At 61.4% G+C, this 57671-nt stretch carries 46 protein-coding genes (2 of these 46 running past the window's edge); 30 read left to right on the forward strand and 16 right to left on the reverse strand.

All coding sequences use genetic code 11. The features are described from left to right. Positions 1 to 25: the 5' end (the start) of a VOC family protein gene (locus AC09SL_RS05845; RefSeq protein WP_058544143.1), read on the reverse strand. It extends 380 nt beyond the left edge of the window; 25 of the gene's 405 nt are visible here — the first part of the coding sequence; its start codon is at positions 23 to 25; the stop codon falls past the left edge of the window. Between the two features lie 192 nt (positions 26 to 217). Between AC09SL_RS05845 and AC09SL_RS05850 the strand changes: the two genes are divergently transcribed. Beyond that, the gene (locus AC09SL_RS05850) at positions 218 to 1075 is read left to right on the forward strand and encodes an SDR family oxidoreductase (protein WP_058544144.1); all 858 of its coding nucleotides are present in this window, start codon (positions 218 to 220) and stop codon (positions 1073 to 1075) included. Positions 1076 to 1258: 183 nt separating this feature from the next. Here the strand turns inward: AC09SL_RS05850 and AC09SL_RS05855 are convergent, their stop codons facing one another. The 9 genes from AC09SL_RS05855 to AC09SL_RS05895 all read right to left on the reverse strand — a co-directional run bounded on the left by AC09SL_RS05855 (position 1259) and on the right by AC09SL_RS05895 (position 7509). Continuing rightward, a complete protein-coding gene (locus AC09SL_RS05855) occupies positions 1259 to 1708 on the reverse strand; it encodes a DUF421 domain-containing protein (RefSeq protein WP_058544145.1) in 450 nt (149 codons plus the stop codon). Between the two features lie 7 nt (positions 1709 to 1715). Beyond that, complete coding sequence (locus tag AC09SL_RS05860; RefSeq protein WP_058544146.1) at positions 1716 to 2237, reverse strand: hypothetical protein; 522 nt, start codon at positions 2235 to 2237, stop codon at positions 1716 to 1718. A 9-nt stretch (positions 2238 to 2246) separates the two neighbouring features. Continuing rightward, positions 2247 to 2747, reverse strand: coding sequence for a CinA family protein (locus tag AC09SL_RS05865; protein ID WP_058544147.1), 501 nt, complete (start codon positions 2745 to 2747; stop codon positions 2247 to 2249). A 195-nt stretch (positions 2748 to 2942) separates the two neighbouring features. After that, a complete protein-coding gene (locus AC09SL_RS05870) occupies positions 2943 to 3368 on the reverse strand; it encodes a GlcG/HbpS family heme-binding protein (RefSeq protein WP_014338265.1) in 426 nt (141 codons plus the stop codon). Between the two features lie 57 nt (positions 3369 to 3425). After that, positions 3426 to 4208: an ABC transporter substrate-binding protein gene (locus AC09SL_RS05875; protein ID WP_058544148.1), complete on the reverse strand. Its 783-nt coding sequence runs from the start codon at positions 4206 to 4208 to the stop codon at positions 3426 to 3428. Positions 4209 to 4352: 144 nt separating this feature from the next. Further along, on the reverse strand, positions 4353 to 4703 hold the full coding sequence (locus AC09SL_RS05880) for a RidA family protein (RefSeq protein ID WP_058544149.1): 351 nt from the start codon (positions 4701 to 4703) through the stop codon (positions 4353 to 4355). Then, positions 4700 to 6073: an FAD/NAD(P)-binding oxidoreductase gene (locus AC09SL_RS05885; protein WP_058544150.1), complete on the reverse strand. Its 1374-nt coding sequence runs from the start codon at positions 6071 to 6073 to the stop codon at positions 4700 to 4702. The genes AC09SL_RS05880 and AC09SL_RS05885 overlap by 4 nt, the downstream gene beginning before the upstream one ends. Then, complete coding sequence (locus tag AC09SL_RS05890) at positions 6066 to 6395, reverse strand: (2Fe-2S)-binding protein (RefSeq protein ID WP_058544151.1); 330 nt, start codon at positions 6393 to 6395, stop codon at positions 6066 to 6068. The genes AC09SL_RS05885 and AC09SL_RS05890 overlap by 8 nt, the downstream gene beginning before the upstream one ends. Next, the gene (locus AC09SL_RS05895; protein WP_081264417.1) at positions 6385 to 7509 is read right to left on the reverse strand and encodes an NAD(P)/FAD-dependent oxidoreductase; all 1125 of its coding nucleotides are present in this window, start codon (positions 7507 to 7509) and stop codon (positions 6385 to 6387) included. The genes AC09SL_RS05890 and AC09SL_RS05895 overlap by 11 nt, the downstream gene beginning before the upstream one ends. 158 nt (positions 7510 to 7667) lie before the next feature. On the opposite strand from AC09SL_RS05895, the gene AC09SL_RS05900 reads away from it, so the two are divergent. From AC09SL_RS05900 to AC09SL_RS05910, 3 genes are all read left to right on the forward strand, one after another. Continuing rightward, positions 7668 to 8573: a LysR substrate-binding domain-containing protein gene (locus AC09SL_RS05900; protein ID WP_058544152.1), complete on the forward strand. Its 906-nt coding sequence runs from the start codon at positions 7668 to 7670 to the stop codon at positions 8571 to 8573. A gap of 139 nt (positions 8574 to 8712) precedes the next feature. Beyond that, positions 8713 to 9798, forward strand: a complete 1086-nt coding sequence (locus AC09SL_RS05905) for an aromatic ring-hydroxylating oxygenase subunit alpha (RefSeq protein WP_064106821.1) — start codon at positions 8713 to 8715, stop codon at positions 9796 to 9798. Next, entirely contained in the window at positions 9795 to 10745 is a 951-nt protein-coding gene (locus tag AC09SL_RS05910; protein ID WP_058545917.1) for a PDR/VanB family oxidoreductase, read from the forward strand. The genes AC09SL_RS05905 and AC09SL_RS05910 overlap by 4 nt, the downstream gene beginning before the upstream one ends. Positions 10746 to 10836: 91 nt before the next feature. Here the strand turns inward: AC09SL_RS05910 and AC09SL_RS05915 are convergent, their stop codons facing one another. Then, complete coding sequence (locus AC09SL_RS05915; protein ID WP_058545916.1) at positions 10837 to 11550, reverse strand: GntR family transcriptional regulator; 714 nt, start codon at positions 11548 to 11550, stop codon at positions 10837 to 10839. A 99-nt stretch (positions 11551 to 11649) separates the two neighbouring features. Continuing rightward, complete coding sequence (locus AC09SL_RS05920; RefSeq protein WP_058545915.1) at positions 11650 to 12681, reverse strand: Ldh family oxidoreductase; 1032 nt, start codon at positions 12679 to 12681, stop codon at positions 11650 to 11652. A gap of 232 nt (positions 12682 to 12913) precedes the next feature. Between AC09SL_RS05920 and AC09SL_RS05925 the strand changes: the two genes are divergently transcribed. Further along, positions 12914 to 17731, forward strand: a complete 4818-nt coding sequence (locus AC09SL_RS05925; protein ID WP_058545914.1) for a dermonecrotic toxin domain-containing protein — start codon at positions 12914 to 12916, stop codon at positions 17729 to 17731. A gap of 174 nt (positions 17732 to 17905) precedes the next feature. Next, positions 17906 to 18907 (forward strand): FecR family protein, encoded by a 1002-nt coding sequence (locus AC09SL_RS05930; protein WP_058545913.1) that lies wholly within the window; start codon positions 17906 to 17908, stop codon positions 18905 to 18907. A gap of 137 nt (positions 18908 to 19044) precedes the next feature. Here AC09SL_RS05930 and pvdQ read toward each other — a convergent pair whose 3' ends face one another. Beyond that, entirely contained in the window at positions 19045 to 21393 is a 2349-nt protein-coding gene (gene pvdQ, locus AC09SL_RS05935; RefSeq protein WP_058545912.1) for a bifunctional acylase PvdQ, read from the reverse strand. A 17-nt stretch (positions 21394 to 21410) separates the two neighbouring features. Here pvdQ and AC09SL_RS05940 point away from each other — a divergent pair, with 17 nt between their 5' ends. Both AC09SL_RS05940 and AC09SL_RS05945 read left to right on the forward strand, forming a co-directional pair. Continuing rightward, positions 21411 to 21575 (forward strand): hypothetical protein, encoded by a 165-nt coding sequence (locus AC09SL_RS05940; protein ID WP_155742065.1) that lies wholly within the window; start codon positions 21411 to 21413, stop codon positions 21573 to 21575. Between the two features lie 114 nt (positions 21576 to 21689). Further along, positions 21690 to 22070, forward strand: a complete 381-nt coding sequence (locus tag AC09SL_RS05945) for a hypothetical protein (protein ID WP_058545911.1) — start codon at positions 21690 to 21692, stop codon at positions 22068 to 22070. Positions 22071 to 22079: 9 nt separating this feature from the next. On the opposite strand, the gene AC09SL_RS05950 is transcribed toward AC09SL_RS05945, so the two are convergent. Beyond that, entirely contained in the window at positions 22080 to 22268 is a 189-nt protein-coding gene (locus AC09SL_RS05950) for a hypothetical protein (protein WP_042731964.1), read from the reverse strand. A gap of 333 nt (positions 22269 to 22601) precedes the next feature. On the opposite strand from AC09SL_RS05950, the gene AC09SL_RS05955 reads away from it, so the two are divergent. From AC09SL_RS05955 to AC09SL_RS06055, 21 genes are all read left to right on the forward strand, one after another. Then, complete coding sequence (locus tag AC09SL_RS05955; protein WP_058545910.1) at positions 22602 to 23837, forward strand: MFS transporter; 1236 nt, start codon at positions 22602 to 22604, stop codon at positions 23835 to 23837. Positions 23838 to 23862: 25 nt separating this feature from the next. Next, positions 23863 to 24990 (forward strand): LuxE/PaaK family acyltransferase, encoded by a 1128-nt coding sequence (locus tag AC09SL_RS05960; RefSeq protein WP_058545909.1) that lies wholly within the window; start codon positions 23863 to 23865, stop codon positions 24988 to 24990. 1 nt (position 24991) lies between these two features. Beyond that, the gene (locus tag AC09SL_RS05965) at positions 24992 to 27427 is read left to right on the forward strand and encodes an acyl-CoA reductase (protein WP_058545908.1); all 2436 of its coding nucleotides are present in this window, start codon (positions 24992 to 24994) and stop codon (positions 27425 to 27427) included. A 17-nt stretch (positions 27428 to 27444) separates the two neighbouring features. Then, positions 27445 to 28719, forward strand: a complete 1275-nt coding sequence (locus AC09SL_RS05970) for a phenylacetate--CoA ligase family protein (RefSeq protein WP_058545907.1) — start codon at positions 27445 to 27447, stop codon at positions 28717 to 28719. Next, positions 28716 to 29660: a GNAT family N-acetyltransferase gene (locus AC09SL_RS05975; protein ID WP_058545906.1), complete on the forward strand. Its 945-nt coding sequence runs from the start codon at positions 28716 to 28718 to the stop codon at positions 29658 to 29660. Before AC09SL_RS05970 ends, AC09SL_RS05975 begins: the two co-directional genes overlap by 4 nt. A 100-nt stretch (positions 29661 to 29760) precedes the next feature. Then, entirely contained in the window at positions 29761 to 31755 is a 1995-nt protein-coding gene (locus tag AC09SL_RS05980) for a methyl-accepting chemotaxis protein (RefSeq protein ID WP_058545905.1), read from the forward strand. 330 nt (positions 31756 to 32085) lie between these two features. Then, the gene (locus AC09SL_RS05985) at positions 32086 to 32532 is read left to right on the forward strand and encodes a DUF411 domain-containing protein (protein WP_058545904.1); all 447 of its coding nucleotides are present in this window, start codon (positions 32086 to 32088) and stop codon (positions 32530 to 32532) included. Beyond that, positions 32532 to 32966 carry a YqaA family protein gene (locus tag AC09SL_RS05990; protein ID WP_058545903.1) on the forward strand — a complete coding sequence of 145 codons (435 nt, stop codon included), beginning with the start codon at positions 32532 to 32534 and terminating at the stop codon, positions 32964 to 32966. The genes AC09SL_RS05985 and AC09SL_RS05990 overlap by 1 nt, the downstream gene beginning before the upstream one ends. A gap of 85 nt (positions 32967 to 33051) precedes the next feature. Then, positions 33052 to 34083, forward strand: coding sequence for an alpha/beta fold hydrolase (locus AC09SL_RS05995; RefSeq protein ID WP_058545902.1), 1032 nt, complete (start codon positions 33052 to 33054; stop codon positions 34081 to 34083). An 11-nt stretch (positions 34084 to 34094) separates the two neighbouring features. After that, positions 34095 to 35057, forward strand: a complete 963-nt coding sequence (locus AC09SL_RS06000) for a D-2-hydroxyacid dehydrogenase family protein (protein WP_058545901.1) — start codon at positions 34095 to 34097, stop codon at positions 35055 to 35057. A gap of 579 nt (positions 35058 to 35636) precedes the next feature. After that, positions 35637 to 37208 (forward strand): glycogen synthase GlgA, encoded by a 1572-nt coding sequence (gene glgA, locus AC09SL_RS06005; protein ID WP_058545900.1) that lies wholly within the window; start codon positions 35637 to 35639, stop codon positions 37206 to 37208. A 7-nt stretch (positions 37209 to 37215) separates the two neighbouring features. Beyond that, on the forward strand, positions 37216 to 39018 hold the full coding sequence (gene treZ, locus AC09SL_RS06010) for a malto-oligosyltrehalose trehalohydrolase (RefSeq protein ID WP_058545899.1): 1803 nt from the start codon (positions 37216 to 37218) through the stop codon (positions 39016 to 39018). Then, positions 39015 to 41093 (forward strand): 4-alpha-glucanotransferase, encoded by a 2079-nt coding sequence (gene malQ, locus AC09SL_RS06015; RefSeq protein WP_058545898.1) that lies wholly within the window; start codon positions 39015 to 39017, stop codon positions 41091 to 41093. The genes treZ and malQ overlap by 4 nt, the downstream gene beginning before the upstream one ends. After that, positions 41090 to 43876, forward strand: a complete 2787-nt coding sequence (locus AC09SL_RS06020) for a malto-oligosyltrehalose synthase (RefSeq protein ID WP_058545897.1) — start codon at positions 41090 to 41092, stop codon at positions 43874 to 43876. The genes malQ and AC09SL_RS06020 overlap by 4 nt, the downstream gene beginning before the upstream one ends. 20 nt (positions 43877 to 43896) lie before the next feature. Then, the gene (locus AC09SL_RS06025) at positions 43897 to 44220 is read left to right on the forward strand and encodes a DUF2934 domain-containing protein (protein ID WP_058545896.1); all 324 of its coding nucleotides are present in this window, start codon (positions 43897 to 43899) and stop codon (positions 44218 to 44220) included. A 232-nt stretch (positions 44221 to 44452) separates the two neighbouring features. Next, on the forward strand, positions 44453 to 46612 hold the full coding sequence (gene glgX / locus AC09SL_RS06030; protein WP_064106820.1) for a glycogen debranching protein GlgX: 2160 nt from the start codon (positions 44453 to 44455) through the stop codon (positions 46610 to 46612). 249 nt (positions 46613 to 46861) lie between these two features. Then, positions 46862 to 47626: a PIG-L deacetylase family protein gene (locus AC09SL_RS06035; protein ID WP_058545895.1), complete on the forward strand. Its 765-nt coding sequence runs from the start codon at positions 46862 to 46864 to the stop codon at positions 47624 to 47626. A 250-nt stretch (positions 47627 to 47876) separates the two neighbouring features. Beyond that, a complete protein-coding gene (locus tag AC09SL_RS06040) occupies positions 47877 to 48641 on the forward strand; it encodes an endonuclease/exonuclease/phosphatase family protein (protein ID WP_217501155.1) in 765 nt (254 codons plus the stop codon). Between the two features lie 179 nt (positions 48642 to 48820). After that, the gene (locus AC09SL_RS06045) at positions 48821 to 51241 is read left to right on the forward strand and encodes an autotransporter family protein (RefSeq protein ID WP_064106819.1); all 2421 of its coding nucleotides are present in this window, start codon (positions 48821 to 48823) and stop codon (positions 51239 to 51241) included. Between the two features lie 294 nt (positions 51242 to 51535). Then, positions 51536 to 52453 carry an autotransporter domain-containing protein gene (locus tag AC09SL_RS06050; protein WP_058545892.1) on the forward strand — a complete coding sequence of 306 codons (918 nt, stop codon included), beginning with the start codon at positions 51536 to 51538 and terminating at the stop codon, positions 52451 to 52453. Between the two features lie 298 nt (positions 52454 to 52751). Then, positions 52752 to 54377 (forward strand): NADP-dependent glyceraldehyde-3-phosphate dehydrogenase, encoded by a 1626-nt coding sequence (locus tag AC09SL_RS06055; protein WP_058545891.1) that lies wholly within the window; start codon positions 52752 to 52754, stop codon positions 54375 to 54377. A 19-nt stretch (positions 54378 to 54396) separates the two neighbouring features. On the opposite strand, the gene AC09SL_RS06060 is transcribed toward AC09SL_RS06055, so the two are convergent. Continuing rightward, entirely contained in the window at positions 54397 to 55290 is an 894-nt protein-coding gene (locus AC09SL_RS06060; protein WP_058545890.1) for a DMT family transporter, read from the reverse strand. A 133-nt stretch (positions 55291 to 55423) separates the two neighbouring features. On the opposite strand from AC09SL_RS06060, the gene AC09SL_RS06065 reads away from it, so the two are divergent. After that, on the forward strand, positions 55424 to 55861 hold the full coding sequence (locus AC09SL_RS06065; protein WP_003202176.1) for an Lrp/AsnC family transcriptional regulator: 438 nt from the start codon (positions 55424 to 55426) through the stop codon (positions 55859 to 55861). Between the two features lie 138 nt (positions 55862 to 55999). Here AC09SL_RS06065 and AC09SL_RS06070 read toward each other — a convergent pair whose 3' ends face one another. Further along, positions 56000 to 57671, reverse strand: partial view of a UvrD-helicase domain-containing protein gene (locus tag AC09SL_RS06070; protein ID WP_058545889.1) — the 3' portion only. 800 nt of this gene lie beyond the right edge of the window; only the last 1672 of its 2472 coding nucleotides appear in the window; its start codon lies beyond the right edge, outside the window — the gene reads right to left on this strand; its stop codon occupies positions 56000 to 56002.

Here is a 57671-nt window from a genome sequence, read left to right on the forward strand (position 1 = left end):
CACCGATCTGTATGTGGCTGAACATTGTCCTGCTCCTTATCGAAACCCGTATTTTCATTGAAAAACACAGCTTCATCCAATGCTCGTCGCAACGCTCTATTCACCGACGAAACGCCCGTCATCACGCTCATCGACTGGCAAGAAAATCCGACCGAACTCTGCCCGAAACCCCACAGTCCACCCTCCATCGCAACCACATCAAGCCTGGAGAACGACAATGGTCGAATACCCTTTCCCACCCTTCCCGAAGCAAAGCCAGCCGGTGCCCGGCAGCCAACGGAAAATGGATCCCTACCCGGACTGCGGCGAACAGAGCTACACCGGCTCCGGACGACTGGCGAACAAAATCGCCCTGATCACCGGCGCCGACAGCGGTATCGGTCGCGCCGTCGCCATTGCCTTTGCCCGTGAAGGCGCTGACGTGGCGATTGCCTATCTGGACGAGCATGAAGACGCCAAGGAAACCGCCCGCTGGGTCGAGCAGGCCGGACGCCAATGCCTGTTGCTGCCCGGGGACCTGGCAAACAAGGACCAGTGCCGCAAAATCGTCGATGAAACCGTCGCCCGCTTCGGGCATATCGACGTTCTGGTCAACAATGCCGCGTTCCAGATGACCCATGAAAGTCTTGAGCAGATACCTGACGAGGAATGGGTGCGAACGTTCGATATCAACATCACGGCGATGTTCAGGATCTGCCAGGCCGCCGTGCCGCACATGAAGCCGGGAGGCTCGATCATCAACACCAGCTCGGTCAACTCCGACATGCCAAAGCCGACGCTGCTGGCGTATGCCACCACCAAGGGCGCCATCGCCAACTTCACCGGCGGCCTGGCGCAGATGCTCGGCCCCAAGGGCATCCGGGTGAACAGCGTGGCACCAGGACCGATCTGGACGCCGCTGATCGTGGCCACCATGCCCGAGGAAGAGGTACGGAATTTCGGCTCCCAGACCCCGCTTGGCCGCCCCGGCCAACCAGTCGAAGTGGCGCCGATCTATGTGCTGCTGGCCTCGGACGAAGCCAGCTACATCTCCGGGACTCGCTATGGGATCACCGGAGGTAAGCCGATACTGTAGAAGCTGCGTAGAAGCTGCGTAGGAGCTGTCGAGTGCAACGAGGCTGCGATCTTTACAAAGACACTTGAGTCTCAAGCGAAAGATCAAAAGATCAAAAGATCAAAAGATCGCAGGCTTCGCCAGCTCCTACACACCCAACGGGAGCAAGCTCCCTGGCCGAAAAAAGTGCCCGCCGAACAGCACTCAGGACCGCTCCTTGGCAATCACCGAAATCTTCCCATTGCGCTCGATGATCGCAAACTTGATCTGCTCCAGGGTCTCGATACCCTGGCTCGAGCGCGCCGCTTCCATGATGTCTGCCTCTATCAACCGGGCATGACGCAGCCGGCCCTGGAGGATTCGCCCGTCCTCGACGATGATGGTCGGGCCTCCGTCGATCAGTTGTGACACCCATTGGGAACGTTGCTTGAGCAACGACAAACCCACATCGATGGCGATCAGCGTCACGATCACCATCAACGCGTTGGTGAGCGAAAAATCATCCCCCAGCAACGCCTGCTGCGTCGCCTCGCCGATGATCATCAACAACACGAAGTCGAAGGTGGTGATCTCGGCCAGCGAGCGCCGTCCGGCGATCTTGAACAACACCAGCAATGCCAGGTAAATCGCAGTGGCCCGCAGTACCGAATCCATAGATCACCTAAGGGAAAATGAACTGATTGAAACTGACCGCGGCACCGCCGGAGGTTGCGATGCGGCTGTGATAGCTTCCGAGCCCTTCGCCGAGCAATGACAGATGCAGGCTGGCCTGCCCCCGTTCATCGGCCTGGACCCAGAGGGTCATGCCCCGCCCCGCGCCTGCCGAACGTATCGGCGCCGGTTGTAACGCTTGCACCTCGAAACCTTCCAGCCAGTCGCCGCCCAACTCGACTTCCAGCACCGCGTTGGGTTGACCCTTGAGCCGGATGACCATGGTGTTGGTGGAGCCATTGCGGTGGAAGGCCTCATATTTGACGCCAAGGCTGCCGTCGTTGCTTTGCAGCTCCCGGCTACTCAAAGGCCCACGGGAAAACAGCCCCAGCAGGGTCAGGATTACCAGCAGCACCAACACATACCAGCCCACCCGTTCAAAACGCCAGACCTTGTGCTGGAAGGCCATGTCTTCACGCACCGGGAACTGGCGGCTGCGGTGGTCGTCCTCCTGCTCGTATTGATCGGTCATGATCTATCTCTATCGACGCTCACCGGCCACAGCACGTCGGTGAAAGGCCGGCAATTGCTGCAACGCGTATTGCGCCGCCCAGATTTGCACCTGGCCGCGACTGCCAAAAAAACGCTCGCAGCGACTGAACAGCGCCCGCTGGCCGTTCAGATCGAACGCCCAGGCAAAACACACGGTTCCGGCGGGTATACCGTCCCTGTCGTCTGGCCCGAGCAGGCCGGTGGTCGCCACTGCGACATTGGCATTGGCGTCGTGCAAGGCGCCAAGGGCCATCTCCTCAGCGACTTCGCGACTGGTGAGATTGAAAGTATCGATGGTGCGTGGGCTGACACCGAGCAGGCGCTGCTTGGCTTCAGGGGAATACACCACATAACCGCTTTCGATCAGTGAACCGCTGCCCGGCACCTCGGCCAGCAGCGTGACAATCCGCCCGGCGGTGCAGGATTCCGCCGTGGTCAGGCGCAGGTCATGCTCGCGCAGATAATCAACCAGGGTTTGGGCAGCAGTCATGGCAAGGATCCTTCAGGGATGCTGATGGGTTGACTCTTGCCGTTGTGATTCATTCCCTTTATCGCTCGTCACCCTGCGCCACCAAATAAATGAACCCCCCGTGTTTGCTGTATCTCAAACCCGTACGGGCCTCATGCAGAGGCCGCCCCGCAGCCCGCTTTCGCGAGCAGGCTCGCACACGGGTTTATAGCCGTCTCAGGCGTCCGGAGTGATCACCGGCAACACCGTCTCCACCGCCAAACGAGCCAGTTCAGCATCCTGCTCAGCCTTGACCCCAGACACCCCGATGGCACCAATGCATTGGCCGTCATGACGAATGGTCACCCCACCTTCAAGCATGCCCTGCAGGTGCGGAGCGCTGAGAAACGCGTAGCGACCACCGTTGATCATGTCTTCGAAAACCTTGCTATCACGCCGCCCCATGGCGGCCGTGCGGGCTTTTTCGGTGGCGATATAGGCCGACAACGGCGAGGCATCGTCCAGGCGCAGCAGCCCCAGGGGATGACCACCGTCGTCCACCACGCAGACCGACACCGCCCATTGGCGCTGGTGAGCCAGTTCCTTGGCCGCCACCAGCAATTGCGCAACATCCTGCTCAGTGAGTACTGCTTTGGTCTTCATGAATCACTCCGTGTTGTGCAACAGCAAGCCCGCGAGACAAAACCCACGGGCCGAGGATCATTCGCCGTAGATGTCGAAATCAAAGTACTTCTGGCGAATCCGGTCGTAAGTGCCGTTGGCGCGAATGGTTGCCAGCGCCTGATTGAAGCGGCTGACCAACGCATCGTTCTTGCGTACCGCAATGCCGATACCCGTGCCGAAATATTGTTCGTCGGTGAAATTGGGCCCGACGAATTCGAAATCCTTGCCCTCGGGACGCTTGAGCAGGCTCTCGTCGATCACCACCGAACTGGCCATGGTCGCGTCCAGGCGCCCGCCCAGCAGGTCGAGGAATATTTCATTCTGCGAACCATAGCGCACTACTTCGGCGCCCGCCGGGGCAAAGTGATCGGTGACATAGCGATCGAAGTTGGTCGCCCGCTGCACCCCGATCCGTTTGCCTTTGAGCTGTGCCGGAATGTCGCTGATACCACTGTCTTTGCGAAACACCAGGCGCGCCGGGATTCGGTAGTAGCGATCGGTGAAGTCCACCGACTTCAATCGCTCGGGGGTGATGGACATGGAGGAAATCACCGCGTCGACCTTCTTTACCTTGAGCGCTGGAATCAAGCCGTCGAACTCCTGTTCCTTCCAGACACAACGGACCTTCATCTCGGCGCAAAGTGCCTGGCCGATGTCGTAGTCGAAGCCGACGATGGCGTTGTCCGGGGTTTTCGAGGCAAAGGGCGGATAAGCCGCCTCGATACCGATGCGCAACGATGACTCGGCGGCCTGCAGGCTCGTACCCAAAGCCAGCAGCGAGACGAGACCCAGCTTCAAGGCGATGCGTTTAACGTTCATTCATTTGCTCCAGGTGCGATGTTATTGATTTCGGACGCTCCACAGAAGTCGTCCGTTATGGCAGCAGCAATGTGAACAAGCCCGGGCGGTGACTCTGGTGGTCGCCTGCCCGGTGACAGCACAACGGTGATCCGGCGAGCGGCCTCAGACTGCCGCGGTGACAATCAGCTCCAGCAAAATCTGCGGGTCGTCGAATGCCACCTGGGCCGTGGCCCGCGCCGGCGTCTGCGTGGCATCGACCCACTCGCTCCACAGCGCGTTCATCGCGGCGAAATCGCGGCCCATGTCTTTCATCCAGATCTGCACACTGAGCAGCCTGTGCTTGTCGCTGCCCGACGCGGCCAGCAGCTCATCGATCCGTTGCAGCACCTGACGGGTCTGGCCCAGGATGTCCTGACTGCAATCGGCGGCCACGACGCCGCTGAGCCAGGCCACGCCGTTGTGCACGACGCTGCGACTCAGGCGTGGGTTGCTTTCGATGCGTTGAATACTCATGAAGGTTCCTCGACGGAAAGACGCTCGCCGGCCAATTGGGCGAGCGTGATGGGTTTGAGCGGTGAACGGATGCGGTAATAGCCCACCTCGGCGGGTGACACATGGCGGCGTTCGGCGATGATTTCAGTGACGCTCAGACCGCATTGGCGTCCCTGGCACGGGCCCATGCCACAACGACCGAAGGCCTTGGTCTGGTTGGGGCCCAGGCAACCCAGGTCGACGTAGCGGCGAATGTCGCCAGCGCTGACCTCTTCGCAGCGGCACACCGTGACGTCATCGGCGGGGATGCGATTCTGAAGCCGGGGGCGATACAGAGTATCGAGCAGCGGCCGTGCGGCGCGGGCGCGGCGTAACAGCCGCTGCAGGGGACGCGCGTGCGCCGCACGGCCGGCGATGGCCAAGGCGGCCAGGCGCCCTTCCAACTGCGCGACCTGGGCCCCGCCGATGGCGCCACCGTCACCGGCGATAAAAATGCCCGGCACGCTGCTTTCGCCCCATTGATTGCGGCGCGCAATCCAGCACAGTTGCTGTTCGCTCCAGTCGTGCTCCAGGCGCAATGACCAACTGACCTGCGTGTTCGGCACCACGCCTTGATGCAACAGAATCAAATCGGCGCGAACACGTTGCGAGCGGCCTTGACTGTCGAAACTCAAGGCGCAGGCGCGATCCGTGCCGTCAACCTGCAGGTTGCAAGCACCGCGAAAATGCCGGACGCCGGCCCGCTTGAGTTCCATCAGCAGCCCCAGTCCCTTGAGCAGGTCACGCCAGCCGCGCAGCGCGCTGGGCACTTGCCGCCAGGCCTGCAGCAGATCGCTTCGGTGGCTGGTGTCCACCAGGGCCTCAATGGCGATCCCGGCGCGCAGGTACTGCACCGCCAGCAAGTAGAGCAATGGACCACACCCGGCCAACACCACTGGGGTGGCCGGCACCATGGCAGCGCTCTTGAGCAGGATCTGCCCAGCCCCGGCGGTCATGACGCCCGGCAGGGTCCAGCCGGGAATCGGCATCGGCCGTTCGAAGGCCCCCGTGGCAATCAACAAGTGGCGCCCTTGCAAGACTTCGGCACGCCCCTCGAACAGGTAGTGCACCTGACGCTGCGGCGTCACCTGCCAGATGGCTGCGTTGGGTAGATAGCGGGCGCCGCATTGCAGAAAGTCGGCGGCCAATATCGCCCCGGCCACGTAGTCGTCACCCAACACGGCGCGTCGGCACGCGTCAGCCTGGAGCACCTGGCGATAAATCTGCCCGCCCGGGCTGGCCTGCTCATCCAGCACGACGACCGACAGGCCATGGGCCCTGGCTTCGAGTGCAGCGCTCATTCCCGCCGGACCCGCGCCGATGATGATCAGGTCGATGACGGCATTACTCATCGCCGCTCTCCTGCCACGGTGCCAGGCATGCGGCTCCGCGCTGGCGTCGCACGCGCATGCCGGAACGCACCGGCACCAGGCAAGCCTGGGCATTGGCGTGTCCGTCCACTTCCACCAGGCATTCGAAGCACACGCCCATCATGCAATAAGGGGCGCCGGGGCGACCGTTGATCGCGCTTTCGCGGGTGTGGCGAATGCCACAGGCCAGTAGCGCCGCTGCCAGGGATACCTCGGCGGGCACCGTCAGCGATCGGCCTTCGAAGTCGATGTGCACGGTGTGATCTCCCGAGGCCAGCGGCCGAAACAGACTGTCAGCCGACATGGCGCACCTCTGCTTGCAGGTTGAAACGGTGCAGCCCGAATGGCTTCACCGCCGGATCATCGAATTCGCCGGCGATCCACGGCGCCAGGCGCAAGGCGTGGGCGGCAGCCAGCGTCACACCGCTGTGGCAGCTGACAATCGACAGTCCCGGACAACCCCGGGGCGTTTCGTAGATCGGAAAGCCATCGGCACTCATCACCCGCAACGCCCCCCAGGCCCGCACCAGTCGTACCTGGCCCAACCGCGGAAAACACTGAACCGCGCGCCGGGCAATGGCGGCCATGACCTGGCTGCCGGTGCCGTCATCCAAGCCCGCTGACTCGTGGGAATCACCCAGTTGCAGCGTGCCCTCGTCGGTCTGGCGCACGTAGGTAGTGGGGTACTGCAGAAATGGCTCGAGCCGCTCGGTGACCAGGATCTGTCCACGGTTCGGCTGCACCGGCACGTCCAACCCGACCCTGGCTCCCAGCGCCCGATTGCCCAGACCTGCGGCCAGCACGACCTGGCGGGCAGACCAGCGCTGCTCTCTTGCCCGCAGTTCGAAGCCCGTGGTCCCTGCGTCGATAGCCTCGACGTGATGGCCGTTGATGAGCTTGACCCCACGAGCCTGGCAGGCGGCGTAAAGCGAGCGCAACAACTTGAGCGGGTTGACGTGGCCGTCCATGGGCGAAAAACAGCCACCCACTACATCCGGCCCAATGCCGGGCAAGCGGGCGCGCAGTTGCGCGGCGTCCAGCAGTTCAAAGGGGTAGTCGCCCGCAAAGGCCTCACGCAGCCAACCCAGCCGATGGCTTTCCTCGGCCATTTCCGCGTCGCTCAGGCACAACTGGAAGCCACCCTGTTGGCGCAGATGGATGTCGATGCCGGTATCGGCTTGCAACGCCCCGGCGAATCGAGGCCAGAGCGCTACCGATTCCCTCGTCCACTGCGCATACGGGCTCATCCGGTAGCCCTTGCCCTGGACCCAAAGCAAACCAAAGTTGCCCCGGGCAGCGCGAATGGCGTCGTCGCCTTCGTCGAGCACACTCACCTGGCGCCCGAGCAAGGCCAGCCCATAAGCGATGGACATCCCCACCAGGCCACCCCCTACGACAATGACATCAGTTTTTTGCATGGTTTTCTTATCGCTGCTTTCGGCGTCGTTCATTCAATCAGGCGCCGGCCCATGGCTGGGTGAAGTGGTTTGGCTCGATCCTAGGGCGATGACAACGCCATGAAAAATGCTTTATTTTGGCAAGCTCATGTCTTTTTGTTATGGGTTGGATCTGCACGATGAATCTCCGTCAGTTGGAAGCCTTTCGCGCCGTGATCCTGGGCCAGACCGTGACCCGAGCCGCCGAAATGCTGCACATCTCGCAGCCGGCGGCGACCCGGCTGATCGCCAGCCTGGAAGAGGACATCGGCTTCAGCCTGTTCGACCGGGTCAAGGGGCGACTGCAACCCACAGCCGAGGCCATGACCCTATATCAGGAAGTGCAGCGTTCGTTGTTGGGCGTGGAGCGCATTGCGCGTACCGCCCAGGACATCCGCACGCTCAAGCGCGGTTCACTGCACATTGCCTGCGCACCGGCCATGGGCTTGTCATTCGTGCCCCGGGCGATTGCCGCGTTCATGGCCGAGCACGATCAAGTGCAGATATCGCTGGTGGTGCATTCGTCCCGGGAAGTTGTCGACCTGGTGGTGGGCCAGCGCTGCGACCTGGGCCTGATCGTGCTGCCCAACACGTACCCCAGCCCTCGCGCCGAAAAATTGCTGGCCACGCGCATGCTCTGCGCCCTGCCCTACGGCCATCGCTTGCAGGACCAGGCGACGATCCGCCCGGAAGACTTGCAGGGCGAACCGTTCATTTCCTACCCGCAGTCGATTGGCTCACGCCAGCACATCGATGCGATCTTCGCCGCCCATGGGGTAGACCGCGAACTGCGCCTGGAAACCCAACTCTCGCTGCCCATGTGCGCGTTCGTCGAACAGGGCCTGGGCGTGGCGCTGGTGGATGCCATCAGTGCCGTCGAGTACCGCGGCCAGGGCATCGTCTTCCGAGCCTTCGAACCGGCGATAGAAATGGACTTCAGCATGCTCCTGCCGATCCAGGGACCGGTTTCCAGGCTGCAAGCCAGCTTTCTGGAGCACATGCAACGATTTATCGAAGCACAGGTTCCAGCGGCCTATCGGTTCTGACCCGATCGCCAACCAACCCACCAATGGATCCACTGATAGGGCCAGCCATCCATTTATGCCGCAAAACCGTTGACAACTAAATTAGTTAAGAGAGTTAATGGATCCACAGACAAGAACAACATCCGCCTGGAGATCCCTCATGTACCCCAAAAATGCCTGGTACGTTGCCTGCACCCCCGATGAAATCGCCGACAAGCCCCTGGGGCGCCAGATATGCGGCGAAAAAGTGGTTTTTTACCGGGGGCATGAAGGCAAGGTCGCAGCGGTGGAAGACTTCTGCCCCCATCGCGGCGCCCCGCTCTCCTTGGGCTACGTCGAAAATGGCAACCTGGTGTGCGGCTATCACGGCTTGGTGATGGGCTGCGACGGCAAGACCGTCGAGATGCCGGGGCAACGGGTACGAGGCTTTCCCTGCAACAAGACCTTTGCGGTACAGGAGCGGCATGGGTTCATCTGGGTCTGGCCCGGTGACCAGGCGCAGGCCGACCCGGCGCTGATCCATCATCTGGAATGGGCCGAAAGCGATGAATGGGCCTACGGTGGCGGCCTGTTTCATATCCAGTGCGACTATCGCCTGATGATCGATAACCTGATGGACCTGACCCACGAAACCTACGTCCACGCTTCAAGCATCGGCCAGAAGGAAATCGACGAAGCGCCGCCGGTGACCACGGTCGACGGCGATGAAGTAGTCACCGCCCGGCACATGGAAAACATCATGGCCCCGCCATTCTGGCGCATGGCCTTGCGCGGCAACAACCTGGCCGACGACGTGCCGGTGGACCGCTGGCAGATCTGCCGTTTCACTCCGCCCAGCCATGTGCTGATCGAAGTCGGCGTGGCCCATGCCGGCAACGGCGGCTATCACGCCGCGCCGCAATTCAAGGCGTCGAGCATCGTGGTGGATTTCATCACACCGGAAACCGAGACGTCGATCTGGTACTTCTGGGGCATGGCCCGGCACTTTCAACCGCAGGATGAAGCCCTCACCGCGTCCATTCGTGAAGGCCAAGGCAAGATTTTCAGCGAGGACCTGGAAATGCTCGAACGCCAACAGCGCAACCTGCTGGACCATCCGCAGCGCAACCTGCTCAAGCTCAACATCGACGCGGGCGGCGTACAGTCCCGCCGGGTGCTGGAGCGCTGGATCGCACGGGAACGGGAAGCACAGGCCGGGTTGATCGCCAGCAGCCATCAAACGCAACGGGCGGAGCAACGGCCATGATCGAAGTCCAGGTCGCGGCGCGACACAACGAAGCCCTCGATATCTGCAGCTACGAATTGACGCGTGTCGATGGTGAGCCGCTGCCGGCCTTCACCGCCGGCGCCCATATCGATGTGCACTTGCCCGACGGGCTGATTCGCCAGTACTCGTTGTGCAACCATCCCGAGGAACGGCATCGCTACCTCATTGGCGTGCTCAAGGACCCGGCCTCCCGTGGTGGTTCGCGCAGCCTGCATGAGCTGATCCAGCCAGGCATGCGCTTGCACATCAGCGAACCGCGCAACCTGTTTTCTCTCGCCCCGCACGCCCGGCGCAGCCTGCTGTTTGCCGGCGGCATCGGCATTACGCCGATCCTGTGCATGGCCGAGCACCTGGCCCAGAGCGGTGCGGCGTTCGAGCTGCATTACTGTGCCCGCGCCCGCGACCGCGCGGCCTTTGTCGAGCGCCTGCGCCAGTCTCCTTATGCCGACCGGGTCTTCCTGCATTTCGATGAAGAACCTGACACCCTGCTGGACGCCGCCAGGGTGCTGACCGCGCCCGGTGACGACGTGCACCTCTACGTCTGCGGCCCCGGCGGTTTCATGCAGCACATTCTTGACACCGCCAAGCGCCAGGGCTGGCAGGAAGCCTGCCTGCACCGCGAATACTTCGCCGCCGCCCCCACCGACACCCGCGCCGATGGCAGTTTTTCGGTCAAGCTGGCCCGCAGCGGCCAAGTGTTCGATGTGCCGGCGGACCGCAGTGTGGTGCAGGTATTGGAGAGCCATGGCATCGAGATCCCGATCTCCTGCGAGCAAGGTGTCTGCGGCACCTGCCTGACCCGTGTGCTGGAAGGGGTACCAGAGCATCGGGACATGTTTCTGACCGAGGCTGAACAGGCCTGCAACGACCAGTTCACGCCATGTTGCTCCAGGTCCAAGACACCCGTCTTAGTACTGGATCTCTAACACCGGACATTGTGGGAGCGGGCTTGCTCGCTCCCACAAGGGGATTTGTGGTGGGCTCACAAATCCAGCAGTCATTCACAGTTGGGGCTGTTCACTCCGAACGCAGAATCACCGTCATCCGCTCGTCAGCCAGCGTCGAGCCGAACACTTCGGCGTAGCGCAGGGTGGCGTTGGCATGCTCGCGCATGATTGCCTCGGCGCGGCCGCTCTGGCGGTTGATCAGGGCGTCGAACACCGAATGGTGTTGCATATGGGCATAGTTGAAGCGGCGAAATTCGCCGGCCATGTTCTGGCGATCCACCGCCAGGGCGGTGACGGAGGCGAATGGCAGATGATCATTGCGGGCCAGGGCATCGGCAATCGCCGGGTTGTGGCTGCCTTCGACGATCACCTGGTGAAAGCGCATGTTGAGGTCGTGATAGACCTCCAGGTCATCCTCGGTCACATAGCCCTTGGCGAACAGTTCATCGCCCTGCACCAGGCATTGCTCGAGTATCGCGCGGGCCTCGTCAGACAAGCCATGCTCAGCCGTCTGCCGTGCCGCCAGGCCTTCCAGCACGCCACGCACCTCCACGGCCCCGGCGATCTGCTCGGCACTGACCGACCGCACCTGGAAACCTCGTCCGCCGAAGCGCACCAGTAACCCTTCCTGCTCCAGGGTGCGGAACGCCATGCGCACCGGCATGCGCGAAACGCCGAACAGCTCGGCCGTAGGTATTTCCATCAAGCGCTCGCCAGCGGCCAATTCGCCCGAGGCGATCATCTTGCGCAGCGCAACCAGCACCGTTTGGCCGGGCTTGCTCATCCAGGCGATTCCACAGAAAAGAAGCCGTCATAGTAGAAGGCTTGGCGCAGCGTGTCACGGCAAGCTGTGGCAGCCAGTCTGGCCGCCACAGCGGGTTGTTCAGCTCCCTGCCAACTCGCGCAGCTGCAACAAGGTTTGCTCGTCCAGGGTGATCCCATGCTCATTGGACTTGCTGCGCTCGCGATGGCGACGATCTCCCGGCAAGCGCCGCAACCCGACGCCATGCATCTGCCTGACCAACTCCTGGCTGCGCTCGGCGAAGTTTTGCCCGGCGGTCTTGCTCGGGTCGATCACGATCAACAACTGACCGGTCCACGGCGTCTTGGCGCCCGGATGGTTGTGCCAGTCGAACTCGAAGGAAAAATTGCCACCCGTCAGCGCAGCCGCCAGCAACTCGACCATCATCGACAGCGCTGAGCCCTTGTGCCCACCAAAGGGCAAGAGCGCTCCGCCTTCGAGAATCGCCTTGGGGTCGCGGGTCGGCTGGCCAAGGCTGTCCACCCCCATTCCCGGCGGCAACAACTCGCCCTTGCGTGCAGCGATCTGTACGTCGCCGTGGGCAATGGCGCTGGTGGCGAGGTCGAAGACAATCGGCTCACCGCCAGCCCGTGGCGCGGCGAAGGCAATGGGGTTGGTACCGAACAATGGCCGGTCTGCACCATGGGGCACCACGCACGTCATGCTGTTGACCACGCTCAACGCCACCAGGCCTTCATAGGCAAACGGCTCGACGTCCGGCCAGAGGGCGGCAAAGTGATGGGAGTTGCGAATAGCCAGGACGGCAATGCCGGCGCTACGGGCCTTCGCCACCAGCAGGGCGCGCGCTGCAGCCAGGGCGGGCTGGGCAAACCCGTTACCGGCGTCCACGGCGACGAACCCTGACGCGACGTCGTCGACCACCGGCACAGCCTTGCCGTTGACCCAACCGCTGTCGAGTGTCGAGACATAGCCGGGAATGCGAAACACCCCATGGCTGTGGGCACCGTCGCGCTCGGCCCCGGCGCAGTTTTCAGCCAGGCACCGAGCGACTTCGGCCGACGTGCCATGACGCAGGAAAATTTTCTCCAGCAAGCTCACCAGAGCATCGAAAGACAAAGTGCATGAAGCGGCATGATCGGATGGCGCAGACATCTGAAGCTCCAGAATGATTGTTGGAGGTAGCAACAGCGTAAAAGGACCCGCCGGGTGATTAAACACCGTTTCAGGCGCGCACTGTCAATCCTTGCCACGGCGCCTGCCCTGCCTGACAGGTCAGAAACCAGCGTGCGGTAACTATGTACCACCTTTGCTCAGCCATCGTTGCCTAGTCTGGCGGCTCCTCCACGTTCGCGCCGCTTTGAGGCGCCTTGATCGAGAAGCAACGATGCTCACTGAAACCACGCCGCTTTTATTTCCCGAGGTATTGCACGCCCATCGCCTGGACGAATTGACCGCCACCCACGACTTGACGCAGGCAGACCTCGACTGGTTGCAGCACATTGCCCTGCCCAACCACACCCAGCGCGCAGCGCAGACGCCGCCCATGTTCGTCGAAACCATTCTGCTGCAAGCCGATGAAAAACCGCCCATTGCACTGGCCGGTTGCTTTGCCCTCAGCGCCTCGTCAAACAGCCGCGAAACAAGCACCCACCCCGCATACCTCTACACGCCGACGGGTGGAATCAAAAAATTCAACAACCGGTCAGCCCTCGAAGAAGGGATTAACCAGATGCGCCAGGACACGGCGCAACGCGACGACCTGTTTCGTCTCTTGTCGCTTTCCCAGCGCAGTGAACTGAACAGCACCACCGACATCAGACAGACCCGGCAACTGATCGAAGAGGATGTTTTCAAGACCCAGCTCGAATCCATCGAGAACGCCCAGAACCTCAATGCCCTGGTCATGGTGAATGAGCTGATCAAACTGCCCTCGTTAAGATCGATGCTTGACCGGGTATTGAACGAGGCGCTACCGAACCTGGATCATCGACAGATCCGCGTGGCATTCAACAAGGGGACTGGCCAGGGAGATCCAAAGGCAATCCAGGTGACCGAAAGCATTGCACTGAGCGACGCCATCCTGGGCTACTTCCATCACCAGGGTTGGCCTGCCGGACATGACATCGATCTGACTCACCCGGGCACACCCGCATCGTCCTATACCCCGCAGCAATGGGAAAAAATCATAAAGGACATTGCCAGGAAACTGATTCCGACATTTATCGGTCGCATCGAAGCCTTCTGGGAGCGCATGACGACCCCCTTCTATATGTCTCGACGAAAATTGCTGTCCCAAGTCATCCACGATGGACTCTGGGCAAGCATCCTGGTCGAGCGGGAAAAAGGCCAACTGACGGACGCACAGAGTCGTGAGTTGCTCCGACTGTTCAGACCCTCCCGCCGAGACGAGACGCTGCTGTTCATCGAAACGATTCGCTTCTGGGAATATGAACCGCACTTCGTAGAACTTGCAGGTTCCTTGATGATCAGCGCCAAAGGAAACTATCTCTATACCCCCATTCATGGCCTTCAGAAGATAGACAACCATCAGGGTTTCAAGGCAGCACTGCTCGGCAACCCCGCAAGCACCGCGCAAAAGGAGGCTCTCTATAGCCTCCTGAGCCTGGAAGAGCGCAACCGTTTCCTACGCTTTGACGAACCACAGATCTCGGGCAAGCCGCTGGATTTACCGGTGTCCGAATCCCTGGCGAGTGCAATCATCGAAAAACAGAAGAATAACCTCCATTACGCACTGGAAATGTCTCGCCAGGGCGATGTCGACATCCATCCGCTCATCGACAAGGCGTTGGATATACGCGCCCTCATTAACAAAAGGCTGCTGAGCCCGCCAACCGCAGGACATTGGGGGACTCATCCTGCCTTTCATGGCGGCCTGCGCCCGTCCAATTTCATGGCCGATCAACTGCAAAGAAAGGTCAAGAGCTATACCGATGTCGAAGCGGCTTTTGATGGCCTCTTTACCCGGTTGCCGACATCCCACAGCACTTCACTGCACAATGGGCTCTGGCAATTGCTGCCTGAGCTGACCAATGTCTTTTCCGTGGGGATACGCGCCGAGGCCGAACTCCGCGAGCTTGGCGCGAGCCTGCCGTCGACGGCCAATGACCTGATCAGAACCGTTTTTGCCTACGATTCAGAGCACCCTGACCGTTCACAACGTCTCGGGGTCAGGGGGTTCCGGCCGGATGTCTATTCGCTGACACTGACCTGCAGCGAAGAGCGTCGCACGACTCATCTGCCCCTTGCCAACTGCTTTCTATTAACCGAGCGTGGAGGGCTCGATACGCCCTATTCGGGCATGGCAATCCTCTGGACGCCCGCCGATGGCTTGCAGGCTTTTGCGTCCGTGGAAGTGGCCACCCAGCAATTGAATCGACACCTGCTCGATTCGCGAAAACGCTTTGGTTTGCTCGCCAACCTCACGCCGGCCCAGCGCAAGCCTCATGGGCACTATCAACTCAAGGCATATGAACTGATCGAAGACAACGTGCTGGTGAATCGGATGAGTTCATTCATCAGGCACTTTGAGGCCGAGCATGCTTATCTGAGCACGTTAAAAGCCGGGAATTGGCAACTGACCGGCAAAGCATTATTAAAAAGCCTTCAGGCATTGTTGAACAAAGGCGCTCCCACCAACCTCAAGCGCGCCACCCACATTGCCCGGACCCATAAATGGCAACAGAAACTTCCCGCCTGGCTCGGCACAGCTGCGCTTGACGATCAGCGCCTGCACATTGAATTGCTTGAGCAATATAAAAACAGCGTGGCCGATGGCAAGGACTATCTGGACGGTATAGAGCCACTGTCCACCTATGCGCGCAATAAACTCAAGGCACTGCTGAACGCACGCTTCGCTGCCACGAACCTGGACCCCGACACCATCCAGATCACGCCGAACCTCGCCATAGTGGGACCGGCCAGTTCACTGACCGACTTTGCGCTAAATCACATCGAAGTGACCCGCAACGGATTCAAGGTATCTTCCACGTCCACGCAGAAACTGCCGGACGGCCTTAACGAGACCGCTGTCAGGCAGATGCTGTCTTCATTGGATATCTCGACCGTCTATAAAAAACATGTTGTGCAAACGCTGTCCGGTAGCACCGCGCATGCCCAACAAAGAAAAACCGCCTTTGGCCAACAAATGCCCTGGCAACTGCTGCAATACGCCCACGCACGCTATCTGCAGCAATACCTTTCCCCCCTGGCCTTTGACTTGATCCGTCAAGTGGTGGACATGCCCGACGCCGTCGCTCGCAAAGCGGTCGACGGTGCCGACGCGTGTATTCGTCCCCTGGAGTTGATCAAGACCGGCGGCGCAACACCGGTCAAAGCGCTGGGGCTTTACCTGATCGGTTCGAGCGTCGATGCAACAAGCCCTCAAGTCCTGTATTCGCCCTACCATGAAGGGCTTCACTTCACCGAGTTCAAGGATGAAGAAAGCGTCGTTGCCGCATTCAATACGCCAGGAAAGCTTCAGGACCTGCTGATTCGCCGGCTTCCCGAGAACCAGCAGGCCACGTTCAGAAACCTGTTCGCCGCAACGCTCGGACAGCGGTCGGAAATCACCCTGGCCTCGAACCCGATCCAGGCCAACCTGTTCGACACATTGTTCGACGACAATGCGGCGTTGCTAGCCGACATGCTGACCACACAAACAAAGGAAAACCGTCAGGTTGACTGGGGAACGGTCCTGCGCCTGTTCAGCTCCGGCGTCAAGTTGGTCGAGAAGCAGTTGGCGGGCAAACTGACCTTTATCGAAACGCTTTGGGAAAGCTACCAGGACTTCAAGGCCTCATCTGAAGCCCTGCAGCAGCACGACTGGAAAACAGGCCTGTACGACTTTATCGCCGGTGCCGCAGAAATGGTGTCGTTGGGCCTGATGAATCGTGAAGATACATTCGGTCTTCTCGACCCCATCGAGCCCCCCTCGCAACCTGCCACGTTGGCAAATCGCTGGAAGGACATCGCGTCCACCGCCCAGATCCGTACCGACCTGAACGTCTTCGAGGCCAGGGGTGTCAGCCTGTCGGGCCTGCAAAAAGACCTGATCGACGGAACCTATAAGGCACTGGAAACCGGCAAGCTCTATGTCCCTCTTGCCGGCAAAGTCTTCCAAGTGGCGCAAGCCGGCCAAACCTGGCGAATCGTGCATGAGCACGCAGAGGGACCATTATTGAAACAGTCGCCTGATGGTCGGACATGGGAACTTGATCCGCAACGCCAAACCATACGCTTTGGCAAAGCAGGTTCGAAAATGGCCATCACCTATAGCGACTTCAAGGCCAAGGGCTCACTGAATATCGAAGCGCGGGGCATGGCGCAGATACGCAGGAAATATCCGCACCGGGCAAACATGATTGTGCAAGCGCTTGAGACCGCACGGTTCTACTCGTTCAATACCCTTTGCAATCTTGATCAATTCAAACGCCAGGGACTGGTGGGTGCTCGATTGGATGGCATCCTTAAAACGTTTTTTGGTGTCAGCCACATTGATGCCCGCCTCATCAGCAAGATAGAAGCGGCAATCACACCCATATGCCAGACATTGGCAGACCCCACCTGGGAACTGCAAAATGCCGAGCGCATTGTGATCGGCAACCTCAAATACCTTGAAGACAGAGCGACCGCTTTCGTGCTCGAACCTGCGGCCAACGGCAGAATCTACCTCACGCAGTTTTTCTTCGATCCGGGCTTGGACTGGTATAGAACCGTCGTACCTGAATCCTTTAATGTCGACGCCCACGCCCAGGGTGCGACATTCATTCATGAAATCTCCCACCAGTTGTTCAATACCCTCGATATTGTCTACTTGGACGCGGCGCTGCCGTTCCTCGACTTGATTTCCACCGCGACTTATTTAGGCCGAGCGCAATATGACAAGCAAAAAAACCTGCAACTCAACGGGCTTTCATTGACCACACCAAAATCAAAACTGTTCACGCAGTTGGACAGTACGGATAACACCTACAAGAAGCTGGAGCTGTTGCCTGGATACAAGGAAACCACCCGGGAAATCCTGAAGATAACCGGCGCCAGGACCATGGATAATGCGCGCGATGATTTCCTCGATCCGATTTTGCCGGACAAGCGCATCGACGTCATACTTCGCAACGCCGACTCGATCACGCTCTTGATTTGTGAATTGGGACGCCAACTCGACCCCAGCCTGTCCCGGTAGATTGCCGGGCCGTGAACGGTTTGAGTGGTTGATCTTTTTTTCACGCAAGGTATGCGACGGTAGGCTATGACGAATCTTTGAGGAAAAAACAGGTTCATTGATGCGTAAACGCCATGACGGCTGTTCTCGGCAGCTCATGCCGGAGGTTAGAATGCGGCAAACCAGGAACAGTCAATGACCGAACATACCCTCTCGGAAGCCGAATACGACGCCATTACCGATGCCGCTGCCCATTGGTGCATGCGCTTGCATGCCGTCGACTGCACCGATGCAGAACGGCAGGCGTTCAAGCAGTGGCACGATGCCGATCCCCTGCATGCTTTCGAATATGAAGCGATGCTGGAGATCTGGTCTGTTGCCGATCATCTGCCGCGCGTCGAGTCGGCGCCGGCCGCTCCAGTGCCCCGCCACCGGTCGCGCTGGAGCCGGATGGCGGTCGCCGCTGCGGTGGTCGTGGTGGGCATGCCCCTTGCCGCTTATACCGGCTGGAACCTGGGCTGGATTGCCAATTCCTACCAGCGCTTCGAAGCCGGCGCCAGCGTTCGCCATGTCACCCTGGGCGACGGTAGCCAGGTTGAACTCAACCTGGGCAGTGAGCTGGTATATGCCAACTACAAAAACGAACGCCGGGTGACGCTGAAAAAGGGCGAAGCGTTTTTTGACGTCAGCCATGACAAACAGCATCCGTTTGTGGTTCGGGCCGGCCAAGGCCAGGTGCGCGTGACCGGCACACGCTTCAACGTCTGGATGTACCAGGACCAGGTACGGGTGACGCTACTGGAAGGTTCGGTGCGGGTGACCAGCAACCAGGCACTCACCGGTGACGGCCTGCCGCTTTCCCCGGGCATGCAGGCCAGCTACAAGGCGGGCGACCACCAACCACAAGTTCGTGAGACAGACCCCAACGACAGTTCGCTGGCGTGGCGCAACGGCAAGCTGGTGCTGGATAACCTCGCCCTGAGCGATGCACTGCCGCTGATCAACCGCTACCTCGACCGGCCCGTCATGCTGGCCGACAACAGCACCGGTGGCTTGCGCATCGGTGGCGTCTACAACATCAGCGAAGTGCACAACCTGGTGCCTTCGCTGCCCAAAGTCCTGCCGGTCTACCTGACCCAGAACAAGGACGGTAACCCGGTCCTCAATTCCATCGGGCAACGGCCGGCCACTGACTGAAAACTTTGCTCCCACAGTTTGGATCGGCGCCAGCCTGCGATTTCCCGGCCACCAGAAATCCCCTGTGGGAGCAAAGCTTGCTCGCGATAGCGGTGGATCAGTCTACATCCAGTTTGAATGTGACCACACAACAGCGACTATTGCGTCGCCACCCTGCCCGTCTCGTCACGTTCGCGGATAATCAGCGCCTGATAGTGCGGATCGGCCTTGATCTGCTGTTCAGTGAATGGCAGCACACTCCACTGCTTCTGCGAAAAGGCCTGAGTCTGGTCCGTCGAATATGGCGACGCAGGGTCGCTGGAGAGGGAGAATGCCAACAATCCCTGGGCCTGCGGCCCTTTATCGTCAAACGTCACCACTTGCAGATAGCTGGTCCCGCTAACCACCTCCCGCTTGCCGTTCGCCCCCGGTACGCTCTGGATCGCATTGTAGATGCCCAGCTCCCCGGGGCCGCCGTGGATCGGGGTCTGTCGGCTGCCGCGGCTGGCCACTTGGATGTCTTGCCATTGAGTGTCCTTCGACAGCCCGGCGGCCTTTACCGTCTTCACCGAGGCCAGCATGGCTTCGCGCACGGCCTTAAGCACCGGCGATCGCTCGATCGCCAGGCCACGCGGGGTGTGTTGCGGGTCTTTGGGATCGAACGCGACGCGCCATGAATCAGGCACCGCCTGCAATCGGTCCATGATGTGCTGGAAATGCACGAACCCCAGGCCGCTGTTCAGGCCGGCCTTGCGATCCCAGGCCTTGAGGCTGGCACACGCCTGGCCCAATGTCGAAGCATCGGCCCCCAGGTCACCGGCGCAAACGCCGAGCAGGTCCGGCATTACCTGGTCAGCCAGGTAAACCTGATCGTCCATGACCATGCGCTGCAAATCCTTCACCTTCACCGGCCCGTCTTTAGCCAACTGGCCCATCCGCTCCAGCGCAAAACGCGCCCGCAGTCCCAGGGGCTGGCCTTGCTGGCTGATCACCGGGGAGTAACCGGACAGCGGCTGCGAAGGGTTGACCATCCAGGCCGAATCGTTGGAGTTCTGCACATAATCGCGGCGCAGCAGCTGCGGAAGCCTGTCGGCGGCATAGATGCCTTTTTGCACGGCCTTGGGATCGATACCCCAGGCACATTCGCTGCGAGTGCCATCCAGCACGATCAGTCGCAACCCGGCCCGGGGGTCGCTGCACCGGGCCAGTTTGTCGGCGTCGACGTTCGGCACCACCGACACGTTCATGTAGAGGCTTTGCCCCTGGTCGTCCACCGCCAGGGTATTGACCCAGGGAATGCCCTGGATCTGATGGACGGCGTCCTGCAGATCCTTGAGCGTGACCGCCCTGTTCATGGCGTACCACTGGGCCAGCACGCGATCGTTTTCCAGGTTCGCGTCCCGCAGGCTGTAGGCGAACCGGCTATCCCAGTCCAGCCGACCGGGCCATTGCACGATCGGGCCGAACTGCGAGCCATAGACCACTCGGGAAATCGTCTGCACCTGGCCGTCGGGTTGCTTGATGTCCACCGCGACCGTCTGCTGACTCATCGGCACAGACTTGCCGTCGAGCAGATAGCGGGTCGGGTCCTTCGGGTCGAGTTGCAGGCGGTACAGGGTGAAATGTTTTGAGCTGTCGACGGTGTGGGTCCAGGCCAAGTGCTGGCTGAAACCGATGTTGATCATCGGCAGGCCTGGCAGCGCCGCACCCATGACGTCCAGCTTGCCGGGAATGGTCAGGTGCATCTGGTAGAAACGCATGCCGCCCAGCCACGGAAAATGCGGGTTCGCCAGCAACATCCCACGGCCGTTGAACGAGCGCTCGCTGCCGATGGCCAGCGCATTGCTGCCACGCTCCAGGGCAAAACGCCGCTGCCGGGTTGCGGCGGCCGCGAAACCGCCGACCGGAGCCCCCGCGAGCGCGCTCGCCTGGGGTGGTTGCGCGCCGGCCAGGGCCTCGGCGAACTGGCCGACGCCGCCTTCCACCAATAGCCGGCGGGTCAACTTGACCAGGTCCAGCGCTGTGATCGGCCGCACCCACTGGCTGGCACATTGTTCGGGCAGGCCTTTGGCCTGGCGTTCGACCAGCGCACGGTTGTAACCCGCCACGTAGCCTTCGACCAGTTGCTGCACTTGAGGCGTCTGGACCTGCCAGAAACCGGAAACCGCTTGTGGTGTATTGAGCCAACTGAAGAACAGATCGCTGACGCGGTTCTCCCGCTGCTCGATCGTGACCTGCTCCGGCCCGAAATAGCGCGAGCGCTGGGCGTTGACCGTGACGATCTCATTGGCCAGCAGGCACAGGTTGTCCTGGGCATAGGCGTAGCCGATGCCATAACCCAGCCCACGTTCATCCTGCGCCCGGATATGCGGTACGCCAAAACGGGTGCGACGGATTTCGGCACTGGCCTGTTGCCCCTCGTCTTGCGCGTTGACCACGGGACTGAACCCGAGGGCGATCCCCAGAAAAGCGCCTGCGAGGCCAATCCTCGATAACTGCCCGGACATTCTCACGTTCACTCCTGATGAAAACTTCAGAAACCAGGACGGCTACCGGTGCGAAAGAAGACGAACACCCGGCCGGCCTGGGACATCACATGCCGCGTGCTGAACCGGAATGTGCCTACCTTGAAAACGAACCGGATGAAAAAAAATTAATGGTTGGCAGCCTTTTGAACCCGGGGGTTTGACGCAGCAAGGGCAATTTTTTCACATCATGGCCCTCATGATTGAGCGTCCTCGTTCGTCCTATTACAGGAGAGTATCCGTGACCTTTTCTGATCAGGCTGGTAAGGAGTTTTTGCATGCGTAACGCGCAACTGCCCATGGAGGGCAAGCCAAGGGCGACCGGCGTCTCGCTGAGCGCCCCCCACCGTGTATTCGACAGGCCGGCCGAGCGAGGCGGCAATGATCACATCAGGCGCTTGCTCAAGAGCTTCGGGCTCAGGACCAGCCTGATTCGACTCAAAGTCATCGACGCGCTGCTCAAGGCCGCCCGCGACAACCGCAGCCTGGGCGTGCGCGGGGTGCACAGCCAGTTGTTGGGACTGGACATTCCATTGTCCTTTCTCAGCGTGCGCGAGGTCTTGAAGCGCCTGTGCAGCGAGGGTGTCGTCACCCTCAACCCGGATAAAAGCTACTGCCTGCACCCCAGTGCGATGGCGGTGCTCCAGGCCGAGGATTGAAGCCGGTGCTCAGGGCTTGACCTTGCGCCGCATCACGCCGTTGATCACCACCACAATGACTGCCACGGCGATGGCGATGTATTGAAACAGCTGCTCGCTGATCATGCCCTTGCCCTGCATCCACGACAGCCCCAGCATGATTGCCAGGACGACGAGGACGATCAGAATCGAGTATTTCAAACGTTGCGAATGAGTCATTTGCCAGCTTCCTGAAGTGATTCGTTCTGCATCTCGCGCTGCCCAGGCACTGTTTCGCCGATGTCATTGCACGATGCAGGCAAAGCCATATGGTACAGGCGTGGCGCATTTTCGCGCGACTGTGGCTGTAGAAGATGGGTCATCTGCGTCCATCGGGCGTCAGATTTTTTACCAGCTGGCAGTGTAACTATCACCTGAAGGATGTTTCCTACACGTGAAGGACCGCTTCCACTACTCACTAAGGGAAAAGTCCTCTTACGACCATTGACGTCCCCCACGTACTCTCGAAAAAGAAGTGATTTTCTTCTTTCCGGAAGCCAACGTTGGGAACTCATGCAGAATCAGCCGCCCCTTTTTTCGTCCTTTCGCCTGGCAGGCTTCTGCCTGGCAATCGCCGTCTTTGAACTCCTTACCTATATGGCCAGCGACTTGGTCATGCCCGCCATGCTCATGGTGACCCGGGACCTGGATGCGTCCGCCGATCAAATCCCCTACGCATTCAACTTGTACCTGTTGGGCGGCATCCTGTTGCCGTGGCTGATCGGCCCGCTGTCGGATCGCCATGGACGGCGCCCGTTCATGCTGGTCGGGTGCGCCGGATTCGCGCTGGCTTGCGCGGCGATCACCCAGGTCACCAGCATGCAAGGCTTCAATGGGCTGCGCTTGATCCAGGGGATGGGGTTGGGCTTCGTGATTGCGGTCAGCTATCCGGCCATTCAAGAGGTTTTCTGCGAGTCCACTGCGGTGAAAGTCATGGCGTTATTGGGGAACCTCGCCCTTCTCTCGCCTCTATTGGGGCCCTTGGCGGGCGGGCTGTTGCTGCAATGGCTGTCCTGGCGTGAGCTGTTCATGTTGCTGACCGGCCTCGGGGTGTTGAGCTGGCTGGCCTTGTGGTGGTTCATGCCGGGAAATAGCGACGCGGCTCGACTCCCCGATACCCCTCCGACTACCCAACCACTGGACATGCGTTCGCTGGGCCGGCGATACGGCGCGCTACTGGGCCATGTGGGGTTCATGTCGGCCAGTGTCGCGCTGGGGTTGATGAGCCTGCCGCTGATTTCCTGGATCGGCCTGTCTCCCCTGCTGTTGATCCAGGGCGAGGGCCTTTCTCCACTGCTCTACGGCATCTGGCAGATTCCGGTTTTCTCGGCGGTCATCCTCGGCAATCTGCTGCTCAACGCCCTGGTGGAACGGGTCGGCGTGCGTCGAGTGGTTGGCTACAGCCTGTTGCCCTTCTGTACGGGCCTGATCGCCTTGGTCGCTGCCAGTCAATATGCGCTCTCTCTTCTCGTACTGGTCAGTGCCCTGTCGCTGTACGCGGTCGGGCTCGGCATGGGCAATGCCGCGTTGTACCGACTGGCCCTGTTCGCCAGCGACGACAGCAAAGGGTTGGTCTCGGCCATGGTCGGGATGATTTCCATTGGGGTGATGAGCGCGGCGGGCTCACTGCTGGCGCTGCTGGGTGCCGGGGCGAGCCTGGAATCCTTCGCCTTGATGGTCGGCATCGCCGGGCTCAGCTGCCTCGTTGCGTTGCGCCTGTTTTCATCACAACCCGCCGCTCACGTCTGAATTTGCCTTCCCTGAGGACTCCCTGATGATTCACTTTCCCCATGCCGATGCGCTATGCGCGTTGCCCCAGCCGTATGGCTGCGATTCGGTGCCGCCGGAACTGTTCGATAAAGCCATGGCCGAAATCAGCCTGTTCCATTGTCAGCACACACCCGGCTATGAACATTGGCTCAACGCCAACGGGCTCTGCGCCAATGACCTGGAACATTTGACTGACTGGTCACGCCTGCCGCCCATTTACGCCAGCTATTTCAAGCAGAGGTTATTGCTTAGCCCCACCGCCGAAGACGCACTGGAGCTCACTTCCTCCGGCACCAGCGGCCAGAAAAGCCGCATGCGTTATGACGAGCGCAGCATCACGGCGGCCCAAGGCATGGTGGCGAGAATCTTCGAGCATTACGGCTGGTCTACGCCTGATTCGCCGTGTAACTACCTGCTCTTGAGCCATGAACCCGAAGCAGCCAATCGGCTCGGCACGGCGTATACCGATCAGTTCCTGTGTCGCTTCGCACCGGCCAATCGCGTCGCCTACGCCTTGCGCCGCACCGGTAAGGGCCATGAATTCGATGTCTTCGGCGTGATCAGCGCCCTGCAGGCCTTCGCCGAAGAGGGCCTGCCGGTACGGATCTTCGGTTTTCCAGCGCTGCTGTGGCATGTCCTCGAACGCATGCGTGAAACCGCTGTACAGGACCTGAAGCTTGCGCCCGGATCGCTGGTCTTCCTGGGAGGGGGGTGGAAGAAACAGGCCGCCCAGGAAATCCCCCGCCATCAGGTCTACCAACGCATCACCCGGCAACTGGGCATTGACGCCCATCGGTGCCGCGACGGCTACGGTGCGGTCGAGCACGCTGTGCCTTACATCGAGTGTGAACATCATCGATTCCACGTACCGGTCTATTCGAAAATTTTCGTGCGCCACCCCTCGCACTTCGGTGTCCAGCCGCTGGGCGAGCCAGGTTTGCTGTCGTTCGTCGCCCCCTACATCTCGTCCAGTCCGGCGCACGCCGTGGTGATGAGCGACCTGGCAACCCTGCATCCGGCCCATTGCGAATGTGGCCTGTCCACTCAATGGTTCGAACTGCACGGCCGGGCCGGCACCAGTGCCAGCCGAAGCTGCGCCATGGCCGCCGCCGAACTGATCAAGGAAAACTGATATGTACCTCATCAATGGCCAACTGAACGCCGAGCTGGCGCTAGATGCAGCACTTGAACGCCTGCAAGCGCAGTTGCCCGCCCTCCTGAACCACCCACCCCGCAGCGAAGAGGTGTTCGATTGCGCAGAAGCGTTCGTACAGATGCTGCGCACGTCCGACCCGGTCCCAATGCTCGACGAGGAACAGCGCCAGGCCCTGATGGCCTTCTGTGACCGCAAGCACCTGGGCCTCAAACTGGAACGCGAACTGGGTCTGACCCCACGCTCGTTACGGCGGATCGATTACTGCGACGGTCCCTTCGAAAGCTGGCAGCCCCTGGGCCTGGTGGTGCATGTGACGCCGGGCAATTCACCCTTGCTGGGATTCTGCGCGGCGTTGGAAGGCCTGTTGGCGGGTAATGTGAACTGGCTGCGACCCAGCACCCGTGATGGTGACTACACCGCACGGCTGCTCGCTGCGTTCCTGGCGTGCGACCCGAGTGGCCGGCTGCGCGATTACCTCGCGGTATTGCCCGTGCCCGCCGAGGAAACCGGGCGCCTCTTCGCACTGGCACAAGGCGTCAGCGCTTGGGGCGGCGAGACGGCCCTGACAGCGTTGCGTGAGCAGATTCCCAGTGGCTGCCGCTGGATCGATTGGGGCCATCGGATCAGCTTCGCCTACATCTCCTCTCTCGCTGCTAGCGCGCAGGCGCTCGATAGCCTGGTGGATGAGATCTGCCGCCTCGATCAGCAAGCGTGCTCCAGCCCGCAATGGCTGCTGGTGGACAGCGACGAGCCTGCCCGGATGCAGGCGTTAGGCGACGCCCTGGCGGCCGCTTTCGAGCGACGGGCCGGGCACTGGCCCGCACTGGAAACCACCACCGCCGAAGCGTGTGAAATCACCACCCGAACGGCGCTGGCCCGCCTGGATTACAGCTTCGCGGGAAAAACCGGTCAGGTCTGGTCGGGTAACGGCTGGCGCATCCTCTGGGAGCATCACCAAAAACTGCAACCCTCGCCGCTGTTTCGAACATTACTCTTGCGGCCAGTGCCTGAAGGAATGCTCGCTGAAACTTTGCTGCCATGGCGCAATGTGCTGCAGAGCTGCGCCCTCATCTGCGAACCGGAACGAGCACCCGCACTGGCACGCCGCCTGATAACCGCCGGCGTAACTCGCGTGACCTCCACCGCGCAGATCCAGCAAGGCTATGACGGTGAGCCTCACGATGGCGTTTATGCGTTGCAACGATTGAGTCGCCGGGTATCGGTCGGCCTCCAAGCGCAAGTCGCCAATCACCGCGTCACACTGGATGCTTCCCCGGCCGCGTTGTCGCTTTGCCCCTCGACGCCGATCCTGGACAAGACCGCGTTCATGGCGCTACCTCCGCCCCCCCAAGCACAATTGTTCTTCCGCTCCGGCGGCAGCAGCGGCGCACCGGTGCTATCGCCCTTCAGTCACCGGGATTTCCACCGCCACATGCGCGCCGCCGCCGACGGACTGCGCGCGGCGGGCCTGGACCCTGCGCAGGACCGGGTCATCAATCTTTTCTACGGTGGCAGCCTGTACGGCGGATTCCTCAGTTTCACGAAAATCCTCGAACAGATGAATGTCGTGCATTACCCCATGAGCGCACCACCAGACGACAGTTTCGACGAAATCGCCAAGCTGATTGTCGAGCACCGGATCAACACGGTGGTCGGCATGCCGAGTACCTTGCATCGCCTGTTCTCCAGCCAGCAGCCGACGCTGCAAGGCTACGGTGGCGTGCGCAAAGTCATGTTGGGCGGCGAACACCTGGGGCAGGAAAGCCGACAGCTATTGCAGCAATGTGGCGTCACCCGCATTTGCTCGGCCATCTACGGGACCGTGGACGCCGGGCCCCTCGGTCACGCCTGCATCGCCAGCGGCGACGGTGTGTTCCATCTCATGGACGATATCCAAACCTTGGAAATCGTCCGCCTGGAAGATGACGCGCCGGTAGGCCCCGGGGAAACCGGACGCCTGCTGTTCACCTCCCGCGAACGCCAGGCGCGCGCCCTCCAGCGTTATGACGTCGGCGACCTCGGACGTTGGCTATCCGGTCCATGCACGTGTGGCCTGGAGTCACCGAGATTCGAACTGGGCGAACGCCATGGCCGCCTGGTACGCATCGCCACGGAATTCATCAACACCAAGGAACTGGTTGAGCGGGCGCAAGCGGCGATTCAGATCGTACTCGACCATGAGAGCGGCGGTTGTGAACGCTTGCTGATTCGCGTCGATGGCAAGGCCGAAACGGTTCGACGCCAGGTGCTGGATCTTGCACCGCTGCGCACGTCCGTCGACGCCGCGCTGCTGGTCCTGCAAGTCCAACGCTGTCCGATAGAGCGCTTCGAGCGCAATAAACACAGCGGCAAAGTCCCGCTGGTGATCGACCGCCGAATAGCTGGCGAGTTGACCTCGCCCATTGCTCTTTGAGCCTTGAGAGAATCCTGATGAGTGCTTCATTACCTTACGAGCAATGGCTCAACCACATCCGTACGCATTCAGCGTTCTATAAGACTCAGTTAAGCCATTTGCCCTCCCGGGGATGCGAGTTCGAACGATTACCGGTTGTCGATGTAAATGAATACTGGAAAGGCAGCCATGACCTGGATAATTGGCAGGTACTGACCGACGAAGTCAGGGATGCACTGGTTCTCAAAACCGGCGGCACGACCAGCCAGGGCAAAATGTCCGTGTACACCCACGCGGAATGGCAACTGATGCTTGACTGCTTCGGCCGCAGCCTGTCAGCCCAACTGGTCGCAGGGGATCGAATCGCCAATCTGTTTTTTTCCGGAGACCTGTACGCAAGCTTCCTGTTTATTCATGGCGCCCTTTGCAGCATGGACTTACCCATCACCGAGTTCCCCTTCACCGGTTCGGTGGAGCTCCACGTGTTGACCGAGGCCATCGCCGCCCACCGCATCAACGTGCTGGTGGGCGTGCCTGCGCACCTGTTGGCCTTTGCCAGCCATGTCAATGAGCAAGAACGAACGCTGCCACAGATCACCACCGTCCTGTTTGGCGGCGAGAACCTGTTCGAAAGCCAGATGCCGACCTTGAAACGTGCGTTCCCCCACGCTCGCTTTGCGTCGATCGGATACGCCAGCGTGGATGCCGGCCTGGTCGGCGCCAGCACACCCGATTGCGGCTTGGGCGAGCATCGCGTTTTCGACGAACAGACACGGGTGGAGATCATCGACGACCTGAGCAGTGAGGTCATCGATGCCTGCGGTCAAACCGGAAACCTGGTGGTGACCAACCTCACCCGGACCCTGATGCCGATCGTGAGATACCCAGTGGGAGATCGGGCCAGCTGGTGCGAACCTGCCGGCACGCCACAGCGCAAGTTCGTCCTTCAAGGGCGCAGCGCACAGAGCCGTCGCGTACGGGTTGGCGTGCTGTCGCTGTTCCCGGAAGAAATCAACCAGATCGTCCGGCGCATGGGCGGCGATCTTCAATGGCAGCTGATTATCGAGCACGTCCAGGACAATGATCGCGTGCTGCTCAAGTGGTTACCCGATGTACCGGCGAACGCTGGCCAAACGCGCTCGCAAGCGTTGAAAGACGCCTTGATCGAGCAATATCCAGGCCTCGATCAAATCCGCGTGGACGTCCAGACCTGCAATGCACAGGATCTGGAACGCCATCCTCGTTCCGGCAAGCACCTGTCGATCATCGATCGTCGGGTCTACGGTACGCCGCCAACAAGGAGCATCCCATGAGCCACGTGGTCATCAGGCCGTTCAGCCCCACGGACAGCGCCAGCACCTGCGAACTGTTCCGCCGAGTGTATGGCGATCATTACGTCTCGCCAGACGTCTACATGCCGCAGATGATCCGTCAGCACCATCTTCAGGGCCGCTGGCATTCGTTAGTCGCCGTGATCGGCGAGCGCGTGGTCGGCCATGCCGCACTGTGTCGCCTGCAGCCCGCGAGCCACGACGCCGAGCTGGCGCTGGTGGCGGTGGACCCCGATTTGCAGGGCGGGCAGATTGCCACGCGGCTGGGGCGGCAACTCCTGGACCGTTGCCAGGCGCTCGGGCTCGCCAGGTTATCGATCAAACAGGTCACCAGTCATCGTTACAGCCAACGGCTGGCACAACGGCTCGGTTTTCATGACACCGGCTTGCTGCCCGATTTCGTACCTTCTCCGTTCGCCACCGACCAGGCCGAAACCATCGTGATTGGCTGTCAGGTCAGCGGCGGCAACGATCGACCGTTGCCGCATATCCAATGGCCTGCGCAATACCAGTGGCTGATGAGTCCCCTGGCGTCGCAATTGGGCACCACCCTGGACGAGACTCCGACGGGGCTACAACCGTTGCGAGTCAGCCATTTGCCGGGACGAATCGACATCGTCGCCGAGCGCATGGATGCCTGTCTCGTCGGGCAGTTGCGACACCTGCCAACCCATTGGCCGCTTTCGGTGCGACTGGGCCTCGGCCGGCATTTTTGCACTGACTACCGCCTGCTGATGGCCGCCGGGTTCTTCTTCACCGGAATAATGCCCAACGACAGCACGCACGGCTGGCAAGCGCTGTTTCACCGCATCGCACAGGTGCGCAGGCTCACGCTGCAGTCAGCGCCGATGCAACGGCTTCACGATGAATTGCAGGCTCACGCACAAACCTGGAAAAACACTCAGGCCAGCTCGGCCGCCTGACATCACGACCTGCACTCAAGCTCTTGGCAAGGACGCCGATAGAAATTGGTACGCCCATCCCAAATTGTTTCTGAAAGACGCCTTCGTGCAAGGACTCCACATGCCTTCATTGCGCACCATTCAAGCCCGCTACACGCTCTTTCTGATTGTGTTCATGCTGGTATTGTCCATCCTGACCGTGCTGGGCATCAGCTACCTGGTCGCGCCCAAATTGCGCCACACCGAGGAGCAAGTGGCGTTGAACCGCATTGCCGAGGTCGCCGAACAGATCCAGGGCGAACTGAACAAGGTACAGGCCCAGCAGCGCAGCATCACCCAGACCATCCCTCTGCTCGACAGCGATGCCATCGACAAGGTACTGCCCGGCCTGGTGGACCAGTACGGCGAGCTGAAAGTCTTCGGCGGCGGAATCTGGCCGTTGCCCAATCAGCGGGCCGAGGGACGCAACAAATTCAGCACGTTCTGGCACCGCGACGCGTCCGGCAAACTGATCGTCAATACGTTCTGGAACAGCGACGCAGCGCCGAATTATTACGAGCAACCCTGGCACAAGGGCGGCATGGCCACCCCGCCTGGCAAGTGCGCCTGGGCCGCAGCCTATAAAGACGACGCCAGCGCCGAACCGCGCACCAACTGCGCCATGGCCATCCAGAAAAACGGCGTGCCCTACGGCGTTTCCACCATCGATGTGACCCTGGGTTTCTTCAATGACCTGGTGGCGCGCAAGGAAGCCGACCTGAGCGCCGAGATGCTGATCGTCGAAGGCGACGGCAAGATCATCAGCAACAGCTCGCGGATCAGCGGGCCGATCGTGCTGAAAAACATCAGCGAACTGGCGGCTACCTCGCCATTCGCCGCCCAGGTCAAGGCGGGGCTGGCCAAGCGCGACCAGCCGCTGCAACGGGTCGAGTTCGACAACAAGGGCGAGGCCAGCACGTTCTTCATGCGCCCTATCGAGGGCTCGCCATGGTTCCTGGCGACCGCATTGCCAACCCACCTGATCACCGCTCAACGCGACGACGTACTGAGTACACTGAGCCTGCTGCAGATCCCGATGGTGATCCTGCTGGTGTTGATGCAGCTTTACGCGATCCGCCAGCTGACCAATCGCATGAAGGTCCTCAAAGGCAACATCGACGCCTTGTCCACCGGCGATGCCGACCTGACCCGACGCATCACCATCCGCGCCGAGGACGAACTGGGGGCGATCGGTCATTCGGTCAACCGCTTCATCGCTTACCTGCAAAGCATGATCGGCGAAGTCACCCAGGCCACGGGCGCCATGGCGTCGAGCCTGGACGATCTGCAGCGGACCTCGGCCCACACCAGCGAAATCCTGATGCGCCACGCCTCGGAAACCGACCAGACCGTGACCGCCATCACCCAGATGAGCTCCACGGCTGAAAGCGTCGCGCAAAACGCGGCCGAGACCGCGGCGTTCACCCAACGCGCCAATGAGCACGCCGATCGCTCCCGCGTGGTGGTCGGTGAAGCGTCCAACAGTGTGGTGGCGCTGATCGACGAGGTGGCCAGCGCCACCCGCAAGGTCGAGAGCATGCAACAGGACGCTCAGCGCATTACCGAGATCCTCGGCGTCATCGGTGCCATCGCCGGGCAGACCAACTTGCTGGCCCTCAACGCCGCCATTGAAGCCGCCCGAGCTGGCGAGCAAGGCCGTGGTTTTGCCGTGGTGGCCGACGAAGTACGCGCCCTCGCTGCCCGCACCCAGGCCAGCACGTCGGAAATCAACGAAATGCTGACCCGCCTGACCCAAGGCGTAAGCTCGTCGGTCGCGGCCATGGAAAACACCCAGGCCAGTTGCCAGTCAGCCGCCGATGCCACCTCCCGAGTCAACTCGGGCCTGGACGAAATGGCCGGTTCCGTCAGCCAGATCAACAGCCTGAGCACCCAGATCGCCACCGCCGCCGAGCAACAGAGCGCGGTGACCGAGGAAATCAATCGCAGCATGGTGCAAATCCGTCACATGGTGGAGGAGCTGGTAGAAGGCGGCCTGGCCAGCGAGGCCAACACCCGGCAACTGCTGGAAGCCAATACGCGGGTCAATGCGATCATGGGGCGGTTCAAGGTGCGCTGAAGCGCCCCCTTTCCCCTTGGCAGCTTGCTCGATGGGCCCGTAGGAGCGAGGGGCAAGGAGCTGTGTAGGAGCTGTGTAGGAGCTGTCGAGTGCAACGAGGCTGCGATCTTTCCAAAGACACTTGAATCTCAAGCGAAAGAGATCAAAAGATCAAAAGATCAAAAGATCGCAGGCTTCGCCAGCTCCTACAAAGCCGAGCGGAAGCATGTTCCCTCGCCGGGCGCTGCCCTTCCAACCTGACAATTCTGTAATCCCCGCCTCAGCCCCTCGTCAGCTCCCGCTCGCTACTCTGTTATCCTCCCTCCAAACCGTTCGACACGAGACTTCCCCATGGCCCATCCTCTGCACCTGCTCGCCTTGAGCGCCCTGTTCATGACCTCCCTGGCCCAGGCCGCCGAGCCAGTCACCATTGACGTGCACCGCGATGCCAATTGTGGCTGCTGCAAAAAATGGATCTCGCATCTGCAAGCAAACGGTTTCAAGGTCAACGACCATGTCGAGGCCGACATGAGTTCGGTCAAGCAGCGCCTGGGCGTGGCGCCGAACCTGCGTTCCTGCCACACCGCCGAGATCAACGGCAAATTCGTCGAAGGCCATGTCCCGGCCGATCAGGTGTTGGCGCTGAGCAAGCGCGATGACTTGCTCGGCGTGGCCGCACCGGGCATGCCCATGGGCTCGCCTGGCATGGAAATGGACGGCATGAGCGACGCCTATCAAGTGATTGGCCTGAAAAATGACGGCACGCAGACCGTAGTGGCGGATTACCCGGCCCACTGATGGGCGAAGCCTACATCGGCTTGTTCCTGGCGGCTTTCGGCGCGGCGACCTTGTTGCCGCTGCAATCGGAGGCACTGTTGGTCGGCTTGTTGCTCAGCGAGCGCCATCTGGTCTGGCTATTGCTGGCGGTTGCCACGCTCGGCAATGTCCTGGGTTCGCTGGTCAACTGGTGGCTGGGTACGCGCCTGGAGCACTTCAAGGATCGGCGCTGGTTTCCGGTCAGCCCGGCCCACCTGGACAAGGCGCGCGTGCATTACCAACGCTTCGGCCACTGGTCGCTATTGTTCAGCTGGCTGCCGATCATCGGTGATCCGTTGACCCTGGTAGCCGGGGTGATGGGCGAGCCGTGGCGGCGCTTCCTGCTGCTCGTGACCCTTGCCAAAGGCCTGCGTTATGGCGTTCTTGCCCTGGCGACACTGGGCTGGATGAACTGAACGTTCGGGCTGTTCGGTTGCCTGTGGTTAATGTCGCCATAATCGGGCCGCGCCAGGATCGGCGGCGGCCACAAGGAGATTGACCATGCCCCGCACCACCGCGCGCTGGTTGCCCAGCCTCTTTCTCACCGCCGCCCTGCCCCTGCTCGCCCAGGCCGCCAATCCACCTGAAGGCCCAGCCTACGGAGCGCAGTTGGAGGGCTTTGAATACCCCTACACCCTCAAGCACTTCGCCTTCCATTCCCAGGGCCAGTCGTTGCAGATGGGCTATATGGATGTGCCGGCCCAAGGCAAGGTCAATGGCCGCACGGTGGTGCTGATGCACGGCAAGAATTTCTGCGCTGCCACCTGGGGCGATTCGATCAAGGCCCTCAGCGACGCCGGATACCGGGTCATCGCAGCCGACCAGGTCGGCTTCTGCACATCGAGTAAACCCGAGTATTACCAGTACAGCTTTCAGCAACTGGCGAGCAACACCCAGGCCTTGCTCAAGGCCCTGGGCGTGCAAAAGGCCATCGTCCTCGGCCATTCCACCGGAGGCATGCTCGCCACCCGTTACGCCTTGCAGTTTCCCGACCAGGTCGAACGCCTGGCGATGGTCAACCCCATTGGCCTGGAGGACTGGAAAGCCTTGGGCGTGCCCTATCGCACCGTGGACCAATGGTACGCGAGAGAGCTGAAAGTCAACGCCGAGGGTATTCGCAACTACGAGCGCACGACCTATTACGGCGGCCGCTGGAAACCTGAGTTCGAGCGCTGGGTAGACATGCTCGCCGGCTTGAACAAGGGTCCGGGTCATACGCAAGTGGCGTGGAACTCGGCGCTGATCTACGACATGATCTTCACCCAACCGGTCTATTACGAGTTCAAGGACCTGACGGTACCCACCCTGCTGCTGATCGGCACCTCGGACACCACCGCCATCGGCAGCGACATCGCGCCGCCGGCGGTCAAGGCCAAGCTGGGTCACTACGAGGTATTGGGCAAGCAGGCCGCCGGGCTGATTCCCCGCTCGACCCTGGTGGAGTTCCCCAATCTGGGGCATGCCCCGCAGATGGAAGAGCCGGATCGGTTCCACAAGGCCCTGTTGGGCTGGCTGGATAAACCCATTCCCTGACGAGGTGTTCCATGGCAGTGCAAATAGCAGTCATAGACGATTGGCAAGATGTGGCACGTGGTGTGGTGGACTGGTCGGTGCTGGACAGCGTCGGCCAGGTGACGTTTGTCCATGACTATCCCGCCGACCGCGACAACCTCGCCGAGCGCTTGCAGCGCTTCGAAGTGATCTGCGTGATGCGTGAACGCACGTTGTTCGATGAAGGCCTGCTGCGTCGCCTGCCCAATCTCAAGCTGTTGCTCACCGGTGGTATGCGCAATGCCGCCCTGGACCTGAAGGCTGCCGCCGAACTGGGTATCCAGGTGTGCGGCACCGACAGCTACAAGCACGCCACGCCCGAACTGACCTGGGCGCTGATCATGGCCCTGACCCGCAACCTGGTGCAGGAAGCCAATGCCCTGCGCGCCGGCCTGTGGCAGCAAGGTTTGGGCGGTGACCTGCACGGCAAGACACTGGCCATCCTCGGCCTGGGCAGCATCGGTACGCGGGTGGCGCAGTTCGGCCAGGTGTTTGGCATGCGGGTCATCGCCTGGAGCCAGAACCTCAGCGCCGAGCGCGCCGCTGAAGTGGGCGTGACCTATGTGAGCAAGCAGGCATTGTTCGAGCAGGCCGACATTGTTTCGATCCACCTGGTGCTAGGCGAACGCACCCGCGGCCTGGTGGATGCCCAGGCCCTGGCCTGGATGAAACGCGAGGCGCTGCTGGTCAACACCTCCCGCGGGCCGATCGTCGATGAAACTGCCCTGATCGACGCACTCCAGCACAAGCGCCTGGCCGGCGCCGCCCTGGACGTGTTCGCCCAGGAGCCTCTACCGGCCGCCCATCCGTTCCGAACCCTGGATAACGTACTGGCCACACCCCATGTAGGCTACGTCAGCCGACAGAATTACCAGCGGTTCTATTCCCAGATGATCGAAGACCTGCTGGCCTGGGCGGCGGGCCGGCCGATTCGGTTGCTGACGCCAGGGGGCTGAACTTAGAGCATCAACACACCTCCACTTGTGGGAGCGAGCTCGCTCCCACAGGGGACCCTATGTTTCCGGGAGGCGTTATTAGCCATCAAAACGCCTCCACTCCACCCGCCCTCCAATGGTGCGCCACGCCATTGCATCGCGCACGCCGATGAAACAACGCCGTTCCCTTACACCCTTTTGGTTTCGGAGAACTGCACTTCGTCGGTGCGTATCCCCCTTTGTCGTGTAAGAGATTGCCGACAAAAACCGTGATTGTCGGACAATGCGACGAAGCGAGCCGCACCGCTCTACGTTCTGACCTAGACTGCTTAACCGGGGGGAAAACCGACCAGTCATCCAGACGAAAAAAAGTCGAAACTTTTCGCAACGGCGACGGGTCAGGTTAGAGGTAGGGCAACCGCGGCTGGTGCAGTCCTTGCACTAGTCATTGCAACAGCTCCTTCAGCTGATTCGCTTCGCCGCATGGGGTAGCCGTTCGCTTTCCTCGCGTAGCGCTTGTGCGCCTGGCCGCAGGATTTGGCCAATGAAACAACAGCTCTGGCGCTTGCCGGAAACAGATCGAGAAAATGGGAGATATTTATGATCAGTGCTGCCTTAGAACCACAACAAGTCCGTTCTCAACTACCGCCGGCGGCCGAATCGCCAACGGCACCGGTGCTGGCCACCGGCGGCAAGGCACTGCTCCCCGTCGTTCGACAAAATCCCAATCGCAAGAAAGTATTGTTCGTCACTTCGGAAATCGCCGACCTGGTAAAGACCGGCGGCCTGGGCGATGTCTCCTCCGCATTGCCCCGGGCCATGGCCGGGCTGCATGATGTCCGGGTGCTGATCCCCGGTTATCCGCAAGTGATGAACAGCGGCAATCCGATCCATATCATCGGCGAACTGGGCGGCCACGCCGCACTGCCGCCCTGCAAGATCGGGCGCATGGACATGGCCGACGGCCTGGTGATCTACGTGCTGATCTGCCCGGAACTCTTTGCCCGCGAAGGCTCCCCCTACGGAGCCAACAACGGTCGCGACTGGCCCGACAACCACATTCGCTTCGCCCGCCTGGGCCTGGCCGCGGCCGACATCGCCGCCAACCTCGCGCAGATCCACTGGTGCCCGGACCTGGTCCACGCCCACGACTGGCCCGCCGGGTTGGCGCCGGCCTACATGCACTGGCGCGGGCAACGCACCCCGACCCTGTTTACCATCCACAACCTGGCCTACCAGGGCGTCGTCAGCCTGGCGTCCTGCCCGGAACTGGGCATCCCCGAACACGCCCTGCAACAGGAAGGCATGGAGTTCTACGGCAAACTGTCGTTCCTCAAGGCCGGGATGGCTTACTCCAGCCATATCACCACCGTCAGTGCGACCTACGCCCAAGAGATCACCACCCCGGCGTTTGGTTGCGGGCTCGACGGTTTCCTTGCCGCCAAGACCCAACAAGGCTTGCTCAGCGGCATCCCCAACGGTATCGATGAAAGCTGGGACTCGGCCACCGACACCCACCTGTTCCGCCAGTTCGCCATGGGCGACTGGGAAGGCAAGGCGGTCAACGCATCCCATGTGCGTGAACTCTTTGGCCTCGACGACGCCACTGGCCCGCTGTTCGCCGTGGTTTCGCGCCTGGTCTACCAGAAAGGCCTGGACCTGACCGAAGCGGTCGCCGAGTTCATCGTCGAGTCCGGCGGCCAGATCGCCATCATCGGCCGTGGCGAACCGGAAGAAGAACAGGCCATGCGTGAACTGGCGCTGCGCTTCCCCGGACGCATCGGCGTGCGCATCGGCTTCAACGAAACCGATGCGCGGCGGATGTTCGCCGGCAGCGACTTCCTGCTGATGCCATCGCGCTACGAGCCCTGCGGCTTGAGCCAGATGTACGCCCAGCGCTTCGGCTCGCTGCCGGTGGCGCGCAATACCGGAGGGTTGGCGGACACCATCGAAGATGGCATCACCGGTTTTCTATTCGATGAATCCACCGTAGAAAGCTACAAACAGGCCTTGAGCCGGGCCTTCAAGGTCTTCGAATTCCCCGACCTGCTCAACGCCATGCGCTGCCGGGCCATGTCGGCACCGTTCAACTGGTGCCAGGCCGTGGAACCCTACGCCGAACTCTACGAACAGCTGGTGGCTAAGTCACTGGGAAAATCGGCCAGACAATGAGGTAACAATGACGTCAAGGACGCCTGCTACATGGACCCACGGGGCGGTCATGCTGGATGACGAGCACACCCGCTTCGCCCTCTGGGCCCCGGATGCATTTTTTGTCAGTGTCGAGCTCGACACTGGAGATTCGATACCGCTACTGCCCCAGGCCGACGGCTGGTTCATGATCCAGACCCGTTGCCCCGCCGGTACCCGCTACCGCTACAACATCGATGGCGAACTGGAGGTGCCGGACCCGGCCTCTCGCGCCCAGGCCGGCGACATCGACCGCCACAGCGTGGTGGTCGACCCGCATGCCTACCCATGGCGACACACCCAATGGTCCGGTCGCCCCTGGCACGAAGCGGTGATCTACGAATTGCATGTGGGCGCCCTGGGGGGGTTCGAAGGCGTCGAACAGCATCTGGCACACCTGGCCGGGCTGGGCATCACCGCCATCGAGCTGATGCCATTGGCGCAGTTCCCCGGTGATCGCAACTGGGGCTACGACGGCGTTCTGCCCTACGCACCCCAGGCCTCCTACGGGACGCCCGAACAGCTCAAGCATCTTATCGACACTGCCCACGGCCATGGGTTGTCCGTCATCCTGGACGTGGTCTACAACCACTTCGGCCCCGACGGCAACTACCTGCACCGCTATGCCAAGGGCTTCTTCCGCGAAGACAAGCACACCCCCTGGGGCGCGGCGATTGATTTCCGGCGCCGCGAAGTGCGGGACTTCTTCACCGATAATGCGCTCATGTGGCTGCTGGAATACCGTTTCGACGGCCTGCGCCTGGACGCGGTACACGCCATTGAAGACCCGGACTTTCTCCAGGAGCTGGCGGTCAGGGTGCGCGAGCAGGTGGACCCGATCCGCCATGTCTGGCTGACCGTGGAAAACGAACACAACCAGTCCCACCTGCTGGAGCACCGCTACGATGCCCAGTGGAACGACGATGGACACAATGCCCTGCACGTGCTGCTGACCGGTGAAACCGACGCCTACTACGCCGACTATGCCGAGCAGCCGACCGAACAACTGGCCCGTTGCCTGAGCCAGGGTTTCGTCTTCCAGGGTCATATCAATCGCCATGGCGAACCCCGGGGCGAACCCAGCGGTCACCTGCCGCCGAGCGCGTTCGTGCTGTTCCTGCAGAACCATGACCAGATCGGCAATCGCGCCTTGGGCGAACGCCTGCATCAGCTCGCCGCGCCCCAGGCCCTGCAGGCGGCAACAGTCCTGTTGCTGTTGTCACCCATGATCCCGCTATTGTTCATGGGCGATGAGGTGATGGCCGAACAACCGTTCCTGTTCTTTACCAGCCACCACGGCGAGTTGGCAGAACTGGTGCGCGAAGGCCGACGCAACGAGTTCAAGGCCTTCAGTGCCTTTGCCGACCCGCAGCAACGCGAGCGGATTCCCGACCCCAACGCCGCCAGCACCTTCGAGGCTTCACGTCCAAGCCTGGAGCCCCAAGGCCCGGAGCAACAGGCCAACGAAGCGCTGTATCGCCAATTGCTGAAAATACGCCGCGAAGAGATCGTCCCGCGCCTGCCCGGTGCCCAGGCCCTCGGTGCCGATGTGCTGGGCCATGGCGCCATCAGCGCACGCTGGCGGCTGGGCGACGGCAGTGTGTTGCGCATCGACTTCAACCTTAGCGATCAGCCCGTCGAACACAACGCACCGGAAGAGGCACGCATTCTTTTCGAACATCCGCAGCAGGTCGTGGGTCTGTTGCAGCAGGGCGTCCTTGCGCCCTACAGCGCGCTGGTCAGTCTGACGCAGGCGACAACCTTGCCCAATATCACTGGAGAGCGCCTATGAGCGATGCGCAACTGGAAATCCTCGCCAGCCGAGCGGGCCTGGCGGTGGATTGGATCGATGCCAATGGCCGGGCCCAGAAAGTCTCGCCGGCGGTCTTGCGTTCGGTCCTCACTGGCCTCGGCCATCCAGCCGGCAGCGCCCAGGAAATCGACGCCAGCCTGCTGCAGTTGCAGGAAGATCAACAGAACCATCAATTGCCACCGCTGATCACCGCCGACGTCGGGACCAGCCTGGACTTGAGCCGCTACTTCGAGGCCGGGACGCCCTGTGAAATCAAACTCGAAGATGGCGCGACACTGAACCTGAACCTCGATGCCAATGCCAAGCTGCCGGGGATGGTCCCGGTGGGTTACCAGCACGCCAGCATCCAGGGCCAGCATTTCACCCTGGCCGTCGCGCCCGCGCGTTGCTATAGCGTGGCCGATGCGGTAGACGACCCGACGCCACGAGCCTGGGGCCTGAGCGCGCAACTGTATGCCCTCAGGCGTCCCGGTGACGGTGGCTTCGGTGACACCCAGGCCTTGGAGGAACTGGCACGGGTGGCTGGCGAACGCGGTGCCGAGGCCATTGCCATCAGCCCGATGCACGCCATGTTCAGCAGCGACACCGGGCGTTATAGCCCCTACTCACCGTCGAGCCGACTGTTCTTCAACAGCCTTTACGCCGCCCCGGGCACCATCCTCGGCGAACGCGCGCTGCGCACCGCCATCGACGCCACTGGCTTGCCCAATCAACTGCGCACCCTGGAAGAGCAGCCGCTGATCGACTGGCCGGTCGCTGCCCAGGCCAAGCAGAAGATCCTGCGCGCCCTGTACGACGGTTTCAGCCAGGGTGAGCATCCGCTGCATGAAGACTTCAGCAGTTTCCGCCACACCAGCGGCGAAGCCCTGGAAAACCATTGCCGCTTCGAGGCCTTGCAGGCCGAACGCGCCGCCCGGGGTGAAAGTCTCGACTGGCGCCACTGGCCGGAAGAATGGCGCGATCCGCGCAGCGCTGCCCTGGCCCATTTTGCCGAGGAAAATGCCGATGAGATCGGCTACTACGCGTTTTGCCAATGGTTGATCGCCCGCTGCCTGGAGCGCGCCCAGAGCGCCGCCCGATCCAGCGGCATGGGCATCGGCCTGATTGCCGACCTGGCGGTGGGTGCCGATGGCGGTGGCAGCCAGGCCTGGAGCCGGCAGGACGAACTGCTCGCTTCGCTGACCGTGGGCGCGCCGCCGGACATTCTCAACCGCTCGGGGCAAGGCTGGGGGATCTCGGCGTTTTCCCCCGAAGGCCTGGTGCGCAACGGCTTTCGTGCCTTCATTGAAATGCTGCGGGCCAACTTCGCCCATGCCGGCGGCTTGCGCATCGATCATGTCATGGGCTTGCAACGGCTCTGGGTGATTCCCAACGACGCTCCACCCTGCGATGGCGCTTACCTGTATTACCCGGTAGACGACTTGCTGCGCCTGCTGGCGCTGGAATCCCATCGTCATCAAGCCATCGTGCTCGGCGAAGACCTCGGCACCGTGCCCGAAGGCCTGCGGGAAAAACTCAGCGCCCGGTCGATCCTGGGCATGCGTGTGCTGTTGTTCGAACAGGACAACACTCACTTCAAGCCGATTCTCGATTGGCCGGACAATGCCCTGGCCACCACCAGCACCCATGACTTGCCGACGCTCAATGGCTGGTGGCACGGTCACGACATCGACTGGAACGCCCGGCTGGACCTGATCGATTCCCACACCGAAATGGACTGGCGCAAACACCGCGAGCGCGAACGTGAAGGCCTGCGCCAGGTACTGAACCAGGACCCACAGAACTTTCGCGAGGAGCACCGCGAGACCGACCAGGTGCTCGATGCCAGCGTGCGCTTCCTCGGCCACACCCGTGCGCCGCTGGTGTTGTTGCCGCTCGAAGACGCCCTGGGCATCGAGGAGCAGGCCAACCTGCCAGGCACCGTCGACACCCACCCCAATTGGCGCCGTCGCCTTACCGGGCAAAGCCAGGCGTTGCTGGATCACCCGGACGCTGCCAGGCGTCTGGAAATACTCGCCTGTGCGAGACTTCAGGCGAACGAGCGTGACCGATGAAACAGACATTGATCCAACCCCTGCGGGCAACATTGCGCCTGCAGTTTCATAAAGGCTTCACCCTGGACGATGCCATCCCCCAGGTGCCGTACTTTGCCTCGCTGGGCATCAGCCACCTGTATGCCTCGCCGCTGCTCAAGGCCCGGGCCGGGTCCATGCACGGCTACGATGTCGTCGACCCCACCCTGGTCAACCCCGAACTGGGCGGCGAAGCCGCGCTCAAGCGTCTGGTCGCGACCTTGCGCGAGCATCGGATGGGCCTGATCCTCGACATCGTGTCCAACCACATGGCCGTCGGCGGCAATGACAATCCCTGGTGGCTGGACTTGCTGGAATGGGGACGCCTGAGCCCCTACGGTGAGTTCTTCGACATCCAGTGGCACTCCCCCGACCCACTGATGGAGGGGCAGTTATTGCTGCCGTTCCTGGGTAGCGACTACGGCGTGGCGTTGCAGGAAGGCACCTTGCAACTGCGCTTCGATGCCAGCCAAGGCAGCTTCTACGTCGAGCATTACGAACACCGCTTCCCGATTTGCCCGATGCTCTACGGCGAATTGCTCAAACCCACCGAAACCTTGCCGGCCGAGCAAACCGAATCGCTCAAGGCCCTGGCCGAGCGATTCACCACGCTCAATTACCAGACCGACGCCCACACCCTCGCTCGCCCGTTGCAAAAAGAGTTGCAGGACCTGGCGACACAAGCGGGCATCCTCGCCGCCATCGAAGACAACCTGGCCGGCTACGACTCTACCCAGCCCCAGGGCTTCGAGCGCCTGCATCAATTGCTCGAGCGCCAGAGCTACCGGCTCGCCAGCTGGCGCACCGCAGCGGACGACATCAACTGGCGGCGCTTTTTCGATGTCAATGAACTGGGCGGGCTGCGGGTCGAGCGTCCGGCGGTATTCGAGGCGACCCATGCCAAGATTTTCCAATTGATCGGCGAAGGACTGGTGGACGGCCTGCGGATCGATCACATCGACGGCCTTGCCGCTCCTCGCGGTTACTGCCGCAAATTGCGCAGGCGCGTCGATTCGCTGTCGCCGTCGCGGCACCTGCCGATTTTCATCGAGAAGATCCTTGGCGATGGCGAGACCTTGCGGCGCGACTGGAACATCGATGGCAGCACCGGTTACGAATTCATGAACCAGGTCTCGCTGCTCCAGCACGACCCGGCCGGCGCCGCCACCCTCGCCGAATTCTGGAGCCGGCACAGTGAGCGGCCCGCGCACTTCATCGAAGAAGCCCGCCTGGCCCGCCAGCAGATTCTCAATGGCTCCCTGGCCGGAGACTTCGAAAGCGTCGCCCAAGCCCTGCTGCAAGTGGCCCGGGACGATGTGATGACCCGCGACCTGACCCTGGGCGCGATCCGGCGGGCCTTGCAGGAGCTGATCGTGCATTTCCCGGTGTATCGCACCTACATCACGCCGCTGGGGCGCTCCGCCGAAGACGAGGTCTTTTTCAACCAGGCCCTGGAAGGTGCCCGGCAAACCCTCAGCGAAGCCGACTGGCCGGTGCTCGATTGCCTGGCCGGCTGGCTCGGTGGGATGCCCTGGCGGCAACGCCTGCGCGGCAACCATCGCAAACGCCTGCGCCATGCCTGCGTGCGTTTCCAGCAACTGACCTCGCCGACCGCCGCCAAAGCGGTGGAGGACACCGCGTTGTATCGCTCGGCCGTGCTGCTGTCGCGCAATGACGTGGGCTATAACACCGAGCGCTTCAGCGCCCCACCCCAGGCGTTCCACCACGCGTGCCTTGAGCGACTCGAACATTTTCCCGACAACCTGATCACCACCGCCACCCACGATCACAAACGTGGCGAAGACACTCGCGCCAGACTGGCGGTGCTCAGCGAGCGGGCTGACTGGTACACCGCCTGCGTGGAGCAATGGCGCATCCTCTCGCCGTCGTTGCACAGCGATCCGGCGGCGCCCTCGGTCGGTGATGAACTGATTCTGTACCAGGCCCTGCTCGGCAGCTGGCCCCTGGACCTCGACCTCCAGGACCACCAGGCCCTGGCTGCATATAACGAGCGCCTGTGGCAATGGCAACGCAAGGCTCTGCGTGAAGCTAAACTGCAAAGCAGCTGGGCCGCGGTCAACGACGCTTATGAGCAGGCCACCCAGATGTTCCTCGAACGGTTACTGCTGGGTGATGAAGGGTTGCCCTTGCGCAACGCCATTGCCGAGGCGGTCCAGGCCATCGCTCCGGCGGGCGCTCTCAACAGTCTGGCGCAAACCTTGCTGCGCATGACCGTACCCGGCGTACCGGACCTTTACCAAGGCAACGAGTTCTGGGATTTCAGCCTGGTGGACCCTGACAACCGCCGCCCAGTGGATTTCCAGGCACGCCGCGAGGCGATGGGCGCCGACAACAGCCCAGCCGCGCTGATCCGCGATTGGCGGGACGGCCGCGTCAAACAGGCATTGATCGCCAGGACGCTGGCCGTGCGCGCCGAGTATCCGCTGCTATGGCGCCAGGGTCGCTACCAGCCGCTGCAAGTGCTCGGCGAGCAGGCCCAACGGGTCCTGGCCTTCATGCGTGAAGACTCGCAACAACGGGCGATCATTGTTGTACCTGTCCATGCGGCGCCGTTGCTGGAAAACAGTGCCGTGCCGCTAGTGGCTGCGTCGGATTGGGGCGATACCCGTGTGTTGTTACCGTTCGCCGCCGAGGATGAAAAACTGAAGGGACTTTTTTCAAGCGCAACAGTCACACCCCAAGGGGAGCTGCTGATCAGCACCGCACTGGGGGATTTCCCGGTCAATGTCTTTATCCAACCTTGAGTTGAATCAGGAGCACTGCGATGAGTACCGACGATAAACGCATTCGCGAATTCGCCTATCAGATCTGGGAGTCCGAGGGTAAACCCGGCGGGCAGGAGAAACGCCATTGGGAGATGGCGCGCAAACTGGCCGAGGCCGAAGCACTGGCACCCAGCAAGCCGCCCAAGGCGGCGAGCAAACCAGCGGCCAACAAAACCGATGGCGCCAAGCCTGCTGCCGCCAAGAGCACCACGGCCAAGCCTGCGGCAAAAACCACCACGCCCAAGGCCAAACCTGCAGCCAAAGCTGCTGCGACCAGCGCAGACAAGAAGCCGCGGGCCACACGCAAGCCGCCGGCGGTTTGAGTCATCCCCCTATCGGTCTCCTCGCCAGGTGGGAGCAAGGCTTGCTCGCGAAACAGGTGCCTCGATTGCTTGCAAGAGCGCATCACTTCATTGCGGGCAGGCCTTGCTCCCACAGAGACGCAACTTTGTCCCACATCGCGGGGATAAATCCCCACGCCGCAGGTAAAGGGTGGAGCCATCCATCCCAAGTGAACCGCATCGCTGTATCTGTCTGTCTTTTGCAGGAGCAACTATGAGCCGTCCAAAAAAAACCACGCCGCCGCCCGTTGTCGAGGCTTCGCGGATTCGTGAGGGGCTGCCTTTTCCACTGGGTGCAACCTGGGATGGCCTCGGGGTCAATTTCGCGCTGTTTTCAGCCAATGCCACCAAGGTCGAACTGTGCATTTTCGATGATGCCGGCGAAGTCGAGCTCGAACGCATCGAGCTGCCGGAATACACCGACGAGATTTACCACGGCTATCTGCCCGATGCCCACCCGGGCTTGATCTATGGCTACCGGGTCTATGGCCCATACGACCCGGCGAACGGCCACCGTTTCAACCCGAACAAGCTGCTGATCGACCCGTATGCCAAGCAACTGGTCGGCCAGTTGAAGTGGTCCGAAGCCCTGTTCGGCTACACCATCGGCCATCCCGATGGCGATCTCAGTTTCGATGAGCGCGACAGTGCCCCGTTCGTCCCCAAGTGCAAGGTCATCGACCCTGCGCACACCTGGGGCCACGACCATCGCGTCAGCGTCCCCTGGGACAAGACCATCCTGTATGAGACCCACGTGCGCGGCCTCACCATGCGTCACCCTTCGGTGCCCGAAAATCTGCGCGGTACGTTCGCCGGGCTGATGGTCGACGATGTGCTGGAGCATATCCGCAAGCTGGGTGTCTCTTCGGTGGAACTGCTGCCCATCCATGCCTTCGTCAACGACCAGCACCTGCTGCACAAAGGCATGACCAACTACTGGGGTTACAACAGCATCGCCTTCTTCGCCCCGGACCCACGCTACCTGGCCAGTGGCAAGATCGCCGAGTTCAAGGAGATGGTCGCCCACCTGCACGAGGCCAACCTGGAAGTCATCCTCGACGTGGTCTACAACCACACCGCCGAAGGCAACGAACAAGGCCCCACCCTGTCCATGCGCGGCATCGATAACGCCTCGTACTACCGGCTGATGCCCGACGACAAACGCTACTACATCAACGATTCCGGCACTGGCAATACCCTGGACCTGAGCCATCCTTGCGTTCTGCAAATGGTCACCGACTCCCTGCGCTATTGGGCCACGGAGATGCACGTCGATGGCTTCCGCTTCGACCTGGCGACCATCCTGGGCCGTTACCATGATGGCTTCGACGAGCGCCACAGCTTCCTGGTGGCCTGTCGCCAGGACCCGGTGCTGCGCCAGGTGAAAATGATCGCCGAACCTTGGGACTGTGGCCCCGGGGGCTACCAGGTGGGACGCTTTCCGCCGGGCTGGGTCGAGTGGAACGACAAGTTCCGCGACACGGTGCGCGCCTTCTGGAAGGGCGACGATGGCCAGCTCGCAGATTTCGCCAGCCGAATGACGGCCTCGGGCGAGATGTTCAACCAGCGTGGCCGGCGTCCGTACGCCTCGTTGAACTTCGTCACCGCCCATGACGGTTTCACCCTGCATGACCTGGTGTCGTACAACGACAAGCACAACGAGGCCAACGACGAGAACAACCAGGACGGCAGCAATAACAACCTGTCCTGGAACCATGGCGTCGAAGGGCCGACCGACGATCCAGAGATCAACGCCCTGCGCCATCGACAGATGCGCAACTTCTTCGCCACCCTGTTGCTGGCCCAAGGCACGCCGATGATCGTCGCCGGCGACGAATTTGCCCGCACCCAGCATGGCAATAACAACGCCTATTGCCAGGACAGCGAGATCGGCTGGGTCAATTGGGACCTGAGCGAAGATGGCGCGACGCTGCTCAAGTTCGTCAAGCGCCTGATCAAGTTGCGCCTGACCTATCCGATCCTGCGGCGCGGGCGGTTCCTGGTGGGTAACTACAATGAGGACATCGGCGTCAAGGACGTGACCTGGCTGGCCCCCGACGGCAGCGAAATGACCATTGAACAATGGCAGGACAGCCATGGTCGTTGCCTGGGCATGCTGATGGACGGTCGCGCCCAGGAGACCGGCATTCGGCGCAAGGCCGGCGATGCGACGCTGCTGCTGGTGGTCAACGCGCACCACGACATCGTCAACTTCCGCTTGCCGGAAGTCCCCGAGGGCAGTTTCTGGACCTGCATGGTCGACACCAACCAACCGACCGTTCGTGGCCAGGAGCGCTTCGATTTCGATTCCGAATACTCCGTCACCGGGCGCTCGCTGCTGCTGTTCGAGCTGCAACGCGAAGAAGAAGAATGAAGCACCCGCGGTAGACAACCATGAGGACCGCAAGGACGCGGTTTTCGATATTCACCGTCCAGTTTGAAGAAAAAAATGCAGTTCAGACACTCATGTCACGAGACGAATCGGCCGACATGGTCAATACTTCGCATGCGATAGTCTCCAGGATTCGGAGCGCTGTGAATCGCAGCCATGCACACGCGGGCGTCATCGGACAGTAGGCCCGGTACATGGCTGAAAGATTGAATACAAACAAGGATGTCTCTCATGAAACCCGCCTCTCGCTTGCCCGGCCGGCAGCATCCGCAGATATGGAACAGTGCTGCGCAACTGGCCGATATTCCGATCATCAGTACCCAAACGCTCATTCCCGCCGGCGCCCGCGCCGTCATCCTCGCCCCGCATCCGGGCGATGAGGTCGGGGCCTGCGGCGGGCTGCTGCAGTTGCTGAGCAACCTGGACCAACCCATGTTGCTGATCTCGGTCACCGATGGAGCCCTGGCCCACCCCGGCTCACCGTTGTGGGCCGATGAGCGCCTGCGTACACACCGCCCTCACCCGCAGGAAAGCGTGGACGCCCTGCATCGCCTGGGCATAGCCGCCCATGGCCTGCAATGGGTGCGCGGTGGCTTCCCGGAAAAGGCCCTGGCCGAACGCGAAGCCGAGCTGGCCGACTTTATTGCACGTCACCTGCGCCCCGGTGACGTGGTGTTCAGCACCTGGCGCCAGGATGGCGACAGCGACCACGACACCGTCGGGCGCGCCGGGGCCCTGGCCGCCGACAGGACCGGGGTGGCGTTCAACGAACTGCCGGTGTGGGCCTGGCACTGGCCGGTCCGCGAGCAAAACAAGATCCCCTGGCACCGGGCCCGCAAATTGCGCCTCGACGTCTGGACCACCGCCCGCAAGCGTCACGCCATGTACGCTTACGTCAGCCAACTCAATGGCGAACCGGCGAGCGGCATCGCCCCGCTGGTGCCCCGGGTCATCCTGGATCGGATGGGCATGCCGTATGAGATTGTCTTCATCTGAACATGCACCGGTGGTGGCGGTGGTTCAGGTACACCGCTATCGCGAGCAAACTCGCACACAGGGTCTGGTGGCGTACACAGATGTTGCATACCCCGCAAATCCAATATGGGAACAAGCTTGCTCGCGATAGCGATCGGCAAGACCATGAAAAATCCGGAACTGCCGGCGCCTTGGGTCAGTCGCATGAACAGGTACGTCTGATTCAGGAGGGAACGTGACTCAAGATCCCGATTGGCGGGCCGTCGAACCAATGCCATCGGAGCTGCCTGCGGCGGTTCATCGGCTGCGGATCCTGACGGTCAATACCCATAAGGGTTTCACCGCCCTCAACCGTCGCTTCATCCTGCCCGAATTGCGCGAAGCGGTACGCAGTACCGGGGCTGACCTGGTGTTCCTGCAAGAGGTGCTGGGCGAACATGACAGACACGCGTCACGCTACGACAACTGGCCCCAGACCTCCCAGTACGAATTCCTCGCCGACAGCATGTGGAGCGACTTCGCCTATGGTCGCAATGCGGTCTATCCCGATGGTCACCATGGCAATGCCCTGCTCTCCAAATACCCGATTCGCCAGTACCGCAATCTCGACGTGTCCATCACCGGCCCGGAGCGGCGCGGATTGTTGCATTGTGTGCTGGATGTGCCCGGCCACGCCGAAGTCCACGGGATCTGCGTGCACCTGAGTCTTCTGGAAAGCCATCGCCAATTACAGCTCAAACTGCTCTGCCAATTGCTCGACTCACTGCCCGAGGACGCTCCGGTGATCATCGCTGGCGACTTCAACGACTGGCAACTGCGTGGCAACCTCGCCCTCGCCCGCCGTGGCTACCTGCATGAAGCCTTCGAGCACCACCACGGTCGCCCCGCCAGGACCTATCCGGCCCGCTTCCCGCTGTTGCGCCTGGACCGTATTTACCTGCGCAACGCCAGCAGCCACGCCCCGCAAATCCTGGGCAGCAAACCCTGGACGCACCTGAGCGACCACCTGCCGCTTTCGGTGGAAGTGCATTTGTAGAGCGGGCCTTTTCTGCTCTTTCTGCGCGCGGACCTGTAAGTTCTGACAGTAGCGACACCCGCTGTTCATTGCTAGGGTGCCATCCCATACAGCGAGCGTTGCCAGGCCCTGTGTGCCATCTGTCGTGCAACCGATGCTGAAACCGGCATTTGCGAGATGCCGATGCAGAGGGATAGCACATGATTCGGCACGATAGAGGATTGCATCGGCTGTTCAACGCTGTGTGGATATCAGCCCCCTTGCTGTTACCCGGCCCGGCCGCCATGGCCGCTTGCACGCTGACACCAACCGCAGGCGATGACGCTTATGTCTGCGACAGCGGCACCAGTCCCGGGCTGACGGACCTTTCGGGTGACAACAGCCTGACCATGCCCGCCAACGGCAGCGGCGTCATTAGCGGCGATGTCACGCTCGGCACCGGCGTCGACCGCATCGTGATCAATGCCAACGGCGTGATTGACGGTGATGTCGAGCAAGGTTCGCAAGCCGACGATTTCACCATGAATGGCGGCAGGATCCTGTCCCTGGCACAAGGTGATGGCCTTGATACATTCTTGATGAGCGGCGGGACCATCGTGGACGCGTTCGAAGACGGCGACATTGCGAAGATGACCGGCGGCACTATCGGCCGGGTCGACATGAAACTCGATGACAATGTTTTCGACATGTCCGGTGGAAATATCATCGGCAACCTGGTGACCGGTTTTGGCCAGGACACCATCATCCTCTCCGCGGGACGCATCGGCGGCAATGTCAGTATCAGCGGCGGCAATGACAGCATTACCGTCAGCGGTGGCGAAATCATCGGCGAGGTCCGGGCCAGCGCGGGCGACGACCAGTTGCAGTGGAGCGGCGGGCTCATTCACTCGACTATTTTGATGGGCGACGGCAGCGACACGGCGTTGTTGAACAACCTCGATGAAAGCCTGCTCGCCACCACACCCAGCCTGAACGGTGGGTTGGGCCAGGATGTCTTGACGTTCAGTGGCAGCACCTCCAGCACCGGCGCCCGCTACCTCAACTGGGAAACGATCGACCTCACCCAAGGTACGCAACTGAACCTTGACGACACCCTGACCTTGGGTGACAGCGCCACCGCTACCGGGACGCTCAACATAGAATCCGGCAGCACGCTCACGTCGACCCAAGGCATCATTGCTCCTTTTACTGTCGGTCAGTTGGCTACGCTCAACAACGCCGGCGCGGTGGACCTCGCACAGGGCAACACCCGCACCAACGACACCCTCACCGTTCAGGGCAACTACGTCGGTAACAACGGCCAGTTGCGCCTGCAAACGGTACTGGGTGCCGACGACTCGCCCAGCGACAAACTGGTGGTCAGTGGCGGGACACTCACCGGCAGCACCGCCATCGCAGTCACAAACCTGGGCGGCGCGGGCGCGTTGACGACCCAGGACGGCATCGAAGTGGTCCAGGCCCAGGGGGGCGCGGTCAGTGATAGCGGCGCCTTTTCGCAGGCGCAATCCGTCTCGGCCGGCGCGTTCGATTACCGCCTGTTCAAGGGCGGCGTGAGCGGCAATGCAAACAACTGGTACCTGCGCTCCACCGTGGTCGCCGGACCGGTAGCAGCGTCCAGCCCGACGTTGCCTGTGTTGCCGGCTGCAGTACCCGGCGCGGCGCCCATTGCTCTGTACCGGCCGGAAGTGCCAACCTGGTCGGTACTGCCCCCGGCGGCGGCACAGCTGACCTTGATGGCCCTGGGCACGTTCCATGACCGTCAGGGCGACCAGCGCTTGCTCACGGAGAACGGCGCGTTCGGCGCAGGTTGGGCCCGGGTCTATGGCAAAGACCTGGATCAAACCTGGGCCGGCACGGTAACACCGCGGTTCGATGGATCGATCAAGGGTTTCCAGGTGGGCAATGACCTGTACAGCTCGCCGCTGTCCAATGGGCAGACCCAGCGCATCGGTTTCTTCGTCGGCCATACCGAATTGAACGGCGACGTCGATGGTTTCAACCTGGGTTTCAAAGGCCGACGCGCCGGCAGGATAGAACTCGACGGCGACAGCTACGGGCTCTATTGGACGCTCACCGATCCCACTGGCGGCTACGTCGACGCCGTGATAATGGGCACCCGACTGAACGGCGACAACCGCTCCGAACGCGGCCTGAAAATCGACAATCGCGGGCACGCCCTGACCGTTTCGGCCGAGGCCGGCTATCCCTTCGCGGTGACGGCCGACTGGGTTCTTGAGCCCCAGGTCCAGCTCATCCACCAGAAGGTCTCCCTGGACACCCAAAACGATGGGGTCTCCAAGGTCGCGTTCGATTCCGACGGTGCCTGGACCGGCCGTCTCGGTGCTCGCCTCAAGGGCCGCTACCAGGTCAGCGGCATGCCCGTCGAACCGTATCTGCGCGCCAACCTCTGGCACACGTTTTCCGGCACCGATACGGTGACCTTCGACACCGAGCGGATCGAGACCCAACAGCGCGCATCCACTGGCGACCTGGGCGTCGGCGTCATCGTGAGCCTGGCGCCTACGGTCAGCGTGTACGCCAGCGCGGACTACAGCAACAACCTCGACAGCCATCAGCAGCGCAGTGTGGCGGGCAATCTCGGCGTGCGGATCAGTTGGTAGGCAGGGTGCGCGACGGTGATTTGACGCCCAAATATACGCATGAATAACCAATTTAAATCAGCGTGTTATTTGTGCTGATTTCATCTTGCCATTCATCGTTCATTTTCTTGACGCACCGCCATCGGTCTTCTTGACTACACCGTACTACCCCCGGAAATACAGTCAGGGGCAGGCCTCTGGAACCCGTCAAGACGGGCCGCCAGAGGCTTGCCTCAATTCATTCGGTCGCCCCTCATTCGGGGTAGGAGAGACGCCAAAAAGCGAGAAACGCATGCGATTGCAAGGCAGGCCCCCATGAAAACGTCCTTCCGTCCACAAGAGATCTCCACTGCCACCCTCCACACCCTCTCCACTTCGTTGTTACTGCTTTCATCCATGGAGGTACAAGCCTGGCCTGCCGAGGAGACAGCGCAGCCCTGGTATGGCCGGGCACAGTCCGGCCACCTCAATACCGATTCTTCCAGCAGTGACCCCGCTTCCGGCAAGAGCCCCGCCCTGTTCACATTGCGAAACGACAGCGGCCATACCCAGCGCATGGGGCTGATCAGTGGACAAAACCAGATCATTTCAACGGGCAGCGGCCTGCTGGTGGCGCCGGCGCTGGCCGAACCGGACAAAGATGCCCTGAACCTGAAAGGCTCGAGCCTCGGCGCCTACTGGAGCCTGACCGGCCCCGCAGGCTGGCACGTGGACCTGAGCGCCAGCGGTGGCCGGGTCAATGGCTACAGCCGAACCGAACAAGGCCAACGCCAGGCCACCGAAGGCAATGCGGTGACGCTGTCGGTCGAAGGCGGCTTTCCGATCGGCATCGGGACCCATTGGGTCGTCGAACCCCAGGCACAGTTGATCAATCAACGCATCACCCTCGATACACCCAATGCCCAGAGCGGCACGGGCAACGAACTGAGCAGCTGGAGCGGCCGCGTCGGAGCACGACTCAAAGGCAATTACCGAGTCAACAGCCTCGGCGTGGAGCCCTATGTGCGAACCAGCCTATGGCACACCGTCCAGAACGCCGATACCTTGTCCCTGGGTAAGGTCGACAAGATCAGCAGCAGCCGAAAATCCTCCACCGTTGAAGTCGGCCTGGGCCTGGTGGCCCGGGTCACGCCAGCGGTAAGCCTGTATGTCAGTGCCGACTACAGCAGTGACGTCGACGACAACGACCTCAACGGCATCATTACCAGCATGGGGGTGCGGATGCGTTGGTAATGCCAATTCAGTAATCGATGCCCCCGCGTGCAGGAGCTGTGTAGGAGCTGTGTAGGAGCTGTGTAGGAGCTGTCGAGTGCAACGAGGCTGCGATCTTTCCCCTGACGCTTGAATCTCAAGCGAAAGATCAAAAGATCAAAAGATCAAAAGATCGCAGCCTTCGGCAGCTCCTACACAAGCCCGGCGCAAGCAATCTGCCGCCACTTAAAAAACACCTCCATTAAGGCGTATAACGCTAAAAGCGATTTATACCTGCAAGCCGTCTGCCCCTGGCTCATTTCATTGATGGAGTAACGACATGACCACAGCCCCCTTCCTTGCCAACCTGTTTCCCAACGCCGCCGACATCCCGGACGCCTACCGCCTCGAAGACCAGATCGAACAGCGCGAATACCTGGTCGACGGCGTCCTGGAAACCTGGCAAGGGCCATTGGCGGTCGTCCGCAGCCCCGTTTACCTGAAGGGTGAGCTGGGCGATGAACAGGTGATTCTCGGCAGCACGCCCCTGCTGGATGCCGATACTGCCCTCACCGCCCTGGACGCCGCCGTGCGCGCTTATGATCGCGGCCAGGGCCAGTGGCCAACGATGCGCGTCGCCGAGCGCATTCGCCACGTGGAAGCCTTTCTGGCACGCATGCGCGAGCAACGTGAGACCGTGGTCAAGTTGCTGATGTGGGAAATCGGCAAGAACCTCAAGGATTCCCAGAAGGAATTCGATCGCACCTGCGACTACATCGTCGACACTATCAATGCCCTCAAGGAGCTGGACCGACGTTCCAGCCGTTTCGAGCTCGAGCAGGACACCCTGGGACAGATCCGCCGCGTGCCCCTGGGCGTGGCCTTGTGCATGGGGCCCTACAACTATCCGCTGAACGAAACCTTCACCACGCTGATCCCGGCCTTGATCATGGGCAACACCGTCGTGTTCAAGCCAGCCAAGCTCGGCGTCCTGCTGGTGCGGCCACTGCTCGAAGCTTTCCGCGACAGCTTCCCGGCCGGCGTGATCAACGTGATCTACGGCAGTGGCCGCGAAACTGTCAGCGCGCTGATGGCCAGCGGCAAGATCGACATCTTTGCCTTTATCGGCACCAACAAGGCGGCCAGCGACTTGAAAAAACTCCACCCGCGTCCGCACCGCTTGCGTGCTGCCCTGGGGCTGGATGCAAAGAACCCGGGGCTGGTGCTGCCGGACGTCGACCTGGACAACGCGGTCAACGAGGCGCTGACCGGCTCGCTGTCATTCAACGGCCAGCGCTGCACGGCGCTGAAAATCCTGTTTGTCCACGAGGATGTGGCGCCAGCGTTCATCGAGAAGTTCAACGCCAGGCTCGCCACCCTGAAACCCGGCATGCCTTGGGAGGACGGCGTGGTGCTGACACCATTGCCCGAAGCGGGCAAGGTCGACTACCTGCATTCGCTGGTCGCCGACGCGCTCGCCAAGGGTGCAGAAGTGAAGAATGCCCGTGGTGGCGAATCACGAAGCTCGTTCTTCTACCCGGCGGTGCTGTACCCGGTGAACACGGCGATGCGGGTCTACCATGAGGAACAGTTCGGCCCGGTCGTGCCCATCGTGCCGTACCGCGACCTCAATACCGTCATCGATTACGTACTGGAGTCCGACTTCGGCCAGCAACTCAGCATTTTCGGTACCCACCCGGCAGAAGTCGGCAAGCTGGTGGACACCTTCGCCAACCAGGTCGGACGCATCAACATCAACGCCCAGTGCCAGCGTGGCCCGGACACGTTCCCGTTCAATGGTCGCAAGAACTCAGCCGAGGGCACCTTGTCGGTCCACGATGCACTGCGCACTTTTTCCATCCGCACGCTGGTGGCAACCAAATTCCAGGACAGCAACAAGGCGTTGATCAGCGATATTATCCGGGAGCGCGATTCCAACTTCCTGACCACTGACTACATCTTCTGATCCAAGCCCGAACGGTGGGCTACGACAGCGCTGGGCGCCGCGACTTGATGCCCCAGCCCTGTTGCATGCCGGCGGCTGCCAGCAGGATCGCTGCCACGCCCAGCCATTGCAGCGGCTCCAGACGATGGCCAAAGGCGAACCAGTCGACGAAGATCGCCGCGATCGGGTAGATGAACGACAGCGCCCCGGTCAACGCGGTCGGCAACCGTTGAATGGCGCTGTACAGCAACACGTACATCACGCCGGTGTGCACCATGCCCAGGGTCAGCAGGCTGGCCCAGGCTTGGGCGTGTTGCGGTAACGCCGAGAAGTTTGCCCAGGGCGCCAACAGCAACACGCCGGTGCTGACCTGGATCAGCGCGATCAGATGAGGTGGCGTACCGGTCAGGCGCTTGATGATCAAGGCCGCGATGGCGTACAGCAACGCCGCTCCCAGCGCCAGCGCAATGCCCAGCAGATAGTCGCCGCCGCCCTGCCCTTGCTCACCATGGGCGCTGACGATGGCCAGCATTCCGAGAAACGACACCGCCAGCCAGAACAGTTTTTGCGCGGTGATTTTTTCGTTGAGGAACAACGCCGCCAACCCCACCAACATGAACGGCTGGACGTTGTACACCGCCGTGCCGATGGCAATCGAGGCGCGGGAATAAGAGGCAAACAACAACACCCAGTTGCCGACGATCGCCACACCGCTGAGTACTGCCAGCAGGAAGGTGGTGCGCGTAAGAATGCCGGGGCGCAAAAAGCCGAAACCGGCGCAGATCAACAGCAAGGTCGCGGCGCCGAACACGCAGCGCCAGAACACCACATCGAGCACCGGCAGGCCGGAAACCAGCACGAACCAACCAATGGTTCCGGAGATCAGCATGGCGGCGGTCATTTCCAGCGAACCACGGCGTAAGGTCTTGTCCATCTTCAGGCTCCTTCAGCAAGTGGACACAGTATGCCGAGCCGACGGGGGGCTCCTCCATGGTTTGAAAAAGGCTAAACTGAATTTTTACCTTTTTAATCAAGGCAACTTCGCACATTCGCCTAATGGAGTTGAAATGACTGACGATATTGATCAGATCCTCATCAGCGCCCTGATGGAAGATTCCCGACGCTCACTCAAGGCCCTGGCAAACCTCAGCGGCCTGTCCTCCCCCAGTGTCGCCGAGCGCCTGCGCCGGCTCGAAGAACGTGGCGTGCTCAGGGGTTACACCGTCGAGGTGGACCCCAAGTGCTTCGGCTATCAACTCCAGGCCATCGTACGTATCCGCCCGCTGCCGGGTCAGTTACAGGAAGTGGAGCGGCAGATCCAGGCCATCGCTGAATTCACCGAATGCGACAAGGTGACCGGCGACGACTGCTTCATCGCCCGCCTGCACGTGCGCTCGATGGAACAGCTGGATACCTTGCTGGACAAACTCAATGTCCACGCCGAAACCAATACGGCCATCGTCAAGAAGACGCCCGTCAAGCGGCGGTTGCCGCCGATGGCGTAAGAACGTATTCCCCCTGTGGGAGCGAGCTTGCTCGCGAAGAGGCCAGTATATTCAACACCTTTGTCGACAGTGACATCGCCTTCGCGAGCAAGCTCGCTCCCACAGGGTTACCGTCGCAACGGATATACACACCAAGCCTTATCCTTTACGAACACGCCGGTGGTCAGCAAAAAAGGGCTTGTCCCCGGCGATACGATCCGAGGCCTTGGGCCCATTGGCCGCCTGGCCGTCCTGGCCATCGACGTACCAGTAACAGTGCTGCACCGCCCGAGTGATGCCCACATACGCCAGGCGCAGGATTTCGTCCTTTTGCGCCGAGTCGTAGGGGTCGGCGTCACCGTCCTGGCCCAGCCCGGCCATTCGATAGACCTGGTTCTTATAGGGTGAACTGCCCAGGTGCTGGCAGTCGCCCAGCAGGAACACCGCATCGGCCTGGAGCCCCTTGGCGCTGTGGTAGGTCATTTGCCTGAGCCGTCGCGCCTCGTACGGCAAGTTAGAATCCACATTAACTGTCGTCTGAATATACTTTTCTATCAATAGCTTATCGCTGCTTTTTCGATACAGCATCAAGATCGAATCGCCCTTGCGGTAGTGCTCATCCAGTCGCCGCGCCAGCCCTTCGTCGTCTCGTTCCAACACATTGACCGGGCTCAGCGAGCGAGACACACCGCTGGCCTTGGCCTTCTTACCTGGGATAGCCGCAGCGGCACGAACAATATGCTCAGCCGCATCGATGATGTGTTGGTGGCTGCGGTAGTTGTCAGTGAGCATGACCCGGGTCGTCGTCGGCGACGGGAATTGCTTGTTGAATGCCATGAAATAGCTCGGTGAACTGCCGCGCCAGCCATAGATCGACTGCCAATCGTCCCCGACACACAACAATGAAGAGCGCTGGGCGCCGCGTCCCACGTGCATCGCGGGACCACGGCTGCGTATTTCCCGCAGACTGGCTCGCAGCCAGGAGACGATCTGCGGCGACACGTCCTGGAATTCGTCGATCATCAGGTGCGAAAGCGGCCTGAGCAACGTATCCCCCAACAGCTTGAAGTTTTCCGGCGAGTGCTCGCTGAACAGCGCAAACATGCGGTTGTAGGTCATCACCGGCGGTGATTGGTCGAGCAGATGGTCTTCGAATGCCCGCCAGTAGCGACTCAGCGCCTCGAAAAAATACCGATCAGGGTCATCCTGGGCAAAGGACATCTGGCCCACGGCATCCGGGACGTCCAGGCCAAGGTTCTCGATAAAGCCTGCCGCCGCGACAAAACAGTCCAGCAATGGCGCTGAACCCAGCTCACCCTTGACCTTGTAGTCGAACCCCGGCCCGGCGCTGGCATCGCCGGCCATTGAGGCTAATACACGCTTGGATGCGTCGTAACTTTCAAGCCAGATCAATGGCTTACGGCAGAAAGCTTGAAACAAGGTGCGCTTGACGGCCCATTCTGCGCGGATGCTCAACTTGGCGCCCGGACGACTGAGCCGGGCGTCTTCCCGTGGATCGAAGCCCAATATCACCCAGGCATCCAGGGAAGGTGCGTAGCCATGACAGTGGAACGTCGAACCATTGATCTCGAACGTCTGTCGCTTCGGCTCGATACCCTTGATCGGCCAGGCACCGGCGCGAAACCAGAGGTCTTCGACGGCGTCGCACAATTCTTCGTCGCGCTGGGCTGCCAGCTCGGTCACGGCGACCCGTTTTTGCACGTCCGGGTGATCGCGCTCCAGCGCCTTGAGCTGCAGTGCGTGGCGGGACAACGGCAGGATCAGCTCACGGAAACGCGCGTCACGTTGGTAAAGATTGTGATAACAGGCG

The sequence above is a fragment of the Pseudomonas sp. PF05 genome (assembly GCF_056521845.1).

Coding starts and splice junctions, on each gene's coding strand:
- AC09SL_RS05870 (WP_014338265.1), bottom strand. CDS start 3,368: ATGAAGACCAAAGCAGTACTCACTGAGCAGGATGTTGCGCAATTGCTG.
- AC09SL_RS05960 (WP_058545909.1), top strand. CDS start 23,863: ATGATTCACTTTCCCCATGCCGATGCGCTATGCGCGTTGCCCCAGCCG.
- AC09SL_RS05975 (WP_058545906.1), top strand. CDS start 28,716: ATGAGCCACGTGGTCATCAGGCCGTTCAGCCCCACGGACAGCGCCAGC.
- AC09SL_RS05925 (WP_058545914.1), top strand. CDS start 12,914: ATGCTCACTGAAACCACGCCGCTTTTATTTCCCGAGGTATTGCACGCC.
- AC09SL_RS05905 (WP_064106821.1), top strand. CDS start 8,713: ATGTACCCCAAAAATGCCTGGTACGTTGCCTGCACCCCCGATGAAATC.
- glgX (WP_064106820.1), top strand. CDS start 44,453: ATGAGCCGTCCAAAAAAAACCACGCCGCCGCCCGTTGTCGAGGCTTCG.
- AC09SL_RS05860 (WP_058544146.1), bottom strand. CDS start 2,237: ATGACCGATCAATACGAGCAGGAGGACGACCACCGCAGCCGCCAGTTC.
- AC09SL_RS05875 (WP_058544148.1), bottom strand. CDS start 4,208: ATGAACGTTAAACGCATCGCCTTGAAGCTGGGTCTCGTCTCGCTGCTG.
- AC09SL_RS05850 (WP_058544144.1), top strand. CDS start 218: ATGGTCGAATACCCTTTCCCACCCTTCCCGAAGCAAAGCCAGCCGGTG.
- AC09SL_RS06065 (WP_003202176.1), top strand. CDS start 55,424: ATGACTGACGATATTGATCAGATCCTCATCAGCGCCCTGATGGAAGAT.
- AC09SL_RS05890 (WP_058544151.1), bottom strand. CDS start 6,395: ATGTCGGCTGACAGTCTGTTTCGGCCGCTGGCCTCGGGAGATCACACC.
- AC09SL_RS05915 (WP_058545916.1), bottom strand. CDS start 11,550: ATGAGCAAGCCCGGCCAAACGGTGCTGGTTGCGCTGCGCAAGATGATC.
- AC09SL_RS05950 (WP_042731964.1), bottom strand. CDS start 22,268: ATGACTCATTCGCAACGTTTGAAATACTCGATTCTGATCGTCCTCGTC.
- AC09SL_RS06035 (WP_058545895.1), top strand. CDS start 46,862: ATGAAACCCGCCTCTCGCTTGCCCGGCCGGCAGCATCCGCAGATATGG.
- AC09SL_RS05865 (WP_058544147.1), bottom strand. CDS start 2,747: ATGACTGCTGCCCAAACCCTGGTTGATTATCTGCGCGAGCATGACCTG.
- AC09SL_RS05895 (WP_081264417.1), bottom strand. CDS start 7,509: ATGCAAAAAACTGATGTCATTGTCGTAGGGGGTGGCCTGGTGGGGATG.
- AC09SL_RS05885 (WP_058544150.1), bottom strand. CDS start 6,073: ATGAGTAATGCCGTCATCGACCTGATCATCATCGGCGCGGGTCCGGCG.
- AC09SL_RS05985 (WP_058545904.1), top strand. CDS start 32,086: ATGGCCCATCCTCTGCACCTGCTCGCCTTGAGCGCCCTGTTCATGACC.
- AC09SL_RS06055 (WP_058545891.1), top strand. CDS start 52,752: ATGACCACAGCCCCCTTCCTTGCCAACCTGTTTCCCAACGCCGCCGAC.
- AC09SL_RS05920 (WP_058545915.1), bottom strand. CDS start 12,681: ATGTCTGCGCCATCCGATCATGCCGCTTCATGCACTTTGTCTTTCGAT.
- AC09SL_RS05880 (WP_058544149.1), bottom strand. CDS start 4,703: ATGAGTATTCAACGCATCGAAAGCAACCCACGCCTGAGTCGCAGCGTC.
- AC09SL_RS06050 (WP_058545892.1), top strand. CDS start 51,536: ATGAAAACGTCCTTCCGTCCACAAGAGATCTCCACTGCCACCCTCCAC.
- AC09SL_RS05900 (WP_058544152.1), top strand. CDS start 7,668: ATGAATCTCCGTCAGTTGGAAGCCTTTCGCGCCGTGATCCTGGGCCAG.
- malQ (WP_058545898.1), top strand. CDS start 39,015: ATGAGCGATGCGCAACTGGAAATCCTCGCCAGCCGAGCGGGCCTGGCG.
- AC09SL_RS05970 (WP_058545907.1), top strand. CDS start 27,445: ATGAGTGCTTCATTACCTTACGAGCAATGGCTCAACCACATCCGTACG.
- AC09SL_RS06025 (WP_058545896.1), top strand. CDS start 43,897: ATGAGTACCGACGATAAACGCATTCGCGAATTCGCCTATCAGATCTGG.
- AC09SL_RS05965 (WP_058545908.1), top strand. CDS start 24,992: ATGTACCTCATCAATGGCCAACTGAACGCCGAGCTGGCGCTAGATGCA.
- AC09SL_RS05930 (WP_058545913.1), top strand. CDS start 17,906: ATGACCGAACATACCCTCTCGGAAGCCGAATACGACGCCATTACCGAT.
- AC09SL_RS06060 (WP_058545890.1), bottom strand. CDS start 55,290: ATGGACAAGACCTTACGCCGTGGTTCGCTGGAAATGACCGCCGCCATG.
- AC09SL_RS05910 (WP_058545917.1), top strand. CDS start 9,795: ATGATCGAAGTCCAGGTCGCGGCGCGACACAACGAAGCCCTCGATATC.
- AC09SL_RS05980 (WP_058545905.1), top strand. CDS start 29,761: ATGCCTTCATTGCGCACCATTCAAGCCCGCTACACGCTCTTTCTGATT.
- treZ (WP_058545899.1), top strand. CDS start 37,216: ATGACGTCAAGGACGCCTGCTACATGGACCCACGGGGCGGTCATGCTG.
- AC09SL_RS05955 (WP_058545910.1), top strand. CDS start 22,602: ATGCAGAATCAGCCGCCCCTTTTTTCGTCCTTTCGCCTGGCAGGCTTC.
- AC09SL_RS06040 (WP_217501155.1), top strand. CDS start 47,877: ATGCCATCGGAGCTGCCTGCGGCGGTTCATCGGCTGCGGATCCTGACG.
- AC09SL_RS05995 (WP_058545902.1), top strand. CDS start 33,052: ATGCCCCGCACCACCGCGCGCTGGTTGCCCAGCCTCTTTCTCACCGCC.
- pvdQ (WP_058545912.1), bottom strand. CDS start 21,393: ATGTCCGGGCAGTTATCGAGGATTGGCCTCGCAGGCGCTTTTCTGGGG.
- AC09SL_RS06000 (WP_058545901.1), top strand. CDS start 34,095: ATGGCAGTGCAAATAGCAGTCATAGACGATTGGCAAGATGTGGCACGT.
- AC09SL_RS05945 (WP_058545911.1), top strand. CDS start 21,690: ATGCGTAACGCGCAACTGCCCATGGAGGGCAAGCCAAGGGCGACCGGC.
- AC09SL_RS06045 (WP_064106819.1), top strand. CDS start 48,821: ATGATTCGGCACGATAGAGGATTGCATCGGCTGTTCAACGCTGTGTGG.
- glgA (WP_058545900.1), top strand. CDS start 35,637: ATGATCAGTGCTGCCTTAGAACCACAACAAGTCCGTTCTCAACTACCG.
- AC09SL_RS05940 (WP_155742065.1), top strand. CDS start 21,411: ATGAAAACTTCAGAAACCAGGACGGCTACCGGTGCGAAAGAAGACGAA.
- AC09SL_RS05855 (WP_058544145.1), bottom strand. CDS start 1,708: ATGGATTCGGTACTGCGGGCCACTGCGATTTACCTGGCATTGCTGGTG.
- AC09SL_RS05990 (WP_058545903.1), top strand. CDS start 32,532: ATGGGCGAAGCCTACATCGGCTTGTTCCTGGCGGCTTTCGGCGCGGCG.
- AC09SL_RS06020 (WP_058545897.1), top strand. CDS start 41,090: ATGAAACAGACATTGATCCAACCCCTGCGGGCAACATTGCGCCTGCAG.